This window comes from Haladaptatus sp. DYSN1, assembly GCF_029489995.1.
Lineage (GTDB): Archaea > Halobacteriota > Halobacteria > Halobacteriales > Halococcaceae > QDMS2.
The window spans coordinates 114,585-172,255 of record NZ_CP120472.1 but is presented as its reverse complement, the minus strand read 5'-3'; the positions used below and the strand labels follow the sequence as shown (position 1 = coordinate 172,255).

Here is a 57,671-nt window from a genome sequence, read left to right as displayed (position 1 = left end):
GACGCCGTTTTTCGTTATCGCGACGCAGAACCCAATCGAGATGGAGGGGACGTTCAGGCTGCCCGAGGCACAGCGCGACCGCTTCCAGTTCAAACTCACCGTCGAACTTCCCGAACGCCACGACGAGCAGTCGCTGCTCGACCGCTTCGACACGCACCCAGACCTCGGCCCTGAGGACGTCTCGCAGGTGGTCTCGCTGAGCGACATCCAGCGCGCCCAGAAAGAGGTCGATGGCGTGCACGTCGATGCCAAGGTCAAAGACTACATCCTCGACATCGTGGAAGCCACCCGCGAGAGCCCCGACACCGAACATGGGGCTTCGCCGCGAGCGTCGCTCGCATTCCTCAAAACGTCGAAAGCGCGGGCTGCCATCGAGGGACGTGAGTACGTCATTCCGGACGACGTGAAGACCCTCGCGATTCCGATTCTCTCACACCGGCTCGTGTTGAGCACGGACGCAGAACTCAGCGACGTTTCGGCTGGTGACGTGGTGGACGACGTGGTCTCGCGGGTCGAACCACCGGGCAGCGAGTCAGTTCAAACGGCCGTCGTCGACGGCGGCGAGCACGCAGACGAAACCTAGCTCTCTCGGTCACTCTGCCAGCATCCGCTCTTTGACGTGGGTAAACTCGTTGTAGAACTCAGCTCGTTTTAACACCACGAACCCGGCCAGAATGAGGAGAAACCCGGCGAGCGTTCCGGTCGTGAGTCGCTCTCCGAAGAACGCCCAACTGAACACCGTTCCAGACATGGCAGCGCCGTAGGTCACGAGATTGAGTTCGACGGACCCGAGCCGAGAGAGTAAGTCGAAATACAATAGATATCCGACTGCGCTCACGAATACGGCGAGGTAGACCAGTGCGAAGACACCCTCTATCGAGAGGTGAACCTGTTGGAGGGATTCACCCGGACTCGCGACGCTTACCGCGTGGGTGAACAGCGCCCCGACGGCCATCGCCCAGGCGGTTCGTGGGGCAACCGGAATTTCGGCGCTGGCCCACTGCGTCAACACGCCGCCGAACGCGAACGAAGCGGCAGCGAGAACCAACAACAACTGTCCGAAAGTGTCCGCGGCAAGCAGGTTCGCGGGGTCTGGACGCGTGATTATCACCAGTCCCGCGAACCCGAGGCCGACTCCGAAGAGTTCGCTCGCGCCGAATCGCTCCGTTGGGAGCAACAGTCTGGCGAATCCGATCGTGAGCAGGGGAATCAAGCCAGCGAGAATCGCCGCGATGGCGCTCGAGACCGTCTGCTGGCCGATGTTCAGGAGGATGCTGTATCCGGCAAGCATGAGGATGCCACCGGCGAACACTGTGACCCAGTCGCGGGCGGTGCGGGGCCGCCAGTAGTCGAACGCGTTCACCGCGTACACCAGCAACAAGACGGCGGCGACGTCGAATCGAAGCGCCGCGTAGAGAATTGGCGGGAAGTCCGCGAGCCCCACCTTCACCGCGGGATAGGTTCCACCCCAGAGACAGGCCAAGCTGACGAACAGCAGTGCATTGCGATATCGTCCGAACACGGTGGTCACCGTCCGACCACCGCACGGGAGGCGCGAATTTTCATGTAACCAGTGTTCCTGTTTCGGGAATATAGTCGATTCTCGAAACTTTTTCAGGTCGGTGCAATCTTTGCACCGCGGTACAGGCTCACGAACGGCCACTTATACCGACTCAGTTCGTCCTCGTTGCATGGCACAGTCACTGGATGAAATCGAGTTCCTCGCTCGTTCTGAAAACCGGGTTCACGTCCTCGCACTTCTTTCGACCGAGTCGCACACCCGTCGGGAACTGGAGGCGGAAACCGGTGCCTCGCAGGCGACGCTCGGTCGGATTTTAGATGGGTTTTCCGAGCGGGGCTGGGTCGAAAAGCGCGATGCCAGTTACGAAGCAACCGCCATCGGGTCGTGGGTGGAAAATCGGTTCCGTGCTCTCCAGCAGGCAGTCAGCGTCGGTGAGGAACTCAGTGAGTTCGCGCCGTGGCTCCCCACACAGGTCGAGGGCTTCGACGTGAGTTGGCTCGAAGCTGCGAGCAGCATCACCCCGACGCCGACCGAACCGCACGCGCCGATGGACCGGGTGGAGGCCGCATTGCGCGCTGGACAACGCGTCCGAGTGCTTTCGTACGCCTACAACAGACACTGCCTCGACGCGAACGTGACAGCGGTCCACGACCGAGACCAGCGCTACGAAGGGGTGTACACGGACGCGGCGATAACCTCACTTTGCGACGTTTCAGCACGCGCTCAGAAATTCGAGACGTTACTTGAAAATGACCGTGCCACAGTACGCGTCTTCGACGGCGAGATTCCGTGCTCCATCGATATCATCGACGAGACGGTCCACGTAATCGTCAGAGACGACTCCGGAATCGTCCGCGCCGTGGTCGAATCCACCTCCCAACCGCTCCGGGACTGGGCAATCGACCTGTTCGAACGCTATCGTCGGGACTCCACACCGCTGTCTGACTGAGCGCGCTGTGTCGTCGATGGCCGTATTACAGAGATTCAAGGAGAAAGCCCACGACTTTAGTCGTGGGATGAATCCGACCAATCCCGTCAACACCGCACTACTTAGCTTGAATGGGGTCGGATGTTAACGCAACTCGCTCGGGAAACTTGGAGTTGGCTTGGGGTCTCCGTCACCAAAAAGCAACCCTGCCCAAGTGAGGCTCGGACGCGAGTCCGAGTCGGGTCGATGGCACGGCCTGTAGGGTGTCAGCAGGGTAGTCCGAACGGACTGGCGTCACCACGCGCCCACCGCCCCGACGCACTACCTACAAACCGAAACCTCCCTCGGGAGGGAAGGTGCCTCCGTTGGTGTCGGAACGACCGACCCCAAGCGCGAGGAATCCCACGACTTCAGTCGTGTGGAGGATGTCAATCGTCCTGCCACGACGCGGTGACGAGATAGGCCATCCGGTCGTCGCCCGTCGTCGTCTCGACGGTGACCGGTTGGTCGAGCGCGCTCGCGAGGCCGACGCCGATGAAGGAGGCGACGGGGTGGTCGAAGCGGTCCGGGCGGCCGTAGGCTGGGCCGTTGACCCCGACTGTCGCTCGGTTTTCGGCCTTTTCTACGTCCACCCGCGTGTTTTCGACGAGTTCGAACTGCGATTCGAGCGCGTCGGTGAGCTGGACGAGCGCGTCGTTCGGCCCCGACGCGAGGTCGCCTGCCAGTGCATTCTCGAACTCTGCGAGGAGCGTCGTCGCGGTTGGCGTGAGGGCGACCCCTCGTTCTGTATCGTCGTCCCCGGTCACGAACAGCGCGTCGAATTCGTCGGGAAGGCTGTAGGACGTGTGTTTCGGGACGAAGAGTCGAGCGTCGCGGCCCCGTGCTGTGTTCCCCGGGATGTAGACCGCCGTATCCTGCAACCCGAGTTCTTCGGTGATTGCCTCGGCGTTGTCCGCGCTCGCGTCGAAGACGGCCTCGCCGACGGAAGCCGCGAGGAATCGCTCGGGGGTGAGGTAGTAGGTCAGCACGCCCGCGAAGACGCCCGTCCCGCCGAGAGCGAGCAACACGGTGCGTGCCGTTTCGAACAGCGCGCCGCCCGCGATGCCGACGAGGCCCACGGCGACCATCGCGAGTGCCGTCTTTCGATACTTCGACTGGCGTGCGCGGGCATATTCTTCGCGAAGGCGTTCGTTCTCTTCCTCGACGACGGCGAGTCGTGCACGGAGGTCTTCGAGTTGCTCTTGGGGCGTTGGCTCGGCTGACTCCGAACTCATGGCTCACCCCCGGCGAGGCCCAGTTTGAAGCGTTCGACCCGGTGGAGGCCGTAGGAGAGGAACGACACGGCGACGACGAGGACGAGCGCAGCGAGCCACAGCTCGGTATCCGTCGCGAGGAGTCCCTGCGTGAGCGCGAGCAGGAGAGCGAAGCCGCAGAGTGCAGCCGCGCCATCTCGAACGGTGGGCGCGTCGCTCGCGACGAGGAGGCCGAAGCCGGCTTCGACGGCCACGAGCGATTCGAGGGAGAGGTCGGGGCCGACGAGGAAGGCGACTGCGAGATGGCCAATCGCCACCGCGTAGGGCGTGGGGAGCGCGCCGAGCGTCACCGCGACGACGCCGCCCGCCGCGACCCCGAGGGGCCCGGCGACGTACGCGAGCGCCACCGTGAGGACGGCAAGCCCGAGGACGCTCCCGGCGTACTCGCGTCCAATCGACACAATTCGCATTGGGACAGTCCAGTCGGCCAATCTGTTTAGTTCTACCTGTCCGTAGTTCCGCAAAAGTGGGTCGGCGGGTCAGAAGCCGCGTCTGAACGCGACGATGCCCCCACCGACCACCGCGATGAGAGCGACGCCTGCGGCGAGTTCACCCGTCGAGAGGCCGGTTCCCTCCACGAGTTCTGGTTCGTCGGTGGGTGATTCACTCGTCGGTTGGCTCGGGGTGATGACCGACTCGTCGGTGGTCGATTCGCCCGCGGTGGCTGGTGGCTCCGTCGTTCCGTCGGTCGTCGAAGCATCGGTGGGCGCGTCGCTCGCCGTCGCTGTCGCCGTCGTTTTCGGAGTCCCCGTCACGGTGGCCGTCGTCGCCGCTGGTGGCTCGTCGCCACCGCCTCCGGACGCGGTCGTGGTCTTCGCCCGGGTGATGTCCAGTGTGTTCGTGTTGCTCAGCCCGAGCAGTTCCTCTGAGCCGAAGGCTTTCTCGGTTCCACGGACCACGGCGTACACCTGGTGCTCGCCCGTGGAGAGTTCGGAGAGCGAGACGGTCGCCCGGTAGCTGCCGTCGGCTCGTTTCGTGGCCGTTTCGATGACAGTCTTTTGGTCGTTGCCGATGCCGACTTCTACCTCGTGGGGGTCGGCCATGTCACCACGCGGGGTGACGGTCACGTCGACGGTCACCGAGGAGTCGGTGGTCGCCTTGTTCGGTGCGTCGAGGCTCACGTCGTAGCCCTTCACGAGGACGGGGTGGATGGCTCGGAAGATGCCGTCCTGTTTGACGACGAGGACGTACGACCCGGCGTCGTACCCAGAGAGGTCGAACTCGAAGGCTGCGGAGGCTTCGGCGCGCTTCGAATCGAGAATCTGGTTTTCCTTGTTGTAGAGGTAGACGCGATAGATGGTGTCGTCGGGGCCGGTCACGCGGGCGGTGATCGTCTGGTCTCCGGCCGTCTTCGAGACCGCGGGTACGGTGTACTCGTCACCTTCGAAGGTGACCTCGCGTGACGGCGTATCGACGCTGCCATCGACCGATATCTCGTAGGTTGGTGCCGTCGTGGCGAGGGCGCCGCCGCTTCCACCGAGCACCAGCAGGAGGGCTCCCATCACGAGCCACCAGGAGTCAGTCATATTGACAGGTCTGTGACCTGTCCTCTTAATCGTTCCCACTCCCCCAATAACTGTCCGTCCGGATTGCGGTTGCTCGCTGAATTCCATCCATTCAGATGTCAAAAATTACCAGAATGGAAATAAATTATTTTTGGAGTTGTTAGTGGAAAACACTTTATAAATTGCCAATAAACGTTCGCCCAGGATGCAATTATCAAGGTTCGTGAGTAACCGAGGTGGGGGAGCCCTGGTGCTCGTCGCACTGATGGTCTTCTCACTTTTCGCCAGCGCACCAGTAGCAGGGATGAGCGACCACACAGGACCGCTCACCGCAGACCAGTATTTCGAGGGGTCTGCCGACGTGAACGTCTGGGAGCGGGGTTATCTCCCGCTCCGGACGGACATGAGTAATGCGATGACGAAGGTAGACGAGGCTGACTGGCAGGTCAGGACCACTGACGATTCCGAAATCAGCGTCGGGAAAGAGCAGATGGGCGTCTACTCGAAGGACGCGACCATCAATCTCGACTTCCAGGACGCACGCGCTCAGAACAGCGACTTCAACGGGCAGCAGGTCCAGCTCATTGCCGCCCACATCAAGGGCGACCCGAGCACGGACATCCCCGATTCCTTCTCGGAGATGGTGGACCTCGTCTCTATGCAGAACTCGAACGACGTGGCTACCTTCGAGGAAGTCGGCCAGAAGTCTATCGACAGTGAGGGGAACGTCGAATTTAACCACACCGCGGGCCAGTCAGGGATGTACGTCTACTTCCTCGCGCTCACCGAGAGCGGGCAGGACGGCTACACGGTGAACAGCGCGGGAGAACTCTCGCTCGACGGTAAGGCGACGGTCATCGGCATCGAGACGGCCGCCGTCCAGAAGGGGGCCTCGTCGGTCGACCACCAGAACTCCGTCACGCGCGGGAACAACGTCAACTTCGACGTTGACGCGAGCGACCACCTCTCCGGCAACGACGTCACGCACACGGTGTTGCTCTACGACGAGGACACGTACGTCAACCAGCGCTTCATGCTCGACTTAAAAGAGGAGCCGTCTGCTGACTTTAGTTTCTCTGAGGACGCCACGCTCGAACACAGCGTTGGCGACGTAAACGGCGTGATGGAAGTTTCGGGCAATCCGGACTTCTTCGGCGCAACCATGTCGGACGAGAAACTCACCGGCATGAGCAGCTTCGCCACGACACTCGACTTCTTCGCCGACAAGTTCCACACCGTGTCGCCGGAGACGACGGCGACCGACGATACGCGTCTCGACGCCTCGATGAAGGTCATCGAAGGTGACGCGACCGAGCAGGTCACCGTCGAGACGATGGGCAACTGGCGACCCGGCACCTACCGCTGGGTGGCGGTTTCCTCCACCGAAAATAGCGGGGAATTCGTGACGGACATGGGCACCATCACCATCAAGAAAGCCTCCTCAGGCGGTGGCGGTGGAGATACGCCACCATCTGACCCACCAGACGACGCACCCGGTGACCCACCGGTCGAAATCGACCGCGAAGTGACCGAAGAGGGCATCGTCAAGCTCACCATCACGAACTTCCAGTCCGGCAAGACGGTCACTATCGACCTCGCGGACACGCCCGCCACGAAGCAAGGCGGCGTGAAACTCAACGCGGTGCAGGCGACGATGGCCAACGGCGAGGCGTTCACCATGTCCGTGAACGCGCTCGACGACGTGCCAGAGGACACGCCACCGGTCACCCGACGTGGCGCGGTTCGCCCGCTCACCTACATCAACGTCGAACACAGCAACACGAACGACGCCTTCAGTGGGGGGACGTTCGAGTTCACCGTCGACGAGGAACAACTGAACGGTGAGGACCCAGAGAACGTGGGTCTCTACCGCTTCAACGACGACGAGTGGAACCCACTCGACACCCGGCTGGTCAGCCAGTCTGACGGCGAGTACACCTTCGAGGCAGACACGCCCGGCTTCTCGGTGTTCGCACTCGGTGTCAAGCAGGCACAGATTTCGGTCACCGACGCGTCACTCGCCCAGCAATCTATCGCACCCGGCGAACAGTCGACGGTGAGCGCCACCGTCACGAACGACGGTGAGGCCGCCGGCGAATACCTCGTTCAACTGTTCGTCGACGGTAATGTCGAAGCAGAGCAGTCCGTCCAGGTCGGCGCCGGCGAGAGCCAGACCGTGACCTTCGACCGGACGTGGGACGACGCTGGCTCCTACGACGTCGCGGTCAACAACCAGTCTGCGGGCACGCTCGACGTTGCCCAGCAGACGGGAACCGCGACGGGAACTGCAGACCCCGGAACGGGGACGCCTGACGGCGAATCACCAGGCGCGACTGACGGCCCAGAGGATACCGAAGAACCGAGCAACCCGCTCGACACCATCCTGTCGATTCCGGTGCTCATCGGTGTGGTCGTCATCATCCTGATTGCGGCCATCTACGGGCTCAACACCTCTCGCAAAGAGTAGGCCTGCACAGCGATTCGACCATATTTTTATTTTGCCTGACACAGAGATTCGACCAACAACAGTCAGCGCCTCGTGACACTCGGGGCGACTGAAACGCTACGCTATCCCATCCATTCCACATGACCCACGCCGAACACGCCGCCGCAGAACCCCGCGGAACCGCTCGCGTCCGCTGTGAGTCCGTGAGTCGCGTCTACTCGCGAACCTCGGGAGGTGGCTGGTTTTCGAGGCAAACTGAGACACCAGTCGTGACCGCGCTCGACGACGTGTCGCTCACCGTCCGCGACGGCGAACTCGTCTGTCTCACCGGCCCGAGCGGGAGCGGGAAGTCCACGCTCCTTCACCTGCTCGCGGGCCTCGACACGCCCACTTCGGGGACCGTCTCGCTCGCGGGGACGGACCTCTCCTCGCTCTCAGACCGGGAACGAACTCGCCTGCGTCTCGACCGCGTGGGCATCGTCTTCCAGCGATTCCACCTGCTGTCTGCGCTTTCTGCGCGTTCGAACGTCGCCCTCCCGTTGCTCGAACGCGGCGTGAAACGAAGCGCCCGGAGAGCGCGAGCGACCGATTTGCTGGAACGAGTCGGCCTCGGCGACCGGATTACCCACAAACCCGGCGAACTCTCGGGGGGCGAACAACAGCGCGTCGCCATCGCCCGGGCGCTCGCGAATGACCCGGCCATCCTCATCGCCGACGAACCCACGGGCGAACTCGACACTGACACGGGGCGGCGCATCCTCGATACCCTCTCGGAGCTCGCTACCGAGCGCGCCGTCGTCATCGCCTCTCACGACGCACAGACGCAGGCAATCGCCGACCGCATCGTGAAACTCAGAGATGGCCGCCTCGTGAGCGATGGGTGAGGCGTGGTCGCGGTTCGCGGGGACGGTTCGCCTCGCCCTACGTCGCCTGTTCGTCGGGGGTGCGGCCTCCCCTCAGCAGGTGCGCCTGAGCGTGTCGAGTGTCGCGGTGGCCATCGCGCTCATGCTCGTCGTCACCGGCCTCAGTCTGGGCCTCGTCACCGACGCGACCGTCCAGAGCGACGACACCGACTACTGGGTCGTCCCCGACGCAGGCTCCGGGTCGAGTTCCGTCGTCTCGGTCGACGGCCCGCGCTTTGGTGACGTCCACCGCGTGAGCGCAGGCCTCACCGCCCGAGAGGACGTGACCCACGCGACGCCCGTGCTCGTAGACGTGTTGCGATTTCCCGGGGAGGGTGATGATGCTCAACCCGAGTACGTCCTCGTCGTGGGCGTCGTCCCAGGTGAGCACCACGTGACCATCTCGGGCGTCTCGACACGCGGACTCACGCCCGGCGACCCGCACTTCGCCGATGGCTCCTACGCGGGGCCGTGGACGGGTGAGGCCGTCGTCTCTGCGGGAGCCGCGGAAACGATCGGCGTCTCCCAGGGCGGGTCGTTCACGCCCGCCTCGGCAAATCGCTCGTTCAGCGCGGTTCGTGTGAGCGAGGCGACGGGCGCAGACCAGCTCCCGGTCGTGCTCGTCCACCTCAGTGAACTCCAGGTCGTCGCGGGGGCGACGAGCGGCGACCAGGCAGACCAGTTGCTCGTCGCGACCGACTCGCGGGACGTGAAATCTCACCTCGAAGGCCTCTATCCCCACTCGTCGGTCGTCACGCGGGGGGACATCTTCACGCCGCAGTTGCTGAGCGAGGACGTTCCCGTCTCGGTGGCCGTGACCGCACTCCTCGTCGCGCTCGTCATCGGGACGCTCTCGATTGCGACTACGATGGGCCTCGCCGTCGCCGCAGACCAGCGTGACCGCGCCGTCCTCGCGGCCATCGGCATCTCGCGGCGCTCACGGTCGGTGTTGCTCGTCACGCAGACGCTCACCGTCGCTCTCCTCGGGGGGATTGGTGGCATCATCTTGGGCGTGGGCGGCATCTTCCTCGTCAACGAACTCGTCGCCCCCGAGTTCGGTCTCGACGCCGTCGCCGCGTTCGACGTCATCCTGGTTCCCTACGCCCTCGGCGTCTCGGTGCTCATCGGCGTCCTGAGCGTGCCCTACCTGCTCGCGCTCGCGGGTCGGACGACGAATCTGGAGGTGCTCGGCGAATGATTGGCAGCCGACTCCGGGCTGCCGTTGGCCTTGCCGTCGCGCAGTTGCGCCACAAGCGCACCCACACGGCGCTCGTCGTCGTCGGCATCACGCTCGCCGTCCTCTCCACGACACTGCTCGCGAGCGTGGGCTACGGCGTCGTCGCGACGGGCGAGGAGAAGTTCGGCTCGGCGAATCAGGACCTCTGGATTACCGCTGGTTCGGTGCAGTTTGCACCCGGCTCTGTGGGTGGCGTCGAGAACAAACTCGTCGATTCCCACCGCGTGGCGCGGGACATCTCCAGCAGGGAAGACGTGAAAATCGCCGCGCCGATGGGCTTCCAGACCATCTATCTCGGCACCTCGCCCGACCCGAACGCCTTCGAGACGGTGGTCGGCGTGGGCGTCCCCGGCGTGAGTGCTAACGCCATCTCGCTGTCCGCAGGTCGCGGGTTCGTAAACGGCGACCCCCACTACGCGGGCGGGACCTACGACGGGCCGATGACGCACGAAATCGTCGTCGACCAGCAACTCGCCCAGCGCTACAATCTCTCGGTCGGCGACACCGTCTACGCGGGCGGGACCATCGCCAACGCCAGGCAGAATCGCTTCACAATCGTCGGCATCTCCTCTACGTTCAGCCAATTCTTGGGAGCACCGACGGCCACCCTTCCACTGAGTGAACTCCAGACGCTCACCGGGTCTGAAGGCTCAGACCCCGCCGCACTCATCACGGTCACGCTCAAGCCTGGCGCGGACCCAGAGACCGTCGCCGAGGAACTACGCGCCGAGTACCCGAACTATCAGGTGCGGACGAACCAGGAGCAACTCCAGTCGGTGTTACAGGGGCAGGCGCTCGTCATCGCGAGCGGGGTGACTCTCGTCGTCCTCGCGCTCGTCGCGGGCATCGCACTCACGGTGAACGTCCTCGCCATGCTCGTATTCCAACAGCGCGTCGAACTCGCTGCGCTCAAGGCTGTAGGCCTCTCCTCGCGGACGCTTGGCGCGATTGCCGCGAGTCAGGGCCTGCTGCTCGGACTGGTCGGAGGCATCGCAGGCCTCGCCCTTACTCCCATCGCGGTACGGGCGCTCAACTTCGTGGCTGCTCGACTCGTGGGCTTGGAGGGGCTGGTTCAGACGCCGCCGTGGGTGCTTCCCGTCGGCCTGTTCATCTCGCTCGTCATCGGGACGATTGGCGCCGTTGTCGCGGGCGTCCGGGTTGCGAGAATCGCACCGCTCACGCAACTACAGAATCGGTGACGAAGGCTTCCCCCGCTGATTGTACCAATCGAACGTCAGTGTGGGACGCGACCGACTGATGTTGGATGACGCCAACCGTCGCTGTCACGTCTGCGGGAATGCTTTCTGAGACCTGTTCTTCGATAAATCCAATACGGACGATGACGTCGTGGCCGGTTCGTTCGGTCAGGAAGTCGTCAAACAGCTGTGCGAGTTCTGGATTCCGTTCGACATCGACTGGCAGCCCGAGGATGATGTTCACTTCTATCTGGTTGTTGAGGATATAGTCGGTGGCGTCGTACTCGACGGAAATGTCGACAAGCACGACGCCTTGCTCGCCAGTCGCTACCTCATCGAATATCGCCTCAACGGTTGATTGTGTCTCACCACGGATGGACTCGGCCTGAAACGTCGTCCACGTAACTCCACCGAGGACCACCGAGAGGACGACGATACCGACAGCAATAATGGCGACGCGAGAGCGAAGCGACGAGACCATCCCTTGATGCTGATTCGATTCTAACGGCTTGAACCCCGAAAGATAGAACAGTACGAGTGCGGAGATGTTGATGGCAAGAAGATTCACGACCACCAGCACGGTTGCGGCGAGCGCCACCAAGGGATACCCCCACGCGAGCCCAAGCCCTGCGGTCGCTGCTGGTGGCACGAGCGCGACGGCGATCGCCACTCCGACCAGCGAGGAGCCGGCTCCGCGCATGATGCTGAATGGCCCCAGCGATGCCTGAGCCGAGTGCGAGAAACAGCGAGAGGAAGTTCGGACTTGTCCGCTCTGCCACCTGCGGTATCCCGAGAATGTCCAGGTCGGGGGGAACGAGAATCGTGTGTTGGACGATGAGCCCCATTGCCGCGCCAATCAGGATTGCGATGATGAGTCCTGAAATCTGCAGTTTGACCCCGCGAGAGGCCATTTTCTGGTCGCCGAGGACCGTTCCGACGCTCGCGGAGATGGCAGGCCCCATCAGCGGTGCGACGACCATCGCGCCGATGATGGTGGCCGCAGAATCGAGCAACAGCCCCGTTGTCGCGATGATAGTACTCAGAATCAAGAACGCAAAAAACGTGGAGTTCGCCGGTGCAAAATCCTGTGCCCGGGCGAAAAGTTCGTCACGCGAGATGCGCAGGCCTGGGAATCGTGCTTCCAGTGCGGCGATGCGCTGGGAGACGACGGTCTCCGTCGAGAGGACGATGGCGTAGGAATCGTCGCGTATCCCCGCCCGCTCGAGCTCGTCCATGATTTGCTCGACGCAGCTTATGGGAATCGGGAACTGGACCATCGCCTCGAAGCCCCCTCGACTAATCTCCGGAAAGACAGCGTAATCGATGCCCTGTTCGTCGAGTGTTGTGAGAACAGAGTCGACGTTCCCCTCCGGGATGAGCACCTGCACGAGTCGCATACAGTCTGAACGACATAACGAAGGATAAATCGGTCACTAGACTTACCCTCGTCTGTGTCTGGGATTGCTTTACCGGTGGGACATCCCTCCACGTTTTACGCGGCTCAATAACCCCCAGATTCGCCACAGAACGGTCGTTTGTAGTGTAAGTTGACCTGCTAGTGTAAGGTATTAGCCGACGTACTTCTCCCATCTAAATCTGTTTCGGCCTACCGATGTGAGTCCATGTTCGTACGGTCAATTGGGGCAGACAGCAACACGACAATGACGACAGACACAACACAGTACTATTTCATCAGCGACCTGCACATCGGCGGCGACGAGACGCTCCAGGAGGTCGAGTTCATGGACGAACTCCTCGCGTTCCTCAGGGACGTAGCCGAGCGCGACGAGGATGCTGAACTCATCGTCAACGGCGACGCGTTTGGGTTGTGGGAGTTCACCGAACTGGAGGGGCTCGCGAAGTTCGACGCGCTCGTCGAAAACTATCCGGAACTGTTCGAACAACTGCGGACGACCGGTGAGCGGGTTCCGATTACGTTCATGCCCGGGAATCACGACTACGAACTTGCGTGTTACCCGGAGTACGTAGACCGACTTGCGGCGTACAACGTCACACTCGAACAGGAAGTCGTCCTCACTCGTGAGGTCGCAGGCCGCGTCGTCTGGATCGAACACGGCCAACAGCGCGACCCGAACAACACGAGTCCCGACTTCGGCAATCCATATGCGAACCCACCGGGCTACTTCGTGAACACGCACATCACGAGCCGAGCAGGTAAACTCTCTAAACGTGGGAAGTTCAATTGGCTAAAAGATATCCAGTCGGTGACGCCCATGACACAGATTCCCGACTGGATGATATCGAAGTACTTCTACCGCGAGATGAGTCCGTTGCTCCGGTACTCGGCGGTTCCGTTCCTCTTGCTGTTCAACATCAGCGTGTTCTATATCATCCTCCTGTTACTCGACGTGCTGGGATATTGGTCACTCCCCTTTGTGGTGGTGTCTGAGCTACTCAGTCAACTTCGCATCCTGGGTGCGCTCATTGACGTGATACTATTTGTAAACATCGTCGTCATCGTGCTTCTCACGCTCATCTCGATTCCACTGTTCTTCCTCTACCGGGATGTAAAGCGTACGCTCACCCGCTTTGGGTTGATTGGAACCGACGACCCAGAAGAGGTCGAGGACACGTATACGCAGGCAGCCCGCGAACTGTTCGCTGAACACCCGGAGGTCGCGGTGTATCTTTACGGGCACACCCACCGCGCTTCTATCACGGAGGTCGACGGCCGCTTCGTCGTCAACACCGGCACGTGGTTGAAGCGACTTCACCGGCGGTCGGTCGTACTCGGACTCTTTCCGCGTGTGTTTTACCCGTCGTATTTGCTGAACTACGTTCGTATCTTTGCCGACGACGATGTTGTCGTCATCGAGTACGAAGTCATCGACAAGAAAAACCCGAAAGAACTGACGATACTGGAGCGAATGCTCACCCGGAATCCGAGAACCGACGTGCCGATCCCACGACGGTCTGTCGTCACGGGAGACGGCCGACAGCCACCTTCTGTATCCGAACACGTCGTGGAGGGGCAGTCCACGACCGTCAAATCCGCTGAGGAATGAGCTCTCTCTGTCTACGCTGCTTGGTGGTTGAGCCGGGACGCTCGCAAGGAGCTTGTCTTGTACTTTTATTCAAGAATACTGTTTGAAATTGGGAAATATTCAACTCTAGCTGAAGATTTTTCAGATTTTCTCAGCAAGCGTGAACTCTATTTATACGCTAACAGGTGGAATTAAATGCTGTTATGGTAAAGTGGATGGCAGTCCTTTACGGTATCATCGCGAGCATCGTTATCGGCCTCATCAGCGGTCTCGGTCTTCCCTTCACGGATGCGACCCTTCCGACTATTGGAGCGGGACTGTCCGGACTTCTCGCGGGTGGCGTCGCCGGTTACTACGCCTCTGAAGGGGTCGGGAGTGGTGCCCTCCACGGGCTTCTTGCCACTACCATCGGTGGACTCATCGCCGCACTGTTCTTGCTCGTCATCGGGACGCTTGCGGCAGGTATCTTTGGGTTTGGTGCAGGTATTGCCCTCCTGATCCTCGTCATCGCAACGGGCATTCCCGGTGCGGTTGGCGGGGCACTCGGCGGCATGCTCAGACCGAAAGAACAGCGCATGGGCCGCCCTGCCGCCTGAGCCCGGTCGATTTCGTCACCTGATATCCCGTGGCCCTTTTTGGCCGGTGGCGCTTTTCTGAAAAGCCGTGGCCATATCATCGGTGGACTGCAGTCCAACTGTGCGTCTGGGCCGTGAACGCCCCACCACGTCAGCTCCCGCTCGTCCGCGAGAACGACCCACGAGCAATCAGTGGAACTACGCTTTCAAAAATGGGACACGTGGGACGGCCCATCCTTGAGTAAAATTGATGCCACGGCTCGAAAACTCAACTCCACTGCAAACGTAGGCGGAGATTGGCGATAGCTGACTTACCGTCCCGGTCTATTCCTCTCGTTTCACCACTAACACGGGAACGTCCACTGTCCGCAAAACAGTCGAAGCGACGCTTCCGAGGAGTTGTCGACGGAGGTTCGACCGGCCGTGTGAACCCATCACCACGAGGTCGATGTCGTTCCCCTCCACGTACGCGCGAATCCCGGCCCCGACGCCCGCGAAGGTAGTCTGCGTGACCACCTCGGCCATCACGTCCAGGTCGGGTGCCGATTCGTGCACCGACGATTCGATTTCGTCGACCGCGGTTTGCCCCTCGGCTTCAAGTCGCTCGACGAATTCTCGCTCCAGTCCGCCGGCGTCGAAGAGCCCGCCTGCGGATTGCAGGTCGACGACGTTCAGGACGTGGATGGCTGCGTCGTAGCGTTCTGCGATGGTGATGCCGTGGTCGGTCGCGTCTGCTGCGTTCTCGCTGCCGTCCGTCGTGATGAGTAGACGGGAGACTTCCCAGGCCCCGTCCATCCCTTCCTCGGGGACGACCAGCACGGGAACGTCGCTCTGGTGGATGACGCGTTCTGCGACCCCGCCGAGCAACCGCTCGCCGAGTCCCGTGAGGCCCTGCCTGCCGACGACGAGCAGGTCTACACCTTCTTCGTCGGCGAATTTGCTAATCTCGTCTCCGGGCGTCCCCTCGCGCATCGCGGTCTGGACGGGATGGTCGAGGTCCGAAGCGAGTGCCTTGATGTCGGCGAGGATGTCCTCACCGCGGGCTCTGAGTCGCGCTTTCTCCGGCTCGGAGGTGGTGAGGCGCAGGCGTTTGTGTTCGACGACGTGGAGTGCGGTGACCGTCGCGGCGAATCTGTCCGCGAGCTCGAACGCTCGGCGTGCAGCTCGCTTCGCCTCTTCGCTTCCATCGACAGCGACCACGATGTGGGCGTACATGGCTCTCCCTAGTCTTAGACCGGTAGGCGCTTTATCATTTCCCAGCTATGACTCTCACGCTTGAACTGCTGGAACTGTTCGTGCCTGCTCGCAGTAGTACTTGGAAACAGCAACTCACGAAAACGAAATGATCGAAGCTTCGTGACCGCTCAGTTCTCGGCTGAACCGCTGTACATCTCCTCGAATTCCTGCTCACCACGGATGAGGCTATCAACGCCATCTGAGAGCGTCACTTCTCCGAAGATGGTTGCTCGATAATACGTGTCGAGGCCGTCCTGTCCACGCTCCGTGCGTTGCCGTTTTTCGACGAGGCCGACGGAAACGAGCTTGTTGAGGTGGTAGTGGAGCGTACTGTCGTCGATGTCGAGTTCGGCTTCGAGTTCTTTGGGACTCCTGTCTCCGCTGTGGACCAGCCGATAGAGTATCTCGTAGCGCGTCCGGTGCCCGACTGCGGCGTGCATTGCCAGATACTCGTCGAGGGTGAGGATGCTGTCTTCAGGGAGGAGGTCCGCTGGGTCCTCTGGAACTCTATTGTCACCAGGGTGTCCACGATTCGTCGCCATCGTGTTCGAACGTATGGGTGAATACCGCTTAGACTTTCTCAAGCCAGGATTTTTCGAAAACACGGGTTTTTAAATTGCACTTTAATTGTCTTACATGGCTGTAGAATCAGGGTACCCGGTTCTCGTGGGCTACTCGTGCTGGTTCACTCCCCTTCTTCCAGCGCGAACGACCCGTACTCGATGTCGCCTGCCCGCTCGTATCTGAGCATCTGGACGCCCGTACTCGAAGTGTCCGTCCGCGTCAGTTCGAGGTTTCCGGGAACGGTTCCTTCCGCGAACAGGCGCTTGCCCTCGCCGAGGACGACCGGGAACACCCAGAGCCAGAACTCGTCAACGAGGTCGTGGGTGAGCAGCGTCTGGAGCAGGTTCTGACTCCCCTGGACCAGAATCACGTCGTCAGAGTCGGCTTTGAGGTCAGCGACTGCTTCTGCGACGTCGCCCTCGAGGAGCGTCGAGTTGTTCCACTCCACGCTGTCGATGGTGCGTGAGGCGACGTACTTGGGCATCGAATTGAGTTTCGCCGCCATGGGGTCTGCGTCGTCGACGTGTGGCCAGTGGCCGGCGAAGATTTCGTACGTCTTTCGGCCAAGGAGGAGTGAATCGACCCCATCTGACTGTTCGTCCATGATTTTCCCCATCCCCTCGTCCCAGTAGTTCACCGACCATCCACCGTGTTCGAATCCGCCCTCTCGGTCCTCGTCTGGGCCGCCCGGCCCCTGCATCACGCCATCGAGCGTGAGGAAGGTTCCGACGACGAGACGTCCAGGGATTTCGCGTGGCGCTGAATCACTCATAACCTGAATCTTCGAGCCACCAGCCAATAGTTCTATTCACTGTTCGAATCCGTAGAATGAAATCCGGAGAGCTGGTGTCTGGGAGTTCCTCGAGGAGCGCCTCACGTCGGTTCGGATGAATCGACGTACGCGTGTGTATTGCACTACTCATCGCTCTATCGATGAGTGACGGCTATTCATTTACTCTCTGATATCTATACTGCGTATTAATAAGATAGAAAACCATTCAACGGCTCTCTACACCCTCGTTTACTCCTCTCTATTCGCGTGGCTTTTCCTGACCACCATCTCCCATTTCGATATACAATTATTTTTTCATAACTTGTTCATTACTTTCCCCTGTATTGGACTCTCTGCCTAGTGTACTCATGACCGAGAACGACAACGTCAGAGATCTGCATCTAAGCGACGAAGAGCTCATCGAGGTCCTGAAGAATCATGGTGTGAATCGCCGGCCGCTAATGAAGTTAATCGGTGCTGGGGCAGCCCTTTCATTGTTCGGCGGCACTGCGGCTGCGATGCCAGCCGACGGCCGTGGCAATCGAATAGATACAATATACGGTGCCCCGTATGCCGCAGGTGAGACCGTTCCATCTGGCTTGGTTGACCACACCGTCACGCTCCACATTCACGAAGGACCGGGTGACCACCCCGATTTCCCCCTTGAAGAGTCAGGTGATGAGATTCCCGCAGAGTTCTTCTTCGACCCCGCTGGCTTGCACGTCCGCCCTGGTGAAATCGTCAATTTCACGATTCACAACGGGCTTCACACAGTGACGGCGTTCCACTCGAAGTTCAGCGAACCGCCGTTTTTCACGCTCCCTGACCGCGTACCGACGAGTAACGGATTCACCTCCCCACCGATGTCGGTCGACGATTCATGGCTGTATCGCTTCACCAAACAGGGAGTGTACGACATTCTTTGCTTGCCACACCTCGAACTCGGGATGGTCATGCGCATCGTGGTGTCCGGAGATGACAACGTACCCGACGACCCCTACGGCCCACTCCCCATCCCGAACGCCGGTGCAGTGTTGGGCGCACCAGAGCTAACTCCAGAAAACATCGTCAACGAGGGTTCGGTTCCCTGGGCAGATCTCTCGCTCTGAGATATCACTCTGCTCGAACGACGAATCTACAGTCACACGTAGCCACGATTGGTCGTCCCTATGATATTGAATATTTAACATTACTTCGGCGGGTTTCCTGTACGCTACCAACCAAAATGGCAAAGCAGTGTTTTAACCCGCCTATGCGTGTTATCTCGGCACATATATTATGTCCTATCTAAGCCGTTCTAAACGGAATGAATGAAATAAAATACAAAAAACGATAGTTTCAGCTTTTGTGATAGTGCTTTCTCAGACGAGTACGATGAACGCAGAACGTGTCGCGACCGTACTCCTCGGCGGAGCGTTACTCGTTTCCGCCACAGCAATTGCCATTCCAAATCAGTTCACGAGTGGCCCATTCACTGGTAACCTTCTCGCTGTTGTCCTGTGGGGAACAACCGCGCTATTTGCCGCGACTGCAGCCTTCTGGGTCGCGCTCACCTACGTGTTGGGCGCAGGGTACGAGCCACCTGAATCCATCTACGGTGGCGACGAAATTCAAGTTCGTATCTTGACCATTGACGCCGAAGCTGTCGTCCAAGCAACGGTTGATTCACTCCCTTCGGAGTTAACCGACAGACACGTCATCGCAGAAGAACCAATCGACATCGACGGCGCGACAGTCCACGTGGTTCCAGACGAGTTCGAATGTCGCGCCGTTCAGAAAGGGCGGGCAATCGAATGGGCTCGCCGTACACTCGATTGTGACCGCGAGTTCGTCCTCTATCTCGATGAGGATAGCGTCGTAGAGCAGTTCGATGGCCTTCCAGAGGCAGACATCGTACAGTTGCGCGAACGCCCCCGTCGAACCGGTTCTGTGCTCTCGTATCTCGCTGATGTCTACCGAATGGGCGTGCAGATAGAACAGCGTGCGTTCGCTCGGTTACAGATTCCACTCTTCGCATGGGGCGGTGGCATCGCAGTTCGCAGTGCTATAGAAAACGAGGTGACCTGGGACCGAGAGACGCTCGTCGAGGATACCGCGTTCGTCTGGGCGGCCGCTCGTCAGTTCGATATCGACTTCGCGCTTTCAACGGCCACCTGTCGCAACGAAGCACCGCCGTCGCTCGGCGAAATCCTCCAGCAGCGTCGTCGCTGGGCGGCCGGAAATATCGACGCGACCGCTTTGCTCCCCTTCCGTTACCAACTGCTGACGCGGGTGCGTAACTTTGCGTGGGCGCTTTCACCTGTCGTCACCGTCGTGGCCGTCCCATTGGCACTCGTCGGCGTGAGCGTCGTCTATGCTGGACTATTCCTCCTCGCATCGCTCACGCTCGCCTCGTTTACCGCCTTCTGGTTCGTTCGCGGCATGCTCTACTATGGTGGCGCAGAACTCAAGTGGTTGCTCGCGCTTCCACTCGTTCCACTCGTGAGTGTCGTCCATTCGATGGGAACGGTCGTCGGTATCCTCCATCCTCCGACCACCTTCCGTGTGACAAAGAAGGTCGGCATTCGTGAATAACGGCGTTCCTGGCGCTTGACGTTGGCGTCGATACTGCGGATATCGATGCGGCAATTCAGCGTAACGAGTCCATCAAATGCAGCAACGCGACTGTCTTCGTTCTCCCGTTTCTCGGGCACGACTATGGTGTCGGATTCCTCCTACGGCTAAAGCCGTGGGCTTCCTCCTTGCATCTGTGTGATGCTCCAACCAGGCAGAGTCCGCTTTCGGGGAGAAGACACTTACCGGGCGACCAGACAGTTCACTTCGTGTTTGCGAGTCTGGGGTACGTAGACGAACTCATCGAAGCCGCGAACCGCGGTGACGAGAACGTTCGCTTGAAGGTGGGAGTCGACGGAACAGCAGTCGAACAGGTTGCACAAGAGACGTTTCCAGGCGCCGACTCGGTCGTCGTCCACGAGGACTCCATGGCTGGCGACGGTGGCGTCACGTACACGTTCACGATTCCGGAGACCGACGCGCGGTACGTCGCCAAGTTCGCTCCGGACGATGCCACCTCACTCGTGAAGGGGGCGGGCATGTATCGCGCTCTCGCGAAGGTTGCTCGACTCCCGGTTCCTGCGGTGTACGCCGTCGAACGCGACCCGAGCGTGGTGGACGTTCCGTACTCGATCGTCGAGTACGTCCCGGGCGACGAACTCACGAGCATCTCGCAGTTCAAATCCTTCTCGCGGGACACAAAGCGCACGCTCGTCCGGGAGATGGGCCGGACACTCGGCCTCCTTCATTCGGAAACCCGATTCGATTACTACGGCGACGTGGCTGTTTCACAGGCTGGCAATCTGCGGGTCGATTCGGGCGTGACCGATTGGCGGAACTACTACCGCGAGGAGTACACCAGCAATCTCGACGACGGTTCGGGCTCACCCGTCGACGACCTGGCCGAGCGGGCAACAGACTGCTTCGCCGACGCGGCCGCGGACATCGAACCCGACACGGGACCAGTCCTGCTTCACGGCGACTTCACCCCGGACAACCTGATTTTCGAGGACAACCGCGTTCGCGCCGTGCTCGACTGGGAACACGCCACGGCTGGCTGTCGGGCAAAAGAAGCCTGGGAGGTCGAGGAGGCCATCGTCAATCTGTTCACCAGCGAGCGAGTGCGGGCCGACCTTCGAGAGGCGCTATGGTCGGGGTATGCAGAAACTGCGTCGGTGACAGAGAATTTCCGCGCGATGAAGGACCTGTTCGCAATCGGTGCGGTCACCCGAGTCGGGCGCGTTCACGCGGCGTGTTCGGATGTGGTCGAGGATTTGGACGAGGAAGAATTTCGGGTTCGAGCTGAGCGAGAACTGGAACGGCGACTTCGGCGTATAGGTGTCGGAAGCAGCCCGTGGTAGAGCTTCATCCACCGAACTGACCGAGGTTGACGGTAAAACGATTGACGAGCGCTAGAACGCACTAATCGATAAATCCCCTTAGTAATGGTTTTCCGCCCTGCCACTGAATTGCTTCCAATGCTACTGGGAATTGTTGGAGCCGTTGGTCGAGGACGGCGAGCGGATGCGCGTCGATGAATTCCACTTCATACCTGTCGACCTCGATGTTTTCGTATTCCAACTGAACGTGACACTCGCCTAATTCGGGGTGGTCTGCATCCTGATGAAAGCCAAGCATGAGGTTGCGCTCTGGTTCGACCCAGTTGATACGATAATACTCGTGGTCACCACCAGGAGGATACCAAAACCGTATCTCCAACTGAGCGTTCTCTATTGGATACGTTTTGCCCAAGAACGCCACCGTGTCAATCTCAGCGAGTACGTATCGGGGCCGTCTTCGAGAAGGGCGATATCGGATATTTTCACATCCTGCCTGTTTCGAGAGTCGACCGTGAATTTCTTGGAGCAATGACCGTTGCGTATAGCGGTCGCGACCTGCAAGGAATATCATCGATTGAGAAAATTAGCGATTAGCTTGTCACCCGGTCAGTTGCATTTGACATCTGCTCGCGAGCGGCTTCCACGTCGGAATACAATGCCAGTGCGTGCTTGATGAGTTGCCTGTCCTGTTCGTTTTCACGCCAAACTGCAATAACGTCGCGCCGTTCGCGGAGCTCACTACTCGATAGGTCACCATCTGCGAGCGACTGTTCGAGTTCTTCCCACGTCTCGACAGCGTACCTCGCCTGCCACTCTTCGATTTCTTCGGTGATTGCTGTCAATTCATCTCGAAGTTCTTCGCGAGCGTTCTCCTCGATGAGTGTGCGGATTTCATCGAACAGCAGTCGCGTAAAATCTGGTTGGTAGCGAGCCGTCTCACCGACCTCGACACGGCGTAGTCGGCCTTGCTCCACGAGTTCTTGGAGTTCCTCGTTCGTCGTGCTCCACGCGGCGTTCGCTTGCTCACTGACCCAGTTGACGGACCGAGGCTCGCGCATCGATTCTGCCACTGCACGAATCCGCTCTCGTGCACTCATCGTCTCAGACCACGACTGAACCCTTGGTGATTCCCCCATATTTGCTACCTCTATTTCTGTCTTCGCGACTATCTCTCAAATATCTTTGTACACTCTTGAATAATCAAGGGTGCTTGATTTCCACCTGCCGTCTCGAAACTCACGCGCCTCGGAGTCAGGCCCCTCGGAACTACCCGCTGTCCGTTTCTTTTCCGCCTCAAACTTCGGCCTTCGACGCCCGAACACACAGAAACGTCGGGTAGCGCAGTCGTTTCTCGTAAGACTGTGGATTTTTGTCTTTGAACGACGCCTGCGGCGTTGGCTCGACCAGCTCATCCAGTACAAACCCGGTTTCGAGGAGTGGATTGATTGCCTCAGCAAGCGGGCGACGATAGAACGGCACCTCGACTTCCTCGCCCGAAGCCTCCCACGTCATCCGGTGCTGTTCAGTCTCGAAGTAGTTCTCGGCATCGAACGCGATGTACTCGTCGACGGGATGCTGGGCTGAAAAGACGAGAAAGCCACCCGGTTTGAGGATGCGAGCGAACTCGCTGAAGGGTTGCCGCCAGTCTTCGACGTAGTGGAGCGAGAGGCCGCACACCACGCCGTCGAACGTGCCGTCGTCGACGGACTCGAGCGGTTCGGTGATATCTGCCTGGCGAATCGCTACTCGGTCGCCGAGTCGTCGCCGCGCTTGTTCGAGCATCTTGGCGTTTGCATCGACAGCGAGGACGTCCGCTTCCTGTTCGACTAACCAGTCTGCGTACCGCCCGTGTCCACAACCCGCATCGAGGATTCGCTTGCCCGCGACGTCCGGAATGAGGTCCTTCATCGCCGGGAACTCGAAATCTGCGCAGTAGGGGTCGTCTTCCTGCGTCGTGTACGTCGCTGCCAATTTATCGTAGGCGGCCTCGACGGTGGGACTCTCATCGGGAGACATGAACTGGCGTTTGTGTCATTCGTAGATTAATGTAGGTGGCTGTCCTCCTGGCGGATTCATCCTCGAGCCCAGCACCATAAACAGAAATAATACAGTTTACAGTAGATATATTGCAGAGAAACTCGTTGGTGCATGTACGAGATGGTCAAGTATGGATGTGACTGATACGCCGGAGGGAATACCTGGTGAGGGGGAGGAACCACCGAACTTCGATGACTGGGAGTCTCCAGACGAGGTTCTGAAGGCTGGGCCAATTCGAGAACGGATGCTTGATGTGATTGTCCAGTTGCGGGAGCCAACAAAGGTATCGTCGATCGCTGAACGAGTGGACTGTGACACGGAGACGGCTCGTGACTATCTACAGTGGTTTGCTGAGATGGGCATCGTCCACGAACTGTCTGGACGCCCAGTGCGGTATGAGCGCAATGAGTCCTACCTGAAATGGCATAGAGTTGAGCAACTCCGCCAGCAGTATTCCGAGGCTGAGATTGTCGAGCAACTCACGGAAACGCTTGACGCGATGGAAGCATATCGAGACCGCTTTGGGGTGGAGTCGCCTGACGAGGTGTCGTTGGTTGACGCAAGCCGTGAGGGGTCGGTCGAGGATATCTGGGAGGAAGTATCTAACTGGAAGTCGCTCGAGGAGCGTGCGACGCTATTTGATGCCGCTCGTCGTGATTGTGAGATATGAAGTGCCCTGACTGTGGCGAACCGTTGACCATCGAGGTTGGTCCTGACATCCCACCTACCATATCGGTTGTGGACGCGATTTGTGTTGCCAGTGAGAATGAGACTATTGAAATTTCACGGGTTTGCTGGACCTGTGGCTGGCTCGAAGAGCGTTGCGTTCGGGTCGAATCGATTGATATCTCTCCAGACGACGACAAGGTTGCCAAGCGAGCTAACCTACTGGCTGAAATAACAGATGAACTGCACACAATCGAAGACCTTGCTACACTTGAGTCTATCCGTACACGCGTGAAACAGCGGTGACCATTCGGTCTACCCGACAATCTTGATCCCACAAGAAGTATTGGCAATCTTGGATACACTGTTCTGCCTTCACCAAAAGTTAATACACTGTCCATAGAACATGGATTGTGATGTCTGCAGAACATCCTCCACGCCCAGCGCCAAACCCCGAGGAGACGTTCAACGACCTCCTCACGTACGCTGAACTTCTAAACACGCCACGGTTGGCTCGGCTCTATATCTACATTCTACGGTACGGCCCGGTTGAAATCGAGACAATCAAACAGGACCTCGACATGGCTCACTCGACGACCTACAAATACATCGGCCAACTTGAGGAGATGGGGGTCCTCTCTCGGAATGAGGATGCAACACCAACGACCGTCTCCGTCGTCCCGATTCAGCTTCAGCTCGACACCCCGCACGGCGATGTTTTAGCTACGCCTACGCTCATCGACGCAATCGGTCGGCAGCTTGAGTCAGCAGATATTCGCGTGTTCGTCGAACGGCAAGGCATCCCCAAACTGGCTGCTGCACTCCACTACACGCTCCGTATCATGGATGGCGAACTTTCCCAGCGAACTGCGGCATCGAAACTCGGGGTTCATGCCGTCGAAGGCATGACTGTGTTCACCGCTCTCCAGGAAGTTGTTGAGGACGCCGCGTCCTATGACCCATTCCTCAAAGAGAACGTGTGATGTCGGGGAGAGAAATCCCACGCGACAGTCGAGCAATTATCGATAGTAGCGTGCTATTCGCTATGGGTGGGCCATCGAACGAAAAATACCAATCATTCGAACGCTTCGTCCGTCAACAAAACATTGCAGTTGTCGTGCCCGAGCAAGTAGCTGAAGAACTGGGTGAAAGCCCTGGCGCATATGAATACCAACGTGACCGGCTTCGTGCCGCGCAAGAAGCTGGTTGGCTGGCACCTGGCCGAATCGATTTTTCTGTTTCAGGCGTGTCTGCAGTAGTTGATAAAACTCGAACACGGATGGCCGCGCTTTCAGCAGACGATGTTACAGAGGATGAAATAGAAAAGACCGACACAATTCTTGCTGGCTTAGCTTATCAATTCGTTTCAGAAGGGGCGTCCCACGTCTCTGTGCTGGTAAGTGACCGAATCGCAGAACGAGCAATCGCCGATGTGCTTTCTGCAGTTGATGCTGGAGGCAGAACTTCAGTAATAGAAGGACGAGAATTTCTCAAAGATCTAGTCGAAGGATAAACGAATAGGAGTTGAGCCGAACGTAAGCCGATCCAGATTATCGGCAGCACTCTAAAAATCTCTTTGTCACATTGGCTGAGTTCGGGTTTCTGAGTTCTCCGTTTACCATACGTGCGAACTCCTACCAAACTTGTCCAGGTGGAGAAAGGTGGACTCGTTCTGAGCTTTCGATGTAAGTTCCCACGTCCAGTCGTCCTTACTCATCGCTTCCCGTTCCGAACTGCTTGCGTGCATCTTCGGCGCTCATCGTTTTCCCTTCACGGATGTCTTCTTCTGCTTGGAGAAGCGCAATCAGCTCGTCGCGGTCGAACGTCGGGAATTCAGTTGCATCTCGGAGGGTGTAGCGGATAAATTCGCTTCGGCTGTTAAACCCGCGCCCCTGCCAAGTGCTGTCAATTTCGTCGAGAAACGACTGTGTGACCTTGAAATTCACCGTGACAATCTCCTCATCGCGGTTCGATCCCGTAGTTGCTCCAGACATACTAACGTATTACCACCGTCTTACCATATCAATTTCGACCGAATATGATAAGTCATGCTCAGTGATTGCCACCAAGACTCCGCCGATTGCACCACTGTTCGAAATTTACTCTTGAACAAGATCCTCAAAGTCAATTCCCGGGCTAAAACTGGTTTTCAAATATTCAATCTCACGCAGGCTTCCCCGGTTCCCGGGCCGGTTCGTCTCGCGTCCCCGCAGAAACCGACGACCGGTCTCCATCGACCCACTGGACGAATCGGGCCATCAACACGACACTCACCACGGTCAACACGCCGGAGTTGACCAGGTGTGGGAGCACGACGGCCTGCCCATCGCGAATCATGAAACGAGTACCGATGAGAAATAATTAGCTTTAGCGCGAAAATATTAGTATCACAGGGACAAATGTACCACCAATGAGTGAGAAGGAACCGACGTGGCCCGACAGGATGGATGCCGCAGAGCGCGTCCGCCACGTTGCGATAACACGGACAGAGCCACGCAACGCAGGGTGGATCGCGAACGAAGCCGCTGTTTCGCGTGATACAGCCGTCAAGTATCTTGAGCGAATGGTCGATCAAGGAGACCTCGAACGAATTGAAACGAACAACGGAACGAGCTATAAGCCCGATAGTGTTACCCAGTTCCTCCGTGAAGTCCGTCAGTTAGCGGAAACGCACACCGTCGACGAATTGACGCAGGAACTCAACGCAATCGGTGACGAACTTGACGCGTGGAAAGAGACCTACGAGGTCGATTCACTCGCGGAGTTACGCCAGAGCATCGGACGTGAGGATCTCACCGGTGCAGAGCGTCGCGAGCGGCTCGACGTCATCGACGAATGGGAGTACAACATCGAGATTCGTGAATCGATTCAACTCGCAATCAGTCTCCAGAGTTCGCTGACGACATTGGACGTGGAGTCACGTTCGGGTGGCTCGAAAACCCTCTCTCAGGAACGGTAGTTGCGCAGATGGTGGTTTTTCTTGCTGGTGGTCGAGGGTTCACCCGGCGTGAAGGACTTCGAAGACTCAAGGAACGAATGGAGAACGTTCCTGGATTCTCTGCTATTCGGTATGAGCCGTCTCGACTTCGTCCGCGGTCGGTTGTCGCGGACGTCGACGTCGAGATGTTCTTGGGAACGTCGTTTCCACGACCAGCGGCAAACGTGGAAGTGCTATGGCGACCGCGAGAAGGGACAGACGTCCAGCGCGTGCAGTGGGCCGATGATGCGGTGAGCCTCGGGTGGCACAAGGATGACGACCATCCCGACCTTGGAACGACACATTTTCAGTACGAAGTGGATGAAGAGCCTGTCCATGAACCGGGGCATATCGAGGTCGAAGCACCGGTGAGTTTTCTCGAAATCTGTCTGAATCGGCTTCCAGCTGCACTCAAGAAAACGACGGAGTGGTAAGCCAATAACTTGCGAAGTGAGTGATTCACGCTCCAGAGACAGACGATTTATGAGAAATCGAGGAGAATACCTGACCCTTTAGGGTCAGGATGAATCCGACAATACTCTACACTATCTACCGCTCGATTGCATGGCCGGATATTCCATGCCACAATCACTACTTTAATACACTATTTTTCATAAGTGCTTATGAGCACAGTCAGATGCTGGAAACAACCCACACCTATCGAGCGAAAATCGTCAACCACTCTCAAGTGAGTGACGACCTTGACCAGTGTGGCTTTTCTGCATCGAAACTGTGGAACGTCGCTCGCTACCACATCCAACAAGAATGGGATGATACCGGCGAGATTCCGTCCGAAGCCGACCTCAAGCGTGAACTAAAAACCCACGAACGATATAGTGACCTCCATTCTCAGTCAAGTCAGCGAGTTCTCGAAGAGCTTGCTGAGTCGTTCACCGGCTGGTTCAAAAAGCGCACAAACGGCGACACGAATGCGAATCCCCCCGGTTACCGCAAGCGAGGCGACAATCATCCACGCTCCACCGTGACGTGGAAGCAGAACGGCATCAAACACGACTCCAAGCACAACAAACTCCGTCTGAGCAAAGGCTTCAACCTGAAGAACCACCGCTCTGACTTCATCCTCGCAGAGTACAAAACACGACCAGATGTGACTGTGGAGAACATCCAACAAGTGCGAGCCGTGTGGAACGGTGACTGTTGGGAGCTTCACCTCGTCTGCAAGGTTGAGATTCCTGTCGAGGACGCACCCGGTGACAATACGGCAGGTATTGACCTTGGTATCAAGAACTACCTCGCTATCGCCTACGACGATGGGTACGCCGAGTTGTATCCGGGTAACGTTCCCAAGCAGGACAAGCACTACTTCACCCGAGACGAGTACGACACCGAAGGCGAGAACGGGCCATCGAGTCGTGCGATTCGCGCCCGTCAGAAGTTGTCTCGGCGGAAAGACCACTTCCTGCACGCCCTCGCCAAGCACATCGTTGAACAGTGCATCGACCACGAGGTCGGTCGCATCGCAATCGGTGACTTGAGCAAGATTCGTGAAGACGAGAACGGTGAGTCTCGGAACTGGGGGAAGCGTGGGAACAAGAAACTCCACGGGTGGGAGTTCGACCGTTTCACAACGTTGCTCGAATACAAGGCTGAAAAACACGGTATCCTCGTTGACCGTGTTTCAGAGCGAGATACGTCGAAGACGTGTTCGTGTTGTGGTCGAAAGCGTAATGCGAATCGTGTGGAGCGTGGCTTGTACGTCTGTAAGTCGTGCGGAACGACGATGAACGCGGACGTGAACGGTGCGGTGAACATTCGGAGAAAGATAACTCAGAATCCTCCGACGGGGGATATGAGTAACGGTCGTTTGGCACGGCCAGCAGTTCGCTTGTTCAATCAAACCTCGGGGCGTTTCGCACCGAGCGAACAGGCGCGTTGTGAACCCTAATATCCCAACGCTCGGGATTCCTGCGTCTTCAGGCGCAGGAGGATGTCAAACTGGTCTCAGTGGTTCACCGACGGATCCGTCATCTAACGCTGCCGCGGCCGAGGGCGGATCTACATCAATCGACAGGATGAACCGGGCCATCAACACGACACTCACCGCGGTCAACACGCCGAAGATGACCAGTTGCGGGAGGGGAACGGCTTGCCCGTCGCGAATCATGAAGGCAATCATCGCGAGCACCGCGCCGCCGAGAGTCACGATTTTCGCGAGCAAGACGCCCGTGAGCGCGTAGCCCCAGGCGCGACCTCGCCACAACCAGTAGGCAGACAGGGCGAACGCGGGCAGGACGATGCCGAGGTCGAGCGAGTAGATGACGTTCACGGGGAGGCCCGTTTCACCAATACTCGGGGGAATTGTGCCAGCGAACGTGGCCGGAAGAATCTCTGCTAGCCAGAGCGCGCCGACGAGTATGGCGAGGAGGAGTTGGAACGCCACGTACACCCGGACCGATTGGTCGCCAACTGCCCGCTTCACCGCGGACGCATCAAGGCGTACCATCCCGCCGACGAACGTGGACAGGGTCAACCACAGGAGCGAAACGTAGACGAGGTACAGCTCGTTGAACGCCGTCATGAAGGCGTATGAGGCGTACGTATAGAGGAGGTAGCCCGTGACGCCGAGCCAGACGATATACGCTCGCAGCGATCCGCGCGTGGCGAAGAAAAGCGATACGGCGAGAGCCGGGAGGGCCACCACGAGCGTCAGGAGGTCCTGTCCGTACACCTGTGGGAGGAGGACCGGTGCGTCACGGTAGAAGCCGGGCACGAACAGACCGACCACCGTCGCGACGACTGTCAGCACGATAGTCACGAGCGACTCGAGGAGAGTCGACCGCGGCATGGTAGCCCGAGGCTGCGTCATCGGAGCCCCTCCAGGCTGATCCCCTTCTGCATCATGGTAGCCATTGTACTCCACACTACTGGTACGGCAGTTTGGACGATAACCAGCCCTCTCGATTCTCACGAGGAGAGACCGCAATTGTTCAGAATACGGCAGTAGCATGAGCCATTTTGGGAGTCGTCTCAACGGTCAGCGTCGTGTAGATGCGGGTCACGGCTTCGTCTCCGTTTGGAGTCCGTGGGCATCCTCGATGAGCTCTCCCAGCCGCTGGACGAAACGAGCAGCGGGCGCACCGTCGACGACGTCGTGGTCGAAGGTCACGGTGAGGCTGAGGTACTCTCGTGGTGAGACTTCCCCCTCAACGTATCCCGGTTTCGTGGCGATACCGCCGACCGTCAACTGCACCGTGTAGTTCGTCGGGCTGACTGCCCAGCCGCCGCCCGTTCCGAACATGCCGACCGAGGTCACGGCGACGGTTCCCGCCATGGTTTTCCACGCGCGAGGGAACAGTTGTGGAAGCCGCCACAGTTGGCGCTTGACGACGCTGGGCAGCCGGAGCGCCAGCGATTCTCCCCGTGACTGTCGAGTCGCGACCGGTGCGTGTTGGGTGGTTCGAATCTCGTCGTGTATCGATTGCAGCGACCGACGGTTTGCCGCTCTGACGACGTGCGGGGTGCCCCGTCTGTCGCCATCGACGGTCGTTTCGACGAGGACGTTCACATCCACGTCGTCGAATGTGTGGAGTCGGCCTCGCCAGTCTACGTATGCGTTGACGTGCGGGTGGTCGTCGATGGCTTTCGCGAGACAGCATACAAGAAACGCGGTGAACGAGAGTGCGTCTCCTGTCTCTTCCTCGACCGCTTGGATGCGGCATCTCGCCTCGGTCACATCGAGTTCGACCAGGCCGTGGACGTTGCTTCGCCGACGCGCCATTCGCATGTAATCGGCCGTCAATTCGCGACGTGGAGAGACCGGTTCGACCTGTCCGTCTCGTTTGTGCATACCGCACATAGGGCGGCGAGCGGCATCCACCTTGATGCAAGAGTTGCGCTGTCCGCTCTCAGCGGCGTCGTGAGTGGATACCGGTGATACCGTCGTCAGTTTTCCATCGTCCAGTCTCCCCCGGTGAGAATCGCCGTATCAGGTCATGTCCACGGCGAACCAAGGTGTATCAGGTGAAAGTTCCATGGCAGACGTAGAAACTCTCGCCCGACCGACGACGACAATTCGTGGACTAGCCGCAGACAGCAGACAACTCGCTGGCGGCTTCTTCCTCGTGCTCGCCGCCCAGTTTATGACCGTTATCATGCTCGCCGCGGCGATGGCTCCCGACTACAACTTCAACACGGCCGCCATCAGTGACCTCGGGGTCATCGCAGAGACGGCGTTACTCTTCAACGCCTCGCTCGTCGTGGTCGGCGTGTTCAACATCGTCGGCGGATATTTCTTCTACCGAATCCACGGTCGACGCTGGCTCCTGACTCTCTTCACCGTTGCCGGCCTCGGTGCCATCGGCGCGGGCATCTTCCCGCTCGACACGGGCGGCCTTCACGGCTTGTTCGCGCTCATTGCCTTTCTGTTCTTCAACGTCCAGGCGATTGGGAGCGCCACGAGGCTCACCGGCGCGATGCGGGTGCTCTCGCTGCTTGCGGGGATTCTCGGACTCGTCTTCGTCGTACTCATGGCGATCGGCGATGCCGGAAACACAGCCGTGTTCGGTCCGATCGGCCACGGAGGAACCGAGCGCATGATCGTCTACCCGGTCATGCTCTGGATGGTCGCACTCGGTGGGTACCTTTTGGGCACGGATTCCAGTGCCGTACAACCACATTGATTTTTTGAGACGGACTACTCCAGCTCTCGCTCCAGAATCGTCCTATTTCTCAGAAGACAACATGCGGCAAAACGTGAGCATACTGTCGATTCACATGCTCTTTCGGTTACGAATTCCCTGACCATTGGCCAAAATAATTATTAAACTACAACACTATATTTAAACGTCCTGTGGATTTTGCAGGACAGAGGCCCGGCGATTTCCATTGCCGTTCCCTCCCCAACCAGGGACGGCGGTTCCTGGAAACCCCGGACTTTCCCCCCCTTTCCCCCTCGGTTGGCCCCTGCCCGTGTGCTACACATGTCCTGTGTAGGGATATTTATTGCTGTATCCACAGTTGATAGGTTGTAGTATGCGCCAGAATTGCCGTTTAAACTGTTTATTCAGCAGTTAATCAGTGTGAGATATACAACTACGTCGAGAACTCAGAATTTTAGTTCGCCGAACGGTTGTGCGTAGTGATTGGCGACGATCTCTGAGCTGAGCAGTTCGAGGCCGAGGTCCGTGAGCTCGTTGGTCATCTTGGCGAGGTCGCTCGTGTTCGTCGCGATGGCTTCGATGTAGAGGTTGCGCTGGCTCGTGAGCATCTCGCGAACGTCGATTACGCCCGGTACCGACAACGCCTGCTTCGCGAGTGTGTTGCGGTCACGGGCGGGCGCGGTCGCCACGAACAACGTACGGAGGGTAAACCCGGCTTTCTCGTAATCGAGTTTCGGGTTGTACCCTTCGATGATACCCTGTTTTTCGAGATTGGCGATGCGGTTGCGAACGGTGCTTGCAGAGACACCGACTTCGTCTGCGATCTCGCTTGCGGTCGTGTTTCGGGCGTCTCGTTGCAGCGCGTACAGCACACCGCGGTCAACGTCGTCGAGGAGGTATTGATTGTCGGGGTTGTTTTCCGGCGCCATTGCTGATTCTATATGACTGTCCACGCACATGAACGTTGGTGGCGTTCATCCTGCGCTTTTTGGCAATGAAATTGAACTGATTGAAATTCTCGTCCATGCTCGTGGAAGTATGAGTCGAGTGGGTTTGCGCTGGAGTTAGCATCGTGGAGTGCGGTTTTCCCACCGAATCGCTCCTCCACGCCATCTTTTCACCCTTTTTAGATAATCCCTCGAAGTCGAGACGTCTGTTGATGAGAACAGGTTATTCCGGTACGTCCGCTTCGTTCACGGAACCCCACTGTGAACATCCTGGCCGTAATTCTTGTATCTACCCGAGGTTGGGCATTCTTTGTGGGGGGATGTCACTTTATTTGTCGAAGCTTCTCACCATCCCACCGAACTCGGTCGAACGCTTCGAGGTACTCGATTCGCTGTTTGAGGTCCGTAGAATCTACGCCGAGTTCGGCTTGGAGTTCTTCTACTGATTTTGGTCTATTGAGTTTGTGAAGCACCTCGAATCCTCGATAGTATCGAGCTGTGAGCGCCGCAACGTGGTCTCCAATCGGCGTGGTCACGCCATATTCTTCCTCAAGATCCAGTAACGCCTCGTTGGCGAAGGTGGCAAACCGATCATCGCCGATTTTGGCAATCTGTGCATCGAGTTCAACACGGACGATATCGTAGTCGATTCCAGCTTGTACGAGTACGTTCATGTCGCCGATGTCATCATCGCGACCGGCGATGAGCTTGAACAAGAATATATCCTCGTTGCTGACCAGCCGAACGGTCAATTTTCCCGTCGACAGGAGAGGGTCGCTCCGTTCGCGCATTCCTTCCGTGAGAACCAGCTTGTTCGCTACTTGCTGATTGAAAATATCTAAGCGACAGCCATCGTCGTTCTCAACACAACTTGTCGCCCCGAGAGCTTGGTACTCTGGGTCCAATGACTGAATCTCGCTGTATTCCGACTCCATGAGAACAGCCCAGAGATGGCCGTATGCGTTGCTGTCAGCGACGACTAAGTCAATGTCTTTGGTTGCTTCCTTCAGGTCACGAAGCGACATAGCACCGCCTCCAATGAGATAGACCGTGAGAGGGTCAGTCAGCACAGCTCCAATCTGTGTGAATTCCTTCTCGATGTAGTCTCGCCCAAACGTTGGTCTCATGGTGAGAGTTGGACCTCGTAATCAGCCGCCAACTGCTCGAATTCTGTCCACTCCGGGAAGTGGCCGTTTCGGGCGTGTCCCTCGGTTTTCAGATATCGGATGAGTGCATCGATTTCGGTTTCAATGCCGTATTTTGTAGCTCGGTCTCGGAGGTCGTCTTCGTCTACATTGAGTCGGCTGAGCAACAAGAGACAGTACGATCGATAGCGAACACCGTCGTCGATCAAGAGCGTGTGACAGCAGAGGTCTGCTGGCGAAATCGAGTCTATGCTCGCCGAGAAAAAGTAATAGCGCGAACTCGTGAGCAGGAACTGGAGATTGTAGGCCGCAAATCGAGCAAGTCCGGTTTCGTGATAGTGTTGCCTGTCGATTTCGGACTGCGTTTGGACGAGAAATTCGTCGTATCCCTCCCAGAGAATCGAGCCATCTTGCACGATCGATTCCAGTTGTTGCCGATGTTGATGATGGACTAACTCGCGTGCGAACGCGTAAAGTCGGTCGAAGTCACCGTTGAAGTGATAGTGACTATTGTCTGTCCCCACGAGGCCGCGGTCTCTGAGACGTTTTAGGACGCGGTTGACGGTGTTTCGGTAGTTTCCGGTTTGTTCAGCCAATTCCGAGACGGTTCGGGGCTTATCGAGGTGATAGAGAATTTCGAGGCTTTTGCCCGTTAGCAGCGTCGAAAAGTCAATATGAGGATGCTGTCGGGCGATATCCTGGTAGAGTTCCACCGCCTTCGCGTCTGAGGGAATGACACGTTTTCGACGGACGTCGCGTTCTGAGAACACCAACCCCATTTCTTCGAGGTCAGATACGGCCCGGGAGATGTAGCTCTCGCTCGAATCGAGTTTTACTGCGAGGTCAGAGATTGTGTCGCCTCGCTCGACCGTGGCGAGTAGCTCTAATTCGATTCGACCAAGCATGTTGTAACATAATACGAAACTAATTGATAAATCACTTTCGAAAATTGTTACAAACGTTGGGTCACGGGACCACTGGTCAAGCCCGCGCTTGCCGCCGAGTGGTCAACAGCGCGGCCAGCCGGTCGCCCGGCGCGACCTCGAAGGCCTCGACTCGCGAGAGGTTCGAGAGTTCCCGACGCAGCTCCTCGAATTCGACGTAGCGTTCGTAAGCGGCTTCCATGTCGGCAAGGCCGCCCGGTTCGAACAGGACGGTCGGGGTGAGAAACACGAGGACGTGGTCGTCGCCGCGCCGGGCGAGTTTCACTGTCTCGCGCAGTTCGACCGGGTTCGAGTCGTCGGTGAGGATGACCGTCCAGACGGTTCCCTTCAGCCGCCTGATGTGCGTGCGGGTGGTGGCGAACAGCGGGTCAGAATCGATGCGCTGGATGTAGGTCGTGGTGTCAGCGAAGTAGGGTTGTAGGGTACTCCCGAACGCCGAAGCGTCGTCGTCTGAAAGCTGGCTCGCCTGCTGACGTGCGGTCGCGGGGTCGTGGCTGTGAGTTGCACTTCCTGTGTCCGCCTCCGTGGGTTCTAAGTCGAATAGCCACGACCGGATGGCGCGGTAGTGGCTCGCCATCGACGCGGGCGCGTCACTGCTGGTCAGCCCGCCATCGCCGACGGTGTAGAGGCCGAGGTGGTCGTTGTACTGGCTGGCGTTCGCTGTAAACGACGCGGCCACCTCGCGGACGAAATCGAGTTTTCGCTCGCCGTCGTGGCCCGTGGCCATCGTCGCGCGGTGGTCGACGAGCAGTGCCATCGTGCGGTCGGTTTCGGCCTCGTACTGCCTGACGAACGGGCTGTTCAGCCGTGCGGTGGCCTTCCAGTCGATGTCGTGGGCTGCGTCACTCGCCTGGTACTCGCGGAGTTCTGCGGGGTCGAGGCCCGCCCCACTTTTCCCGGCTTTGTGCTCGCCGTAGGCCGCAGCCGTCTCGACGCCGCCCTGCCCGACATGGAGGTTCGTGGGGGTGCGGGGTTCGACCGTCACCGTGGGCTGTGGCCCTCGCGAGAGCGTCTCGCGAAAGAGGCCGTGGTCGTCCGTCGCGGTGAGCGTTGGCGCGTCGAATTCGAAGCGACCGGCGACGCCCCACTCGACGTCGAAGGTGGTGCTGGCGCGTTCGACCGTCGAGATGTCCAGTTCCCGTTCGGGGGCAGACGACCCAGTCGCCGTGAGGGGAGGATTCGCCTCGACGGTGAGTGTGAGGGGGGTCCGTTCGGTGCGCGTCGCGGTGAGCGTGACCTGCACGGGCTGGTCGGTCGGGGTGCGCGTCCGTGAGACGCGCTGGTCTACGGTGAGCGTCTCGTCGGTCTCGACGAGTGCCCGGAGGAAGGCGTACTGCTGGGCGAGGAGCCACGCGCCGACGCCTGCGGCTCCGAGGAGGAACCACGGTTGGTCGGCGACGACCGCGAGGAGGGCGAGGAATCCCCCGAGGGCGGACACCTCGAAGAATCGGCGCGTGACCTGCATTACGCAGACAGAGAGGGGGCCGATAGTTGAAGATACTGGTCCCATCACGGAGTGGGAAAGTCCGAGCAGAAGACGTTTTATCCTCGACTGTGAGGATGCACTCGTGATTCGTGGGTCTCCCCGTGCACTCTGTCTCGCCCTGCTGGTCGTCTGTGCGACCGTCAGCCCGGCGATTCTCGGCGTCGCGCCCGCGGTCGGGACGGCACTTGCCCAGGAGGAGGCCCCAACGCCGTCTAACAACAGCAGTGTGCGCCACGAGGACCCCGCCGAGTTGAACAAGCCCGGGGACTTGCAACGCCTCCAGGGGTGGCTCGCGGGGCGCATGGGCACCGTCGTCATCGACTGTACCCAGGGCGTGCAGGTGGGGAACTACGACGCCTGTGAGCAAATGGACGAGGACTACCCCGACTGGCTCGATAAGTACGTCGACGTCGCGGGTGACACACAGACTGAGCGCGACGACAACGCCACAGAGTCCTTCGAGGAGACGCGCCAACAGCAACAGAACTTCTCGAATGACGTCCAGGAGTTCCGCGAGACCAAAGATGAGTACGAGCAGGCCCGCGAGAGCGGGGACGTCTACCGGGCGCGGCAACTCGCCCGCGAACTCAATCGCCTCGCCCAGGACGTGAATTCGACGAGCGACGACCTCATCCGCAACTACGGGACGATTTCGAACAACACGGACGTCGACCTCGGAGAGTCCGCGACGACGGTCGATTCGATTCGGACGAACGTCACCGACGCCGCAGAGGCAGTGCAAGTCGAGCAGTTCACCAACACGACGCTGACCGTCGACGCAGCAGACGAGCAAATCTCGTTTCTCGACCCACTCGACGCCACAGGTCGGTTGACGACCGAGGACGGGAAAGCCCTCGCAGACCAGACCGTGCGCTTCCAGATTGGGGGCCAGACCGTAGAGACGACGACGGACGCAAACGGGGAGTTTGCATTGACGTACCGCCCGACGACGCTCGCGCTCGATACCTCAGAGGTGACGCTGCGGTACGTGCCGAACAACACCTCGCTGTACTGGGGGTCGCAAGCATCTCTGCCCGTCGACGTCGAACAGGTAGACTCGGAGCTGTCCGTCTCGCGTGAGCCTGAGTCGGTGGCGTTCGGCGACAATCTGACCGTGCGCGGGTCGGTGGCTGTCGAGGAGACCGGGGCGCCGAACGTGCCCGTGGTCGTCTTTGTCGATGGGGTTCCCGTGGGCCGCACGCAGACAGACGGTGAAGGGAACTACGAACTCGAAGCGTCGCTACCCGCGGACGTCGAGGACGGAAATCGGACGGTTCGGGCGTCCCTGCCGCTGACTGAGCAGGCACTCGCGAGCAGTGAAGCCACCGCGCCGATCGCGGTGACGACGACGAACACGACGCTGTCTGTTTCTGGTGAGCAGGCCGGTCCGGGTGCGGTTCGTGCCTCTGGTGTGCTGCGGACGGCTGATGGACGTCCCGTGGCGAATCAGCCTGTTGAACTTCGGATGAACGGGACGACGGTTGGCGAGGCCGTCACGGATGGGTCTGGTCGGTACGCGAAGACCGTGAACGCGCCTGGGGTCGAAGGGGAGAACGCGACCGTCGCGCTCGTCGCTCGGTTCGACGGTCAGGGGACGAACCTCGAAGCTTCTGACGCGGAGAGTGAGGTTGCACTGGTCGCAGGGGGTTCGCCTGAAGGTGGTGCTGGTGGCTCGATCGGTGAATCCGTCCAGAATTTCGTCGGCAATACGACCGACGCCGCGCTCGGACTTCTGGGATTCCTCGCGCTCGTGCTGGTCGTCGTGCTCGTCTACCACCGCGACCGAGTTCTTGCGTTCGTTCGGGACCTTCGTGCGGGTGACGATGGTTCTGAGAGTGAGGCCGGCGAAGACGCGGCTGTGGCTGGCGCTGCGAGCGTTGACAACGCGGAGCCAGTCGAGCCTACGGAGCCCGCTCCAGAACCGCTCTCGGTCGCACAGGAGCAACTTGATGCGGGTGAGACGGACCACGCGGCGATGACCGCGTATAGTCTGGCCCGGACGCGATTGGCCGAGAAACTGCATATCGACTCCCCGCGCACGCACTGGGAGTTCTTCATGGCCAGTCGCGACCAGCTCGGGGAGGCAGAGGGACGGTTGCTCCAGCGCCTTACGGAGGCCTACGAGCAGGCGTCGTTCGCCGCGGATACGCTTCCCGCCTCGGTGGCAAAACAGGCACTCTCGGCCGCTGCGGAACTTACGGAGCCGCGCCAGGAATCGCGGGCAGACTGACCTGTTCGTGTACCTAACACCGACTCCTTTTTGATGCTCTCCTGTTTAGGAGAGTCCACATGGCTGACGACCGAAGTCTGTGGCTGCTCCTTCCGCGTCCGGTCCGCGACCTGCCTGCGGACCTCGCGGCAGTCGCCGTCTTCGTCGTGCTGACGAATCTATCTGTGTTTCTGCCGGTCGTCAAGGACACGCCCGTTCGCGTGGTGTTTGGATTGGCGTTCGTGTTGTTCCTCCCGGGCTATGCGTTCATCGCGGCGCTGTTTCCGGAGGAGGGGGAGTCGGTCGTCGAGGACGAGGAAGGGTGGGACGATGATTCGTTGCTCTCGCGTGAGAGTGGTATTGATGGCATCGAGCGCGTCGCGCTTTCCTTCGGGCTGAGCATCGCGATTGTGCCGTTGATTGGGCTTGTGTTGAACTTCACGCCGTGGGGGATTCGACTCGTTCCGATTATTGTGTCAGTGAGTGGGTTTACGCTCGTGGCTGTTGGGGTGGCTGCGGTTCGTCGCTGGGAGTTACCTGAGGAAGAACGATTCTCGGTTCCCTACGAGACGTGGCTCGCGAGTGGGCGTGAAGAGTTGTTCAACCCCGAAACGCGCCTCGATAAGTATCTGAACGTCTTGTTGGTGCTGAGTGTGCTCATTGCGGTGGGGAGTGTGACGTTTGCAGTTACGTTTCCGAAGGAAGGCGAGCAGTTCACGGAGTTCTATTTGCTGACTGAGAACGAGACGGGAGATTACGTTGCGGATGGCTATCCCACTGAGTTCGTTCGTGGGGAGTCGAAGCCCGTCGTGATTGGCATCGGGAATCAGGAATACGAAGTGGAGAACTACACAGTGGTGGTGGAGCTACAGCGTGTTGAGGTGCAGAACAACTCGACGACGGTGTTGGAAGAACGGGAGTTACGGCGGTTCGAGACCGGGTTGCCCCACAACGAGACGTGGATGACCGAGTACAACGTTCGCCCGACGATGACCGGTGATCGGTTGCGGTTGGCGTTTCTGCTGTACGATGGGGAGGCTCCGGCTGAGCCCACGGTGAACAATTCGTATCGGGAGTTGCATCTGTGGGTGAACGTCACGTCGGCGCAGTAGCTAGATTAGGAGCTATTGTGGTGATTTTCTGGACTTAGCAACCGTGTAATTGTTTTACTACGGATACTCAGTCCTAAAAACATATCACAGTCCACTGTAATTTTCATGTCAGTGTAACAAGAGTTATATTGGTTAGACACAGAGACTGTCTATAATGGTGGGACGTTGATGCGACGCTATCCCAGAGCGGTGCGCGATGCTGCAATCAAATGTATCTCGTGTAACGCTCCGGTATCTCGAACTGTCGATAACCGATATGTCTGTGTTGAGTGTGGAGTCTCCTGCGTGAAGGCTCATCAATAGTACCCTCAAGCATGTCCGAGCTATCATCTAACCTGCAAACGAAGAATGGAGAAACTGCCTACAGTCGGCCAGCCGTTGGTCTCATCGCTACCAAAGACAATGGCGATGAGATTGCAGGAGCGATTCTACGAGCACGACAGCACGGTCACGAAGCGATTGTGACCTCGCCCAGCGAATACGAGGTAGAAGCGGTCACGTTCGCTCGCGAATTGGGAGCTGTTGTCGTTGAACCGAGCAATCGCGTAGAGGGCGGTGTTGAAGGTCACTTTTCTCAAGTTGCTCGCGAACTTGGATTCCCGGGCGTCATCTTACACGAGAACCTTGACCGACCGTTGGCCTACAATTCAAGTGTCGAATCTCTTAGCTCCTCGAATGCCTATGTAAATGTGGGTAAGCACGCCCCTATCGTCGAGACTGAGGCAAGAATCCTAGTGGCAATCCCCGCGCATAACGAGGCGAATACAATCTACGACGTCGTCACCACAGCAAGTGAGTATGCGGACGAGGTACTCGTCGTCGACGATGGGAGTACCGACAATACTGTTGAACGCGCCCGTGAAGCGGGGGCGACAGTAATTGTTCACGAAGAGAACCGTGGATATGGGGGAGCGCTGAAGACGATGTTCCGCGAAGCTAAACGATCACGTGCGGAATATTTGGTGGTGCTAGATGGTGATGGTCAACACGATGCTTCGGATATCCCGCGATTAATCGCGGGACAAAAGGAGGACGGGTCAGATATCGTCATTGGAAGTCGCTTCGGGGAGCAATCAGAGACTGAATTACCGCTGTACCGGCTTCTTGGACTCCGGGTGGTAAACTTCTTGACCAATTTGAGTTTTGGTGTGATACGGTCCCGTTCTCGAGTAGAGGACACGCAGAGCGGTTTCCGACTGTACATACGGGAGTCGATTGCATCTCTTGCCGAGGACGATGGGATTGGGAACCGAATGGGAGCGAGTACGGACATACTGCACCATGCCCACCGGCACGGGTACGATATCTCGGAAGTGGGGACGACGATTTCGTACGAGGTAGAGAATGCAAGTACGCACAACCCAATTTCGCATGGTGTGCATCTGGTGATGAATATCATTCAAACCATTGAGGAACAGCGACCCATTTCGGTGTTGGGCGTGCCTGGCTTTTTAAGTACGATACTGGGAATTGGCTTTGCGTATCTAACATTTTCAAATTTTCTTAATTCGGGTGTGTTCCCGATCGGGTTGGCGTTGGTGTCGGTGTTCTTCACTCTGGCAGGAATTTTTGCGTGCTTCACGGCGATTATCTTGCACTCATTGAACTCGCATTTCTCGACTCGTTAAACAATGCATCTAGCGGGGGAGGCTAAACGGACGGGTCAAGGCGAATAACTCCAATTTTACTCCGTGCTCATTGCGTTGCGAGCGTAGCCACAGCAGTAATCAGGACGAGTAATAGTAATTAAACTCTCAGCTATATTGTCGAGTAGCTGACCTACGTGAATAGGCCACTACACAATATAGTGACAATAAATTGCGATTACTATCGTGTAATTGGTCTGAAAAACTTGCTGACGAACAATAGAAAATCCTCACCTTTCCCGGGAAGTATTACAGGTTGTCAACAATGATAGACATTCTGCCCTATCGCTCGAATACCATCACCTTCGACTCGTAATCAGAATCTCTGTAATGGAACCTTCGGCGAAGTGTTTTTTGAATCTCGAACGGAGAGAATAGCTCTTCATACTGCTCTTCGCTTCGAATCCACGTCATTTTATTTTCCTTCCCAGCCACAAGTTCAGCGATAACAATCCGACCATCTGGACCGACGATTCGCTTCAATTCCTCGATCGCGCCCTTAATGATTTCGTTAGGGATGTGATGGAGTACCGTCCACGTCACAGCAAGGTCAAACGCCCCGTCAGAAAAGTTGAGTTCAGTCGCATCCATCTCGACGAACCGAATTTCTGGATAGAGCTGACGAGCACGTTCGAGTGCGTCAATATCAAAGTCCACGGCGGTGTGCTCGTCAGAAAATTCTGCAATCCATGGACTAAGGCGTCCATACCCACAGCCCAACTCAAAGGACGAACCTACGTTCTCTCCTATTGCATCTTGTAGAAGGTCAACCTCGTAATGAAGGCTTGCAGCGAATTCCGCCCGGTCTTTCGCGTGTGTTACGTACCCACCTTCCACAAACCGAACTTGATTACCGTCTCGCCAATGGGTCGGGGAGATTTTGTTTGCGAGGTAATGTGGGACTGCGCCAGGATTCATAAGTCCTTTCTGTATAAGCTTGAGTCCTTTCATGAGATTGACTATAAACAACTTACTCTGGAAGATTGATGAATATGTTGATTGTGTTCTTTAGCTACGTTATGCGAGGTTACAAAATTGTGCTATAGCCGTAGAAAGTGAATATATTGAACGGATTAGCATAGTAATTTCATCTTTCTACCTTTGTTCTGTCGCCTAATGATGAAATTATTGACGTTCTACTCAACGAACCCTCATAAAATAGAGGAGTGGGAATTCGCCGCATGGATGATTCTCACCCTGCACGCACTTCTCGTCCATTTGCCTAATGAGTCATCCGGCAATCTGGAAGTAATTGGCCTCACATGGTCCCACATTATACCGTTCTCGCCATGTGGTTTGCTCAATCTCCGACTTCGACGCTCGGTTCACGTGAATATCGATTTGACTGTTCTCGACTGTAACCATCCCAATCCCCATTACGAAAGTTTTACGCACCAATATAACGAATAAGTGATATTATACACGCCCGTGAATGTAAAGAGGTTATATATCAATGACTCAGTCACCTCAAAACAAGATGCGAAGGTCCACTCCTTGGCTTGTTGTCGATCTTGATTACGACGCGAAAGTCTTCCGCTACGACCTGAGTGAAAACGTAATCCCTTCATATATCAAACTCCCTATGAGGAATCTATTTGATTTGAGATTTGTCCCAAATAATAATTATCTGACTAAAAGTCTTAACGTGGGCCGGGTAATCACCAGTTCTAGTCATAGAAATAATGTCAGCGAATCAGGATATAATGATTATCCAAATGTCGCTCCAGTCCACACGATCTGGAATGTTGCTTGGGACTAGCATCCGTCGCAGACAAATAGATACATATCCCAGAAGCCAAGATTGATGGTATCGTGACAGTCAATCTAGGCGAGCAAATTGACTCATTCAAATATTACTAACCTCTAAACTATGGATTTTATTCGCTCAGGTACAATTGTGACAACCACGTCGTTCATTAACGCAATACTATCATTTTTTGCAATTCTACTGTTTGCGAATCTAATCCCGCCATCAGAACTCGGAATATTTTTTTTGTTCCAAGCATTACTTGGTATAATATCGATCTTTGCAGGATTAGGAATTAATGGCGCTATCGAAAAGCGGATTAGCCAGGGTGAACCAGCAAGCGAAACGCTCACAACGGCACTAGTTGTTAAACTCTGCCTCTTAATTGTTATTAGTATCGTAATTATTTCATTCAGGGAGTCGATAAACACTTATATTGGAATTCCAGTTTACTCAACTCTGATTTTCGGTTTAATTATTAAGGAGGGAAGTCATGTGACCTTTCGGACTCTCCGAGGCGAAAAACGTGTTGCCAGTGCGGCCCTCCTACAGCTTCTCAGGAATTGTATTTGGATTGGAGGAGGGTTGATCGCAATCGAATTCGGATTATTAGCTCGAGGATTAATTTACTCGCTCATAATTGGGCATTTTATTATGGCATCGGTAGGAACAGTAATTCAACAAACAGGCCTCGGATGCTTCTCTCTGAGTCGCCTCCACTCAATTATTTCGTACTCAAAACATAATGTGATTACCTCTGTCGGAGGTCAGATGTATGGATGGATGGATACTGCTATTCTAGGAATGTTTGTTGCTCCCGGTTTGATTGCTGCATATGAAATCGCTTGGCGCGTCTCAAAACTGGGATTGACTGTATCACGTTCTGTTTCATTAACAACTTTTCCACAAATCAGTCAGTGGGCAGAAGATGAGGAATTCGAAAAAATTTCTTCAGTTGTCTATGAATCGCTGATTCCTGCCTTGATGTTCGTTATTCCCTCCTTCGTAGGAATCATATTCCTCTCGCAAGACATTCTCTCTGTTCTCTATGGTCCAGAATACGTTGTTGCGGCTGTGACAATCGTGGTACTAGGAGGAGAGCGAATTATCAAAGCGCCCACTCAGATATACAGCCGATGTCTTCACGCAATTGATCGGCCTGATTTGAGTGCAAAAGCAACGGTTATTGCAATTATGTGTAACCTTGTACTGAATATCATTCTCATCAGATCGTTCGGGATTGTCGGGGCTGCCATCGCAACATCGACATCTTTCGCACTGAAGTTCATAATTGAATTTAAGTATTTGAGAAATTTATTACCAATTCGTGTTCCTATATACGAAACCCAAATGATGGTAGGAGCGGCAATTCTGATGGGTGGATGGCTTTATGTTCTCCAATCTGTTCATTTTCACGGTAATATTTTTACAATTGGGATTTCAATTGGTTCTGGGGCACTGGTTTATCTCTCTCTTATTCTGTTACATTCGCCGATTCGTAACAGAATACTAAATGTTATCAACCACTTAGGCACTAGTATTCAATCCGAATGATACATTACATTAATCGTGGGGGCGTTTCCGGCTTCATCCTTACATCGCGAATTTGAGTATGAGAATGAATCCAGTTCAAGTCAGCTATGTCATTGAATCACTAGCCGCAGGGGGTGCTGAGCGAATGCTGCTTCGCCAGATTCGACACTCACCCCGTAATCCTACTGTCTATACGTTTGGAGGCGCCATGGACCTGAAAGAGGAATACCGAAAGGAAGGTGCCCGTATCGTTAATCTTAGTAAGGGTTCTGGTGGCTCCTGGTCGCTACTTTACAGATTACGACAACAGCTAAATGCCGAAGAACCAGATATCGTACATTCTCATTTACCCACAGCCCATGTACTTTCAAGATTAGCGACAAGGTCAACAGATGTGAAGGCAGTCGTGTCTACACACCACAGTATTTCAAATAACTTCTTGGACCAAAGTAAAGCAGAGAAGTTTGAAATTATCACTAGACCACTAAGCTCAGTGAATATTGCGATTTCAAGGGCAGTAAAACATTCTAGAAAACTCAGTTGCTTTCCTACTAATTGGAAGATATTGTACCACGGAATAGATGTTGGTAATTTCAATAAAAATGTCATTCAGGGTAGAAATGACAATCGGACACGGGATTATCCTGTTTTTTTAAATGTTGGGCGCTATATCGATGAGAAAAGCCAAAAAGATATAATAAAAGCTATGCCAAAAGTATTAGAGGAATTTAAAAACGCAACTGCAATTATTGTCGGCTGGGGTGAGCTAGAGGATGACTTAAGAGAACTGTCAAATGACGTGGGGGTTTCTGAAAATGTACAAATTACGGGGAAGTCACTGGACATTCATACGCATTACGCAAATGCAGACGTATTCGTAATGTCATCCCTTAACGAGGGATTCGGGATAGTGCTCCTAGAGGCAATGGCTGCAAGATTACCTATTGTTGGAACAAATACATCATCAATTCCAGAAATTGTTAATAGTGAATTTGGGATATTGGTCCCCCCCAATTCAGCAAATGATCTCGCAGATGCTATGATTTCGATGGCAAAATCAGATACCTGGCTGAAGGGCAAAAAAGCACATCAGTTTGCGAGAGACCGTTTCAGTATTGAAAGAATGGTAGAAAAGCACGAGGAGGTATATAGAATTGTTTACAACTCAGCACGAACATAGCTATCATAATTCACTTAACCATTACTTTGAACGAAATAGTTCAAGCAACTAGTTGGGGAACGGCAGTAAACCTAAAATTCGGGAACGGACAGAACTGTGCCTTGCCTATATTTTCATTAAGGGATTCAGACTCAACCGGGAACACGACAGATTCTGCCACACGGGCGTTGATGCTCCAAACTACCTTCTTGTTGTATCCAAAGCATTGCGACCGGATTCAGTTCCATAGTACCCTTCGATTCCTCCGCTACGAAACTTGCCTCGTGGATGTTCTCAGCTTTCACACCAATGCTAACCGGGGAATAACCTTATGAAGAGGTGCTGTCGTCACTTTCAACCAGTGGACTAAGGGTTTGCAATGTCTGCGCAGGCGACGCCGTGTCGTCACCACTATTCACAATCTCGCAATGTGAAATCTCACTAATGATTTCGACGGAAGTTTATAGTGTGAATGCTATCGTTTGGAGTTAAAGAACTCTCTGGTGCCAGTCAAAGTTACGTCGAAACTCGATTCAAAGAGCTAATCGAGAAATACATTTCAGTCGCAACGCCCGCGTTGGTGGTCGCCACCGCTGATTACGGTGAGGCGCACTGGGAACACTATCAGTTTTATAGTAAGTTCCACCAGGATAGCCGAGTATTCGAGATATTCCAGAAACTCCCTCGAAAGAGTAAATGATGAGGGTCTATTCCAAGGTAGACAAGAAGTCAGAGGAGGAACGGTTCATCAACGTTTGTCCCCTGTGAGAGGAGAACTGATCGAAGTTCTGGATGGCACGTAAGACGTGGATGAAAGTTCACTGGCTGTTGGCAGTATGGTTCAAGACAAACTCGAAGCCCTCGGTTACAAATAACACTACCCCGTACTTTCCTATATTCAGATTCCATGAATGTTGGGTTTATTACCGCAGAATACCCTCCGAAAAACATCGGCGGGGCCGGTATCAGCAGTAAACTGCTTGTTGAAGGCTTACGTGCCCACGGCCATTCGGTTGACGTGTACGCGCTGACCGGGGACGGGAGCACTCTCGACTCACACAACGAGGGCTACCAAGAACTCCCAAGTGGCGAATACGGGTTGATCCCGGACGTGATTGGACAGAACCTTAGCGTTTTCAGGCACCTGCCCGACACAGAGCAATACGACGTCATTCACGTATACAGCCCTGGCCATCTCCCTGCCTCGATACTGCGTTCTGAGACACCAGTCGTCGCAACGTTCGTGAACTTCAGCTGGGTTTGTATCAACCCTGAACGATACCACTGTGAAGGGCTTCCGGGTTACAATCTCTTTGTCGGTATGCAGTTAGCTCGAAAAAATCAGTACTCCCGACTCCAGTCGATCGTCGCCCCACTCGTTGAACGAGCGGGAAAGAGTTTGACCCGTCGTGCGAATCGGATAACCGTGCAGACAGAGGGAATGCGATCAATCCTCTCGCAATGCGGCTACGAACGCTCAAAAATCGACGTGGTCTCGAACATCTTGGATTCGAGGTTCGAAATTCCAGTGACGCGCCCAAATGATACACCGAAGCGACTGGTGACTGTCGGTCGATTTGAAGAGGAAAAGGGAATCTTCGACATTGTCCGCGCGTTCACCGAACTCCCCGAGCGAGTGAAGGCGGGCTGGATTCTAGAAGTGTACGGCGACGGGTCACAACGCGAGGAAATAACCGACTTCTTGGACAAACAAAAAGAGCATCGGGTATCGCTGGATTACTGCCATTACGTTGATATGCCGGAGGACGTCTACCGCGGAGCCTCTGCTGTGGTTCATGGAGCGAAGTGGCCAGAACCCTTCTCTAGGGTTTGGCTCGAAGCAATCGCTACGGGAACACCTATTGTGTGCACTGAAAATCCGAGTTCGAGATGCGTACTAGATGGAATCGCGGAGTTCTACGACCCGTTCAACCGGGAATCGCTTAGGGAATCGTTGCGCTTCGTGATGGAGTCGCCAGAACGCAGAAAACAGCTCTCAAAGATGGGGAAACAGGCGGCGGCCCGGTACAAACAAGAACGAGTAGTTGAAGGGTATACTAAAGTGTATGAGCGGGCAAGAAACTGAATCGACCTGGTTCGGACGACTGGCAGGGTCATCCCGACTCGTCCAGTTGTTCAACGCGTTCGTGATTGTAGTTCACTTGTCATTATTGCCTGGGCTCTACTTCGCCGTTCGTATTGGTCGCCCCAGATTCCTGGGATTGGCTCTGTATCTGGTAATGGGAGTTGTTGTGTTCGACCTCCTGGTATACGTTGGATCCGACAAGCGGCCGTACTTACACCCTCCGAAGGCAACTTCGGCCACGCATCTACTCGACTGGCGATCGATTGTAGCGTTTCTCCTGGTATCGGTCGGTGTTACCATCGTACGCGGTCCTGGCGTACTATTGTACACGCTGTTAACATTAGTGTTCACGCTTCTCATGTTCAAGGCACTTTTCACGCCCGAACCCAGGAACCAGTTCGGAGTAATCTTGTTTCTCACTGGATGTTCAGCTTTATTGGCGATTTTTTCGCAGGTCTTCACCGTTGGGTTCTACATTACCGTGACCGACGGCTTAGTACACACGTCGATAATTGCCAATATCGTGGAATCGGGTAACATTAACGACCTATACGGAACCCGATTTTGGGGGTTCCTCGTATATCATGTCTTCTCAGCTGTCGGCGTCAAAACGACGGATCTGGCACCGCGAGTATTTAGTGGACTAAGTATGGCGGTGCTCTTCCAAGCCGCGTTGGTTTCAATTAGTACTTCGATACGTCGTTGGGTTGGCTCTTCGAGGCTCGCGCTTGTTGCAGGGGTACTCGTTGGATGCAGTGTTCCCTTCTTAACATGGGGGACTAAGGTGCACTACCAATCACTGAGCTTCGTCTTCTTCAGCTGTATCCTTCTTGCATTTGCCGTCCAGTTCACCGACAAACGAGCAGTGATTCCGACGACCCTTATTTCCATTGCGTGGCTTGCTACGCACCACCTGAGCGTCGCGATGGCGGTGTTATTAACAGGCTTTCCCATCGCGACAGCTACCGTTCTCGCGGTTCTCAAGCGCCGGTCTCACTCCCAGATAGTACTTTACCTAACGTTCATTGTAACATTTGTGACATACTGGACAATTATTACAAACGAGATAGCCTCACCATTTCAGTGGATATTTCTCTATAGCCCTGCGGCTTCAGCCGGTCTCCCAACCACGCAAATGTTCATCCAGCAATATGAATCGATTTCTGCGCTGATAGAAGCTTCAGTTCAAACTATTGTTTCATACTCATATTTTACTTTTTGGTTGGCTGCGTCTCTGCTCGGACTTCGATATCTGATTAGAGATAGTAAAGTCAGACATCAACAATGGCTTGTGCTTCTTTCTGGGTTCGCTATCGGGGCGGCGTTTTACTTCCCGACGCCACTCTGGATTCCTCTTCGGGGAGTTGCTACGCTATTCAGGTGGGGAATAATCGTGCTTCCGCTCTTAATAGTCGTTCCAGCATACGGAATAGTTCGCATTGCTGGGAGTAACAGGCAATCATCTCTTCGTGGGGCGATCAGGGTTTGCTTCGTGGTCTTATTGGTGTTCACCAGTATCGGTTCAGCTATGACCTCCCCGTCACTATCGGGTCTCACAGGAACAGAAATTTCCGATCAAAAATACCTGAGTGAGTCTGATCTGGAGGCTATATGGTTCACCGAGACTTTTGCCACTGAGTCACAGTCAATATCCGGGTCGTCGTTCGTTCCGGGATATCTCTTTTATCGACAGTGGAAAGACAAGCCAGGTTTCAAAAGTACTAGATACGACCGAATGTCGGTCACAGGTCCGGAAGGGAGAGTCGTGGTGAAGCCAGGATTGTCAGTCTTCCAAGTTCGTGCGTTTCATGAAAACGCAGTCAAATTGAACGTCAGGGTGAATTCAAGCTACTACGGGAGAAATGTAGAAATCCGCACACCAATCAGCGCAGATGAAGTCACATGGAATCTCGATAAAAATGCACTTGTATACACGAATGGGGCGACAGTTGTCCAGTACAAGCCATAGACTCAATACCTTCAGACGTCTCTGGCGAGTCACTATATCCCGGAGGCATCAACAGTGTAGAAACCGATTCAAGCCGCCATGGATTGAGCGAAATCACAACATTTGTTGAAGTTTAAGGAAATAACTACATAGCAACTTCTCTCGGAGCGGTACGAATTGATTCCAACCCGAATCTATAAGATGACTTACCTGAGCCACTCGGACGTACATCTTTCTATTGACCAATTTTGAATTTGATTCTCAAGTCCAAATTTCGTTTCTCGTACCTGATTCACTATCACATTCTGCCTGTTGACGAACGTGCTAATCTCTGAATCCACCTAATAATTATTTAAACGACCCGACGCCATCTAACGAGTCACTAGAACTAAGAGAACCAATGTTGGAGGAAAGATACCGGGTGCCAACAAAGCAACAGAACAAAACACCTATGAATTGTTGAAAGAAGAAAATAATTAATGGAGATTAACCGCCTGGATGAGGTTAGAAACCGAACCTCCAACGAATCGAATACAGAGTCGTAATATAGTCAATGAGAGCAAGAATTACCCGAATATTATCAATTAATCGCGGTTCGTATGGTCAACTAATGAATTCCTTCAGGCCAACGTACAAAAAAAGATGAATATCTTAGTTCTCTCTCCACGAGACCCGATTCCGGTGTATACCGGACTGTTAGAACGTATTTATCAGACGTATCAATATCTCGGCAGTGAAAATCAAGTCTGTGTTTGTTTTCCGAATCTACCTTCACAAAACGGAAAGGAGGAAGGTCGATTCCCGGACAAAATTGCCTTTGAGCGCGTGTGTCTGGAAAGTCCGATACTTGACTTATTTGACAAGAATATACCACACTACTCATGGCTCCGTGGTATCTACCAGACTCACCCCTGGCTGTACCGAGCGGTGCATGAACAGATAAATAGCTTTGAACCGGATGTAATAATTGTCGAGATGCCGTTTCTCGTACCGCTTGCGTCAATGGCTAGTCACGGCCGCGATATTCCGCTAGTCCTCACTGAGCACAACGTCCAGTTCAAAATCACCGAAAGATTGGATATCCCGGGAACCCGTGCATTACGGTGGTTCGAGAGTGCCGTTGGGAACCGGGTGGACTACGTGTTAACTGTCTCGGAAACAGACAGGGAAACACTGGATAAGCACATCTTAACGCCGATTCTGGTTTCTCCAAACGGTGTAGATACAACGAAATACTCCCCAAAGAACGAACCAATTGACCAAGAATTGCTTGAACAAGACCGAACCGATGAACCATTATTCGTCTATCATGGTAGTCTCGGGAATGCCCAGAATAGCGAGGCAATCGATCTGCTTGTCGACAGGATATTCCCAACCATAAGAAAAAAATACCCGAACGCACAGCTCATGCTGATAGGCTCTGACCCGCCGAACATCGAGCAGGAGGGAGTGTTCACGACCGGCCTCGTAGACGACCTTCCCAGCTACATCGCCTCCGCGGACGTGGCGCTGGTCCCACTTCTCTCTGGATCGGGAACGAAGCTCAAGATACTAGAGTATATGGCCTCGGGAGTTCCCGTCGTGACCACCTCCATCGGTGCCGAAGGCCTGCCGATCGAGGATGGAACGCATGCTTACATCGAGGACAATTGGGAAGACTTTGTGAAGAAAGCAGAAAAACTGGTTGGCAGCAGAGGACTTTACAAGAGACTCGCTTCTAACGCACGCACACTGGTCGAAAATAAATTTAGCTGGGAGGAAACGTTACGTCCGTACGACCAAATTCTGGACGAAGTCAGAGACTCGAAGTCGTTCACCAACTGTTGCTGAATCCGGTAGCTATATTCGTCCCAATAAAGATACGTGTCATATGAACGTTATAATATATGTGCTTGATGCGCTCCGTGCGGACCATCTCTCCTGTTACGGCTATACGCGGGAGACGACTCCCAACATCGACGCTTTGGCTGCAGAGGGATTTCGATATGAGAACTGCTTTTCACCGGCCACGTGGACGAAACCGGTCAGCGCGTCGATTCTAACGGGAGCATACCCTCCCGTTCATGGAATGCGAACTCGGGAGGACACGTTCGACGCCGACATCACACGTCTCTCAGAACTACTTTCGGACGTTGGGTTTGATACGGGAGGGTTCTCAACGATGGGAAACGTCTCGAAGAGCATCGGTTACGGTCGGGGGTTCGACCAATATCTTGATTTGTACAAAGACGAGAAAATCGTTAAGAAACGGGCAACAAAATCCGCGGAGACCGAAGAGTTGGACCACGAAACGACTGACGAGATAGCGCTCCCGCGAGCGGAGGACCTAACGGAGCAACTGGTGGACTGGATTGATTGCCGTGAAAACGACTTCTTCGCATTCTGTTGGTCTATCGAGCCACATATCCCGTACGACCCCCCGAAGCAATACCGAATGTTCGTTGACTCCGAGTACGATGGTTCAGTTGATGGGCAACGCGACACTCTTCCAGAGGTCAAATCCGAGGCGGATCTTAACCACCTTAAAGCACTCTATGATGGCGAAATTCGCTACAATGATGACGAGATCGGTCGAATCGTTAGTTATCTCAAGGACATCGGCGAATATAAGGACACGCTTATCGTTATCACGGGTGACCATGGAGATGCATTCAACGAACACGGGCGGCTGACTCACGGACACCTACCCTACGACGAACTCGCCCACGTTCCTCTTGTAGTGAAGCCTCCGCAATCAATGGACGCAACCACGACAAGTTACACGGAAACGTGCTCTTTAATCGACATTTTTCCGACAGTCGCCAAAAGCGTAGAAGTTGCCAGTCTACCCGCAACCGTGCAAGGACGACCACTACCGCCAGTGGGTCCGACGGGGAGTTCCGTGCCCGTTTTTTCGGAGACGATTTCGCGGGATATCTATCCCGCGTTTTATTCCGTTCGGACTGAGAAATGGAAGTACATGACCGTCGACCAACCAGATAGAACACTGGGGACGCTGTTGGATACCGTGCAAATACTTTACAAGCGCAACATTATAACCGACATCCTGTCGAACCCTTGGTACTACTTCAAAAGGTATCAACATAGTGAGGACGAGTACCTTTATGACCTACAGAGCGACCCGGGAGAAACCAAAAACCTGGTGGACAGCCAGCCAGAGCAAGTATCGGAGTTGAACGAACACCTCCAAGCATGGCTTAAGGACAGTGAAAGAATCCATCGCGAACTGAAGACCACCGGGTCTGGAAGCATCGATTCAGCGACCGATGAGCAACTGCGGCTTCTCGGATACATCGATTGATCAATGGCCGAAAATCCAACTCAGAACCCCTCAAACGTATTGTTGCTCACCGTCGATTCGCTCCGATTCGACGCCTATGTGGAGAATCGGTCGAACCCAGCAGTGAATCGCCTAATCAACCGAGGAGTAGTGTTTGAACAGGCGTACGCAACGGGACCCGGGACTACTCCGTCGTTCCCAGCGCTGTTGACGGGGACCCTGCCACTCTCGTATGGAGGCCTTGGTTCTCTGACCGAGTCTCGCCCAAGTGTTGCGGAAACTCTCAAAAACCATGGAATCGAGACCGCGGGATTCCAATGTAACCCCTTCCTTTCCACACACTTCAATTACGACACCGGATTCACCGTGTTCAAAGATTACCAGAACCCACTGATGGGATTCGCGACAAAAGTATTCCCCCGTGGAATTGAAATTAACAACCCGAAACTGAGTTGGGTTGATGAATTTTTACACATTACAGATGCAATAAAAAAATCGTATCAGCTAGTCATGGGGAAGCCCCGCCCCTATGTGAGTGCGGAGGTGATTACTAACGATACAATAGAGTGGCTGGATAAAACGGAAGAATCGTTCTTTTGTTGGACACACTATATGGACGTTCACCATCCTTGCTTCCCCCCGGAACCGTATAGGAGCCATCACAATGTAGAACACATCACTCAGTCGGGGATATCAAGGCTATACTCCCGGATGCTGGATAGTTCTGAGACACTATCCGATGATGAACTTTCCGACCTGAAGCAACTCTACGACGCTGCTATCGACTATGTTGATGATCAGATTGGACGGATTATCGACAATCTAAAATCATCGGATCGGTTCAAGGATACACTCGTTATTGTGACCTCCGATCACGGAGAACTCTTTGGTGAACACTACCAGTTTGGGAAACCAGAACGGATGTATGAAGAATTACTCCACGTGCCTCTAATAGTAGCAAACGGCCCCGATTGGATCGAAGACGCAACCGATGACCTCGTAAGCTTACTTGATATCCCACCACTTATTCACGCAGTTCTTAATCTCGATGTCCCTGATATCTATGAAGGGCGGGTTCCAAGCATTGATTCTCCTCGAGACTATATCATTGCGGAGCACGAAGTTGAGGGAGACGTCATCGTTGGTGCGCGGTCTGAAGAGTGGCTCTACGAAGCAGACGAGATTCGGGATGAACATCGCCTATTTGATTTGCGGGATGGCGGATTCCAACAAATTCCAATAGAAGAACATCCCGACGTACCCGTCCAGAGTGTCGTTGCCAAACGTCTACAGAGTCTGGATGTTGACACCAGGGGACTGGAAGATGAAGTCGAAGGTGACGTACAATCTCGACTTGAAGACCTCGGCTATCTGTGAAACGGTTTGGGTCTGATTTCACTAACAATCTTTCACATTAAAGAAAACACTATTGTAAGACGAACTCTCCATTCTTACTAGATGCCAATAGATTGGAGTGATTCATCGGTACTCGTGACGGGGGGAGCAGGATTCATCGGATCGTTTTTAACAGAAGAACTAGTCAAACGCGGTGCTGATGTTCGAATCGCAGACAACTTGACTCGGGGTGATAATAGAAAAATCGAACACCTACAGGAAGAAATCGAGTTTCTAACGTCCGATCTCACTACCCATAAGGGCTGCATTGAGGCTACAGAGGACATCGATCACGTATTCCACCTCGCAGCCAGTGTCGGCGGTATCCACTACATTCAGCGTGAGAATGTTGGAGGACTCACGCCGAGCGTGTTGATGAACCAGAACATGCTCGAAGCAGCCAGGATCAATGATGTCGACCGGTTCCTGTTCGCCTCCAGCGCCTGTATCTACCGACAGGAACACGACGACCTTAATCTCTTCAGTGAGGACCAAGCAATCCCAGCAGATCCTCATAGCACATACGGTTGGGCGAAAGTTCTCGGCGAGATTGCCTGTGATGCATACCAGAAAGACACCGAATTGAAGACCAGCAGCGTTCGCATCTTCAACTGCTTTGGACCAAAAGAAAGTCTCGACCCTAAAAGTAGTCACGTCATTCCATCCTTATGTCGCAAGGTAATCGAAGAGCCAGATGGTGGCGCCATCGAACTATTCGGTGACGGCACACAAGAACGAGGTTTCATTTACGTCACAGACCTTGCAGAGGGGATGATTCGGACTATCGAAAAGAAGGTAGATGGAGAGCCAATCAATCTTGGGAACTCGAAAGAAGTCGTTTCCATGCGGGAGCTCGCGACCAGGATTATCAATATCTCTGGTAAAAATCTCTCTATTGAACACGACCTATCGAAGCCTACTGGCACGGACAAGTACGCCTGTGACATGACCAAGATGACGGAAGAACTCGAGTGGGAGCCAGAAACCCCATTCGAAGAGGGGCTACAACGCGTCTATAATTGGGCTGAAGAAGAACTTAAAGGAAAGAAACAAGTCATCACAACGGATGGTGGCAACTAATGAGTTTCTGGACAAACGAGCGCGTTCTCGTTACTGGTGGAGCATCGTTTATTGGTTCGCATCTTGTCGAAGACCTCGTAGCTGAAGGTGCTGAAGTCCGTGTTGCAGACGATTTCTCGAGTGGTGTGATGGTCAATCTTCAGAACGTCAAAGATGAAATCGAAATCATCGAAGGCAATTTGAAGAAGTACGACTTCGCCGACAAAGCCAGTAAAGACATTGACACCGTTTTCCATCTTGCAGCCGATCATGGTGGGCGCGGATATATCTCGAACTATCCGGCAAACTGCGCGACGAACATGGCGCTTGATAACATCGTCTATGAGACAGCTGCGAAGAATGGTGTCGAACGTATCACGTTCGCTTCAAGTGCGTGTGCCTACCCAACTGACATTCAGCAAGAGAAACAGCGTCTTTCAGAGGATATGGTCAGCTTCGAGGAACGCGGTGGTGCGTATGCAGATGAGGTATATGGCTGGGCCAAGCTCATGGGTGAGCGTTCTCTCAGATCGTATCAAGAACAATACGATATCGACACCAGCATGGTGCGAATCTTTACCGCCTATGGCCCTCGTGAGAACGAAACCCACGCTATTGTCGCATTGATGGCCAAAGCCTACGCCCAGCAAGACCCATATCGAATTTGGGGCGACGGCGAGCAGACACGGAATTTCACCTACGTGAAAGACATCACTCGAGCGCTCCGTCTCGCGTCTGAAAACATCACTGATGGTACTCCTGTCAATGCAGGCATCCGTGACTATATCACTGTGAATGAGGTTGCAGAGGCCATTTTCGAATGGCTCGACTGGAAACCAGAAGACATCAACTACATGACGGACAAACCAGAGGGCGTACGTCATCGTGCCGCTGATACCACACGCGCTGAAGAGTTACTTGGGTGGGAGCCAGAGTACACGCTTGAGGAAGGTATCCACAACACTCTCGACTGGTACGTCAATGAACGCGACGAAGAGTACGTGAAGGAGAACTTAGAAACGCTCCTGCACGAGCGATAACGCCACTTCCACTTTTCATGCTGTCTATGTCCGAAAACGAAACAGAGTATGTGCTTGTCACCGAGTATTTCCACCCAGATACAGCTTCGACTGGACAATTGATGACCGACCTTGCTGTTGGATTACAAGAACGAGGACTGGATATGACGGTGTATACGGGTCAACCCAATTATCACAGTGGAGTCAACAAGAAACAGCCGTCAACGTCTACCTATGAAGGAGTACAAGTAAATCGAATTCGTGCACCACAAGTGCGTCAATCTTCGTTCCTTCGTCGGGCATTCAATTGGGTTGTCTTCACAGTCTGGATGTTTTTCCAACTCCTCGTTTTACGACCAAAACAAAACCAGGAATTAGTCTTTGTTTCCAATCCACCGTTCTTGCCTATCGCAATGTGGTTTGTCTGTAAACTTCGCGGATGGGAGTACACCTATATTGTCTACGACCTGTATCCGGACTTCACCATTGAGACAGGATATTTCAAGGAAGGTGGTCTTGTTGACACAGTCTGGAGTACCCTCAACGAAAATATCTTTGGTGACGCAAAACACATTGTTTCACTTGGCCCAGTCATGCGTGATCGAATCATTTCGAATGCACGCGATGATTTCGACGCGACAAAAGTCGCAATCATCCACAACTGGGAGGATGAGGAGTTCATTGAACCCAAGGAGAAGGACGAAAATTGGTTTGCACAAGAACACGATATTGTGGGCACCTTCACGTTACTCTACTCCGGAAACATTGGTGGGAACCACGATTTAGAGACTGTCGTTGAAGCAGCCGCCAACCTGGATGATACAGATGACGTGACGCTGCTCATCATCGGAGAAGGCGACAAGAAAGCAGAAATTGTGGAGTTAGCAGAACAGCATAATCTTCGTGGAGGCCGCGTCAAATTCCTTCCGTACCAACCACTCGAAGATCTTCCTTACTCGTTGACAGCGGGTGACGTTTCTATTGTCACTGTCCAGGAAGGCATGGAAGGTGTCTGTGTGTCGAGCAAACTGTACACTGCGATGGCTGCAGGGATGCCAATTCTCGTTATTGCACAACCAAATGACGACGAGGCACGCATTGTTGAGTCGTGTGCTGCGGGAATTCAGGTATCACAGGGTGATGTTGATGCTGGTGTTGAGGCAATCCGAACCTGGTCTACAAAGTCAGATATTGTCGAGGAACAAGGACAGAATGCTCGGGAAGCGTTTGAGTCTCAGTTTACGAAAAGTCATTCAATCGATCGGTACTACAGACTTCTAGATGACGACCATACCCTTGAACCGGATTCTTTGGCTCAGCACTCCGTTACGAATGAGTCGTTTTTGACGACCGATTGAGCTCGCTGCAAGGTTTCAAGATATCCTGGTTCTAGGTGTTCTGTTTCGTGGGCTTCGAGATTTTCAATGTTCCAATACTGAGCAGCACCTGCGTCTGACCCGGCGACCGCCTCGCCAGAAGTATAGTCTCGTGAGATAGCATAGACGATCACGAGCACGTGACTTCCATCCGGATGGCGCACGAACACAGTATCAACTAATGTTA

At 55.4% G+C, this 57,671-nt stretch carries 50 protein-coding genes and 1 pseudogene (2 of these 51 cut by a window edge); 30 read left to right on the top strand and 21 right to left on the bottom strand.

All coding sequences use genetic code 11. The features are described from left to right. Positions 1–583: the 3' portion of a MoxR family ATPase gene (locus tag P0648_RS18560; RefSeq protein WP_276248684.1), read on the top strand. 413 nt of this gene lie to the left of the window's left edge; 583 of the gene's 996 nt are visible here — the last part of the coding sequence; its start codon lies beyond the left edge, outside the window; it ends in the stop codon at positions 581–583. Between the two features lie 9 nt (positions 584–592). Here P0648_RS18560 and P0648_RS18555 read toward each other — a convergent pair whose 3' ends face one another. Further along, positions 593–1,531: a DMT family transporter gene (locus P0648_RS18555; RefSeq protein WP_277506361.1), complete on the bottom strand. Its 939-nt coding sequence runs from the start codon at positions 1,529–1,531 to the stop codon at positions 593–595. A gap of 160 nt (positions 1,532–1,691) precedes the next feature. Here P0648_RS18555 and P0648_RS18550 point away from each other — a divergent pair, with 160 nt between their 5' ends. Next, positions 1,692–2,471 carry a winged helix-turn-helix domain-containing protein gene (locus P0648_RS18550; RefSeq protein ID WP_277506360.1) on the top strand — a complete coding sequence of 260 codons (780 nt, stop codon included), beginning with the start codon at positions 1,692–1,694 and terminating at the stop codon, positions 2,469–2,471. Between the two features lie 407 nt (positions 2,472–2,878). Here P0648_RS18550 and P0648_RS18545 read toward each other — a convergent pair whose 3' ends face one another. The 3 genes from P0648_RS18545 to P0648_RS18535 form a co-directional block, all read right to left on the bottom strand. Next, positions 2,879–3,724 (bottom strand): hypothetical protein, encoded by an 846-nt coding sequence (locus P0648_RS18545; RefSeq protein WP_276248681.1) that lies wholly within the window; start codon positions 3,722–3,724, stop codon positions 2,879–2,881. Further along, positions 3,721–4,173 (bottom strand): hypothetical protein, encoded by a 453-nt coding sequence (locus tag P0648_RS18540; protein WP_277506359.1) that lies wholly within the window; start codon positions 4,171–4,173, stop codon positions 3,721–3,723. The genes P0648_RS18545 and P0648_RS18540 overlap by 4 nt, the downstream gene beginning before the upstream one ends. Positions 4,174–4,242: 69 nt before the next feature. Beyond that, positions 4,243–5,289 (bottom strand): hypothetical protein, encoded by a 1,047-nt coding sequence (locus P0648_RS18535; RefSeq protein ID WP_277506358.1) that lies wholly within the window; start codon positions 5,287–5,289, stop codon positions 4,243–4,245. Between the two features lie 283 nt (positions 5,290–5,572). Between P0648_RS18535 and P0648_RS18530 the strand changes: the two genes are divergently transcribed. From P0648_RS18530 to P0648_RS18515, 4 genes are all read left to right on the top strand, one after another. Then, on the top strand, positions 5,573–7,735 hold the full coding sequence (locus tag P0648_RS18530) for a PGF-pre-PGF domain-containing protein (RefSeq protein ID WP_277506356.1): 2,163 nt from the start codon (positions 5,573–5,575) through the stop codon (positions 7,733–7,735). Positions 7,736–7,854: 119 nt separating this feature from the next. Further along, on the top strand, positions 7,855–8,598 hold the full coding sequence (locus tag P0648_RS18525) for an ABC transporter ATP-binding protein (protein ID WP_277506354.1): 744 nt from the start codon (positions 7,855–7,857) through the stop codon (positions 8,596–8,598). After that, positions 8,591–9,814: an FtsX-like permease family protein gene (locus tag P0648_RS18520; protein ID WP_277506353.1), complete on the top strand. Its 1,224-nt coding sequence runs from the start codon at positions 8,591–8,593 to the stop codon at positions 9,812–9,814. The genes P0648_RS18525 and P0648_RS18520 overlap by 8 nt, the downstream gene beginning before the upstream one ends. Next, the gene (locus tag P0648_RS18515) at positions 9,811–11,052 is read left to right on the top strand and encodes an ABC transporter permease (protein ID WP_277506352.1); all 1,242 of its coding nucleotides are present in this window, start codon (positions 9,811–9,813) and stop codon (positions 11,050–11,052) included. Before P0648_RS18520 ends, P0648_RS18515 begins: the two co-directional genes overlap by 4 nt. Here P0648_RS18515 and P0648_RS18510 read toward each other — a convergent pair. Further along, positions 11,030–12,446, bottom strand: a pseudogene (locus P0648_RS18510) (TIGR00341 family protein). The gene P0648_RS18515 and the pseudogene P0648_RS18510 sit on opposite strands and share 23 nt — an antisense overlap. A 264-nt stretch (positions 12,447–12,710) precedes the next feature. Between P0648_RS18510 and P0648_RS18505 the strand changes: the two are divergent. Together P0648_RS18505 and P0648_RS18500 are read left to right on the top strand one after the other, a co-directional pair. Beyond that, positions 12,711–14,075, top strand: coding sequence for a metallophosphoesterase (locus P0648_RS18505; protein ID WP_276248673.1), 1,365 nt, complete (start codon positions 12,711–12,713; stop codon positions 14,073–14,075). A 194-nt stretch (positions 14,076–14,269) separates the two neighbouring features. Further along, entirely contained in the window at positions 14,270–14,650 is a 381-nt protein-coding gene (locus P0648_RS18500) for a DUF5518 domain-containing protein (protein WP_276248672.1), read from the top strand. A 303-nt stretch (positions 14,651–14,953) separates the two neighbouring features. Here P0648_RS18500 and P0648_RS18495 read toward each other — a convergent pair whose 3' ends face one another. The 3 genes from P0648_RS18495 to P0648_RS18485 all read right to left on the bottom strand — a co-directional run bounded on the left by P0648_RS18495 (position 14,954) and on the right by P0648_RS18485 (position 17,201). Next, complete coding sequence (locus P0648_RS18495) at positions 14,954–15,844, bottom strand: universal stress protein (protein WP_277506350.1); 891 nt, start codon at positions 15,842–15,844, stop codon at positions 14,954–14,956. A gap of 149 nt (positions 15,845–15,993) precedes the next feature. Continuing rightward, positions 15,994–16,407: a winged helix-turn-helix domain-containing protein gene (locus P0648_RS18490; protein ID WP_277506348.1), complete on the bottom strand. Its 414-nt coding sequence runs from the start codon at positions 16,405–16,407 to the stop codon at positions 15,994–15,996. 143 nt (positions 16,408–16,550) lie between these two features. Next, positions 16,551–17,201, bottom strand: coding sequence for a dihydrofolate reductase family protein (locus tag P0648_RS18485; RefSeq protein WP_276248669.1), 651 nt, complete (start codon positions 17,199–17,201; stop codon positions 16,551–16,553). 599 nt (positions 17,202–17,800) lie between these two features. Here P0648_RS18485 and P0648_RS18480 point away from each other — a divergent pair. The 3 genes from P0648_RS18480 to P0648_RS18470 all read left to right on the top strand — a co-directional run bounded on the left by P0648_RS18480 (position 17,801) and on the right by P0648_RS18470 (position 21,115). Then, the gene (locus P0648_RS18480; RefSeq protein ID WP_276248668.1) at positions 17,801–18,310 is read left to right on the top strand and encodes a plastocyanin/azurin family copper-binding protein; all 510 of its coding nucleotides are present in this window, start codon (positions 17,801–17,803) and stop codon (positions 18,308–18,310) included. 265 nt (positions 18,311–18,575) lie between these two features. Continuing rightward, entirely contained in the window at positions 18,576–19,775 is a 1,200-nt protein-coding gene (locus tag P0648_RS18475) for a glycosyltransferase family 2 protein (protein WP_276248667.1), read from the top strand. Between the two features lie 248 nt (positions 19,776–20,023). Continuing rightward, positions 20,024–21,115, top strand: a complete 1,092-nt coding sequence (locus P0648_RS18470) for a phosphotransferase family protein (RefSeq protein WP_276248666.1) — start codon at positions 20,024–20,026, stop codon at positions 21,113–21,115. A 61-nt stretch (positions 21,116–21,176) separates the two neighbouring features. Here the strand turns inward: P0648_RS18470 and P0648_RS18465 are convergent, their stop codons facing one another. From P0648_RS18465 to P0648_RS18455, 3 genes are all read right to left on the bottom strand, one after another. Then, the gene (locus P0648_RS18465; protein ID WP_276248665.1) at positions 21,177–21,515 is read right to left on the bottom strand and encodes a hypothetical protein; all 339 of its coding nucleotides are present in this window, start codon (positions 21,513–21,515) and stop codon (positions 21,177–21,179) included. A gap of 169 nt (positions 21,516–21,684) precedes the next feature. Further along, positions 21,685–22,230 carry a hypothetical protein gene (locus P0648_RS18460; protein ID WP_276275055.1) on the bottom strand — a complete coding sequence of 182 codons (546 nt, stop codon included), beginning with the start codon at positions 22,228–22,230 and terminating at the stop codon, positions 21,685–21,687. A gap of 157 nt (positions 22,231–22,387) precedes the next feature. Then, positions 22,388–23,110, bottom strand: coding sequence for a class I SAM-dependent methyltransferase (locus tag P0648_RS18455; protein WP_276248663.1), 723 nt, complete (start codon positions 23,108–23,110; stop codon positions 22,388–22,390). A 151-nt stretch (positions 23,111–23,261) separates the two neighbouring features. Here P0648_RS18455 and P0648_RS18450 point away from each other — a divergent pair, with 151 nt between their 5' ends. From P0648_RS18450 to P0648_RS18440, 3 genes are all read left to right on the top strand, one after another. Continuing rightward, on the top strand, positions 23,262–23,801 hold the full coding sequence (locus tag P0648_RS18450) for a hypothetical protein (protein ID WP_277506344.1): 540 nt from the start codon (positions 23,262–23,264) through the stop codon (positions 23,799–23,801). Between the two features lie 412 nt (positions 23,802–24,213). Then, a complete protein-coding gene (locus tag P0648_RS18445; RefSeq protein ID WP_277506343.1) occupies positions 24,214–24,780 on the top strand; it encodes a helix-turn-helix domain-containing protein in 567 nt (188 codons plus the stop codon). 62 nt (positions 24,781–24,842) lie between these two features. After that, positions 24,843–25,310 carry a hypothetical protein gene (locus tag P0648_RS18440; RefSeq protein WP_277506341.1) on the top strand — a complete coding sequence of 156 codons (468 nt, stop codon included), beginning with the start codon at positions 24,843–24,845 and terminating at the stop codon, positions 25,308–25,310. Between the two features lie 196 nt (positions 25,311–25,506). Here P0648_RS18440 and P0648_RS18435 read toward each other — a convergent pair whose 3' ends face one another. Further along, on the bottom strand, positions 25,507–25,791 hold the full coding sequence (locus P0648_RS18435) for a ribbon-helix-helix domain-containing protein (RefSeq protein ID WP_277506340.1): 285 nt from the start codon (positions 25,789–25,791) through the stop codon (positions 25,507–25,509). A 169-nt stretch (positions 25,792–25,960) separates the two neighbouring features. Beyond that, positions 25,961–26,134, bottom strand: a complete 174-nt coding sequence (locus P0648_RS18430) for a hypothetical protein (protein ID WP_277506338.1) — start codon at positions 26,132–26,134, stop codon at positions 25,961–25,963. A gap of 73 nt (positions 26,135–26,207) precedes the next feature. Here P0648_RS18430 and P0648_RS18425 point away from each other — a divergent pair, with 73 nt between their 5' ends. Beyond that, complete coding sequence (locus P0648_RS18425) at positions 26,208–26,756, top strand: hypothetical protein (RefSeq protein ID WP_277506336.1); 549 nt, start codon at positions 26,208–26,210, stop codon at positions 26,754–26,756. A gap of 655 nt (positions 26,757–27,411) precedes the next feature. Then, positions 27,412–28,680, top strand: coding sequence for a transposase (locus tag P0648_RS18420; protein WP_277506335.1), 1,269 nt, complete (start codon positions 27,412–27,414; stop codon positions 28,678–28,680). A 45-nt stretch (positions 28,681–28,725) separates the two neighbouring features. Here P0648_RS18420 and P0648_RS18415 read toward each other — a convergent pair whose 3' ends face one another. After that, complete coding sequence (locus P0648_RS18415; RefSeq protein ID WP_277506334.1) at positions 28,726–29,601, bottom strand: hypothetical protein; 876 nt, start codon at positions 29,599–29,601, stop codon at positions 28,726–28,728. A 189-nt stretch (positions 29,602–29,790) separates the two neighbouring features. Further along, positions 29,791–30,582 carry a 2-oxo acid dehydrogenase subunit E2 gene (locus P0648_RS18410; RefSeq protein WP_277506333.1) on the bottom strand — a complete coding sequence of 264 codons (792 nt, stop codon included), beginning with the start codon at positions 30,580–30,582 and terminating at the stop codon, positions 29,791–29,793. 184 nt (positions 30,583–30,766) lie between these two features. Between P0648_RS18410 and P0648_RS18405 the strand changes: the two genes are divergently transcribed. Further along, on the top strand, positions 30,767–31,414 hold the full coding sequence (locus P0648_RS18405) for a DUF998 domain-containing protein (RefSeq protein WP_277506331.1): 648 nt from the start codon (positions 30,767–30,769) through the stop codon (positions 31,412–31,414). 425 nt (positions 31,415–31,839) lie between these two features. On the opposite strand, the gene P0648_RS18400 is transcribed toward P0648_RS18405, so the two are convergent. The 4 genes from P0648_RS18400 to P0648_RS18385 all read right to left on the bottom strand — a co-directional run bounded on the left by P0648_RS18400 (position 31,840) and on the right by P0648_RS18385 (position 35,894). Then, the gene (locus P0648_RS18400; RefSeq protein WP_277506330.1) at positions 31,840–32,322 is read right to left on the bottom strand and encodes an Lrp/AsnC family transcriptional regulator; all 483 of its coding nucleotides are present in this window, start codon (positions 32,320–32,322) and stop codon (positions 31,840–31,842) included. A 341-nt stretch (positions 32,323–32,663) separates the two neighbouring features. Further along, positions 32,664–33,467 carry a DUF6036 family nucleotidyltransferase gene (locus tag P0648_RS18395; RefSeq protein WP_277506328.1) on the bottom strand — a complete coding sequence of 268 codons (804 nt, stop codon included), beginning with the start codon at positions 33,465–33,467 and terminating at the stop codon, positions 32,664–32,666. Further along, a complete protein-coding gene (locus P0648_RS18390; RefSeq protein ID WP_277506327.1) occupies positions 33,464–34,390 on the bottom strand; it encodes a winged helix DNA-binding protein in 927 nt (308 codons plus the stop codon). Before P0648_RS18390 ends, P0648_RS18395 begins: the two co-directional genes overlap by 4 nt. 76 nt (positions 34,391–34,466) lie before the next feature. Beyond that, the gene (locus P0648_RS18385) at positions 34,467–35,894 is read right to left on the bottom strand and encodes a DUF58 domain-containing protein (protein ID WP_277506326.1); all 1,428 of its coding nucleotides are present in this window, start codon (positions 35,892–35,894) and stop codon (positions 34,467–34,469) included. A 103-nt stretch (positions 35,895–35,997) separates the two neighbouring features. Here P0648_RS18385 and P0648_RS18380 point away from each other — a divergent pair, with 103 nt between their 5' ends. The 3 genes from P0648_RS18380 to P0648_RS18370 all read left to right on the top strand — a co-directional run bounded on the left by P0648_RS18380 (position 35,998) and on the right by P0648_RS18370 (position 40,864). Then, the gene (locus P0648_RS18380; RefSeq protein WP_277506325.1) at positions 35,998–38,145 is read left to right on the top strand and encodes a hypothetical protein; all 2,148 of its coding nucleotides are present in this window, start codon (positions 35,998–36,000) and stop codon (positions 38,143–38,145) included. 59 nt (positions 38,146–38,204) lie between these two features. Then, positions 38,205–39,236, top strand: a complete 1,032-nt coding sequence (locus P0648_RS18375) for a DUF1616 domain-containing protein (protein ID WP_277506324.1) — start codon at positions 38,205–38,207, stop codon at positions 39,234–39,236. Positions 39,237–39,550: 314 nt separating this feature from the next. Further along, a complete protein-coding gene (locus tag P0648_RS18370; protein WP_277506322.1) occupies positions 39,551–40,864 on the top strand; it encodes a glycosyltransferase family 2 protein in 1,314 nt (437 codons plus the stop codon). A gap of 300 nt (positions 40,865–41,164) precedes the next feature. Here the strand turns inward: P0648_RS18370 and P0648_RS18365 are convergent, their stop codons facing one another. Then, positions 41,165–41,833 carry a class I SAM-dependent methyltransferase gene (locus P0648_RS18365; RefSeq protein ID WP_277506321.1) on the bottom strand — a complete coding sequence of 223 codons (669 nt, stop codon included), beginning with the start codon at positions 41,831–41,833 and terminating at the stop codon, positions 41,165–41,167. 919 nt (positions 41,834–42,752) lie between these two features. Between P0648_RS18365 and P0648_RS18360 the strand changes: the two genes are divergently transcribed. From P0648_RS18360 to P0648_RS18315, 10 genes are all read left to right on the top strand, one after another. Then, entirely contained in the window at positions 42,753–44,183 is a 1,431-nt protein-coding gene (locus P0648_RS18360; protein ID WP_277506319.1) for a polysaccharide biosynthesis C-terminal domain-containing protein, read from the top strand. 58 nt (positions 44,184–44,241) lie between these two features. Further along, positions 44,242–45,342 carry a glycosyltransferase gene (locus P0648_RS18355; RefSeq protein WP_369685693.1) on the top strand — a complete coding sequence of 367 codons (1,101 nt, stop codon included), beginning with the start codon at positions 44,242–44,244 and terminating at the stop codon, positions 45,340–45,342. An 886-nt stretch (positions 45,343–46,228) separates the two neighbouring features. After that, positions 46,229–47,407 (top strand): glycosyltransferase family 4 protein, encoded by a 1,179-nt coding sequence (locus P0648_RS18350; protein WP_277506318.1) that lies wholly within the window; start codon positions 46,229–46,231, stop codon positions 47,405–47,407. After that, entirely contained in the window at positions 47,388–49,376 is a 1,989-nt protein-coding gene (locus P0648_RS18345; RefSeq protein WP_277506317.1) for a hypothetical protein, read from the top strand. Before P0648_RS18350 ends, P0648_RS18345 begins: the two co-directional genes overlap by 20 nt. A 621-nt stretch (positions 49,377–49,997) precedes the next feature. After that, on the top strand, positions 49,998–51,185 hold the full coding sequence (locus P0648_RS18340) for a glycosyltransferase family 4 protein (protein WP_277506316.1): 1,188 nt from the start codon (positions 49,998–50,000) through the stop codon (positions 51,183–51,185). A 40-nt stretch (positions 51,186–51,225) separates the two neighbouring features. Then, a complete protein-coding gene (locus P0648_RS18335; protein ID WP_277506315.1) occupies positions 51,226–52,656 on the top strand; it encodes a sulfatase-like hydrolase/transferase in 1,431 nt (476 codons plus the stop codon). 3 nt (positions 52,657–52,659) lie between these two features. Continuing rightward, a complete protein-coding gene (locus P0648_RS18330; RefSeq protein WP_277506314.1) occupies positions 52,660–54,012 on the top strand; it encodes a sulfatase in 1,353 nt (450 codons plus the stop codon). Between the two features lie 81 nt (positions 54,013–54,093). Next, positions 54,094–55,110: an NAD-dependent epimerase/dehydratase family protein gene (locus tag P0648_RS18325; protein WP_277506312.1), complete on the top strand. Its 1,017-nt coding sequence runs from the start codon at positions 54,094–54,096 to the stop codon at positions 55,108–55,110. Next, positions 55,110–56,129, top strand: coding sequence for an NAD-dependent epimerase/dehydratase family protein (locus P0648_RS18320; RefSeq protein WP_277506310.1), 1,020 nt, complete (start codon positions 55,110–55,112; stop codon positions 56,127–56,129). The genes P0648_RS18325 and P0648_RS18320 overlap by 1 nt, the downstream gene beginning before the upstream one ends. 26 nt (positions 56,130–56,155) lie before the next feature. Further along, positions 56,156–57,466 (top strand): glycosyltransferase family 4 protein, encoded by a 1,311-nt coding sequence (locus tag P0648_RS18315; protein WP_277506308.1) that lies wholly within the window; start codon positions 56,156–56,158, stop codon positions 57,464–57,466. Here P0648_RS18315 and P0648_RS20620 read toward each other — a convergent pair. Continuing rightward, positions 57,424–57,671: the 3' end of an NUDIX domain-containing protein gene (locus tag P0648_RS20620; RefSeq protein ID WP_369685692.1), read on the bottom strand. 301 nt of this gene lie beyond the right edge of the window; only the last 248 of its 549 coding nucleotides appear in the window; its start codon lies beyond the right edge, outside the window — the gene reads right to left on this strand; its stop codon occupies positions 57,424–57,426. The two genes, P0648_RS18315 and P0648_RS20620, sit on opposite strands and share 43 nt — an antisense overlap.

What these genes read in the sequence shown, in the direction of transcription:
- P0648_RS18550 (WP_277506360.1), top strand. Translation starts at nt 1,692, where the DNA reads ATGGCACAGTCACTGGATGAAATCGAGTTCCTCGCTCGTTCTGAAAAC.
- P0648_RS18545 (WP_276248681.1), bottom strand. Translation starts at nt 3,724, where the DNA reads ATGAGTTCGGAGTCAGCCGAGCCAACGCCCCAAGAGCAACTCGAAGAC.
- P0648_RS18540 (WP_277506359.1), bottom strand. Translation starts at nt 4,173, where the DNA reads ATGCGAATTGTGTCGATTGGACGCGAGTACGCCGGGAGCGTCCTCGGG.
- P0648_RS18535 (WP_277506358.1), bottom strand. Translation starts at nt 5,289, where the DNA reads ATGACTGACTCCTGGTGGCTCGTGATGGGAGCCCTCCTGCTGGTGCTC.
- P0648_RS18530 (WP_277506356.1), top strand. Translation starts at nt 5,573, where the DNA reads ATGAGCGACCACACAGGACCGCTCACCGCAGACCAGTATTTCGAGGGG.
- P0648_RS18525 (WP_277506354.1), top strand. Translation starts at nt 7,855, where the DNA reads ATGACCCACGCCGAACACGCCGCCGCAGAACCCCGCGGAACCGCTCGC.
- P0648_RS18520 (WP_277506353.1), top strand. Translation starts at nt 8,591, where the DNA reads ATGGGTGAGGCGTGGTCGCGGTTCGCGGGGACGGTTCGCCTCGCCCTA.
- P0648_RS18515 (WP_277506352.1), top strand. Translation starts at nt 9,811, where the DNA reads ATGATTGGCAGCCGACTCCGGGCTGCCGTTGGCCTTGCCGTCGCGCAG.
- P0648_RS18505 (WP_276248673.1), top strand. Translation starts at nt 12,711, where the DNA reads ATGACGACAGACACAACACAGTACTATTTCATCAGCGACCTGCACATC.
- P0648_RS18500 (WP_276248672.1), top strand. Translation starts at nt 14,270, where the DNA reads ATGGCAGTCCTTTACGGTATCATCGCGAGCATCGTTATCGGCCTCATC.
- P0648_RS18495 (WP_277506350.1), bottom strand. Translation starts at nt 15,844, where the DNA reads ATGTACGCCCACATCGTGGTCGCTGTCGATGGAAGCGAAGAGGCGAAG.
- P0648_RS18490 (WP_277506348.1), bottom strand. Translation starts at nt 16,407, where the DNA reads ATGGCGACGAATCGTGGACACCCTGGTGACAATAGAGTTCCAGAGGAC.
- P0648_RS18485 (WP_276248669.1), bottom strand. Translation starts at nt 17,201, where the DNA reads ATGAGTGATTCAGCGCCACGCGAAATCCCTGGACGTCTCGTCGTCGGA.
- P0648_RS18475 (WP_276248667.1), top strand. Translation starts at nt 18,576, where the DNA reads ATGAACGCAGAACGTGTCGCGACCGTACTCCTCGGCGGAGCGTTACTC.
- P0648_RS18460 (WP_276275055.1), bottom strand. Translation starts at nt 22,230, where the DNA reads ATGGGGGAATCACCAAGGGTTCAGTCGTGGTCTGAGACGATGAGTGCA.
- P0648_RS18455 (WP_276248663.1), bottom strand. Translation starts at nt 23,110, where the DNA reads ATGTCTCCCGATGAGAGTCCCACCGTCGAGGCCGCCTACGATAAATTG.
- P0648_RS18450 (WP_277506344.1), top strand. Translation starts at nt 23,262, where the DNA reads ATGGATGTGACTGATACGCCGGAGGGAATACCTGGTGAGGGGGAGGAA.
- P0648_RS18445 (WP_277506343.1), top strand. Translation starts at nt 24,214, where the DNA reads ATGTCTGCAGAACATCCTCCACGCCCAGCGCCAAACCCCGAGGAGACG.
- P0648_RS18440 (WP_277506341.1), top strand. Translation starts at nt 24,843, where the DNA reads ATGGGTGGGCCATCGAACGAAAAATACCAATCATTCGAACGCTTCGTC.
- P0648_RS18435 (WP_277506340.1), bottom strand. Translation starts at nt 25,791, where the DNA reads ATGTCTGGAGCAACTACGGGATCGAACCGCGATGAGGAGATTGTCACG.
- P0648_RS18430 (WP_277506338.1), bottom strand. Translation starts at nt 26,134, where the DNA reads ATGATTCGCGATGGGCAGGCCGTCGTGCTCCCACACCTGGTCAACTCC.
- P0648_RS18425 (WP_277506336.1), top strand. Translation starts at nt 26,208, where the DNA reads ATGAGTGAGAAGGAACCGACGTGGCCCGACAGGATGGATGCCGCAGAG.
- P0648_RS18420 (WP_277506335.1), top strand. Translation starts at nt 27,412, where the DNA reads ATGCTGGAAACAACCCACACCTATCGAGCGAAAATCGTCAACCACTCT.
- P0648_RS18415 (WP_277506334.1), bottom strand. Translation starts at nt 29,601, where the DNA reads ATGACGCAGCCTCGGGCTACCATGCCGCGGTCGACTCTCCTCGAGTCG.
- P0648_RS18410 (WP_277506333.1), bottom strand. Translation starts at nt 30,582, where the DNA reads ATGCACAAACGAGACGGACAGGTCGAACCGGTCTCTCCACGTCGCGAA.
- P0648_RS18405 (WP_277506331.1), top strand. Translation starts at nt 30,767, where the DNA reads ATGGCAGACGTAGAAACTCTCGCCCGACCGACGACGACAATTCGTGGA.
- P0648_RS18400 (WP_277506330.1), bottom strand. Translation starts at nt 32,322, where the DNA reads ATGGCGCCGGAAAACAACCCCGACAATCAATACCTCCTCGACGACGTT.
- P0648_RS18395 (WP_277506328.1), bottom strand. Translation starts at nt 33,467, where the DNA reads ATGAGACCAACGTTTGGGCGAGACTACATCGAGAAGGAATTCACACAG.
- P0648_RS18390 (WP_277506327.1), bottom strand. Translation starts at nt 34,390, where the DNA reads ATGCTTGGTCGAATCGAATTAGAGCTACTCGCCACGGTCGAGCGAGGC.
- P0648_RS18385 (WP_277506326.1), bottom strand. Translation starts at nt 35,894, where the DNA reads ATGCAGGTCACGCGCCGATTCTTCGAGGTGTCCGCCCTCGGGGGATTC.
- P0648_RS18375 (WP_277506324.1), top strand. Translation starts at nt 38,205, where the DNA reads ATGGCTGACGACCGAAGTCTGTGGCTGCTCCTTCCGCGTCCGGTCCGC.
- P0648_RS18370 (WP_277506322.1), top strand. Translation starts at nt 39,551, where the DNA reads ATGTCCGAGCTATCATCTAACCTGCAAACGAAGAATGGAGAAACTGCC.
- P0648_RS18365 (WP_277506321.1), bottom strand. Translation starts at nt 41,833, where the DNA reads ATGAAAGGACTCAAGCTTATACAGAAAGGACTTATGAATCCTGGCGCA.
- P0648_RS18360 (WP_277506319.1), top strand. Translation starts at nt 42,753, where the DNA reads ATGGATTTTATTCGCTCAGGTACAATTGTGACAACCACGTCGTTCATT.
- P0648_RS18355 (WP_369685693.1), top strand. Translation starts at nt 44,242, where the DNA reads ATGAGAATGAATCCAGTTCAAGTCAGCTATGTCATTGAATCACTAGCC.
- P0648_RS18350 (WP_277506318.1), top strand. Translation starts at nt 46,229, where the DNA reads ATGAATGTTGGGTTTATTACCGCAGAATACCCTCCGAAAAACATCGGC.
- P0648_RS18345 (WP_277506317.1), top strand. Translation starts at nt 47,388, where the DNA reads ATGAGCGGGCAAGAAACTGAATCGACCTGGTTCGGACGACTGGCAGGG.
- P0648_RS18340 (WP_277506316.1), top strand. Translation starts at nt 49,998, where the DNA reads ATGAATATCTTAGTTCTCTCTCCACGAGACCCGATTCCGGTGTATACC.
- P0648_RS18335 (WP_277506315.1), top strand. Translation starts at nt 51,226, where the DNA reads ATGAACGTTATAATATATGTGCTTGATGCGCTCCGTGCGGACCATCTC.
- P0648_RS18330 (WP_277506314.1), top strand. Translation starts at nt 52,660, where the DNA reads ATGGCCGAAAATCCAACTCAGAACCCCTCAAACGTATTGTTGCTCACC.
- P0648_RS18325 (WP_277506312.1), top strand. Translation starts at nt 54,094, where the DNA reads ATGCCAATAGATTGGAGTGATTCATCGGTACTCGTGACGGGGGGAGCA.
- P0648_RS18320 (WP_277506310.1), top strand. Translation starts at nt 55,110, where the DNA reads ATGAGTTTCTGGACAAACGAGCGCGTTCTCGTTACTGGTGGAGCATCG.
- P0648_RS18315 (WP_277506308.1), top strand. Translation starts at nt 56,156, where the DNA reads ATGTCCGAAAACGAAACAGAGTATGTGCTTGTCACCGAGTATTTCCAC.